Origin of the sequence: Simiaoa sp. (assembly GCF_051972595.1) — a bacterium.
GTDB classification, from domain to species: domain Bacteria; phylum Bacillota; class Clostridia; order Lachnospirales; family Lachnospiraceae; genus Acetatifactor; species Acetatifactor hominis.
In genome coordinates this window covers 1-43,976 of the sequence record NZ_JBOKRY010000025.1, presented here as the reverse complement: position 1 = coordinate 43,976, position 43,976 = coordinate 1, and the positions used below count along the sequence as shown (strand labels likewise).

The 43,976-nt window shown below is 48.5% G+C and carries 30 protein-coding genes and 1 pseudogene; 8 read left to right on the top strand and 23 right to left on the bottom strand.

Features of this window, described 5'->3' with window-relative positions:
* The first annotated feature begins 87 nt into the window (after positions 1 to 87).
* The 3 genes from ACTRDR_RS09910 (at position 88) to ACTRDR_RS09900 (ending at position 3,930) form a co-directional block, all read left to right on the top strand.
* Positions 88 to 669, top strand: a complete 582-nt coding sequence (locus ACTRDR_RS09910) for a tyrosine-type recombinase/integrase (RefSeq protein ID WP_440527266.1) — start codon at positions 88 to 90, stop codon at positions 667 to 669.
* A 253-nt stretch (positions 670 to 922) separates the two neighbouring features.
* Positions 923 to 1,843 (top strand): alpha/beta hydrolase fold domain-containing protein, encoded by a 921-nt coding sequence (locus ACTRDR_RS09905; RefSeq protein WP_176864851.1) that lies wholly within the window; start codon positions 923 to 925, stop codon positions 1,841 to 1,843.
* On the top strand, positions 1,840 to 3,930 hold the full coding sequence (locus ACTRDR_RS09900; RefSeq protein WP_176864848.1) for a methyl-accepting chemotaxis protein: 2,091 nt from the start codon (positions 1,840 to 1,842) through the stop codon (positions 3,928 to 3,930). The genes ACTRDR_RS09905 and ACTRDR_RS09900 overlap by 4 nt, the downstream gene beginning before the upstream one ends.
* A gap of 74 nt (positions 3,931 to 4,004) precedes the next feature.
* On the opposite strand, the gene ACTRDR_RS09895 is transcribed toward ACTRDR_RS09900, so the two are convergent.
* The 9 genes from ACTRDR_RS09895 to ACTRDR_RS09855 form a co-directional block, all read right to left on the bottom strand.
* Positions 4,005 to 4,892, bottom strand: a complete 888-nt coding sequence (locus ACTRDR_RS09895; RefSeq protein WP_176864846.1) for an AraC family ligand binding domain-containing protein — start codon at positions 4,890 to 4,892, stop codon at positions 4,005 to 4,007.
* 91 nt (positions 4,893 to 4,983) lie between these two features.
* Complete coding sequence (locus ACTRDR_RS09890) at positions 4,984 to 6,240, bottom strand: CapA family protein (protein ID WP_440527264.1); 1,257 nt, start codon at positions 6,238 to 6,240, stop codon at positions 4,984 to 4,986.
* A gap of 51 nt (positions 6,241 to 6,291) precedes the next feature.
* Complete coding sequence (locus ACTRDR_RS09885) at positions 6,292 to 7,818, bottom strand: LCP family protein (protein WP_440527263.1); 1,527 nt, start codon at positions 7,816 to 7,818, stop codon at positions 6,292 to 6,294.
* A 248-nt stretch (positions 7,819 to 8,066) separates the two neighbouring features.
* Complete coding sequence (locus tag ACTRDR_RS09880) at positions 8,067 to 8,666, bottom strand: AAA family ATPase (RefSeq protein WP_440527262.1); 600 nt, start codon at positions 8,664 to 8,666, stop codon at positions 8,067 to 8,069.
* 21 nt (positions 8,667 to 8,687) lie between these two features.
* The gene (locus ACTRDR_RS09875; protein ID WP_440527260.1) at positions 8,688 to 10,046 is read right to left on the bottom strand and encodes an SLC13 family permease; all 1,359 of its coding nucleotides are present in this window, start codon (positions 10,044 to 10,046) and stop codon (positions 8,688 to 8,690) included.
* A gap of 124 nt (positions 10,047 to 10,170) precedes the next feature.
* Entirely contained in the window at positions 10,171 to 12,984 is a 2,814-nt protein-coding gene (locus ACTRDR_RS09870) for a glycoside hydrolase family 3 C-terminal domain-containing protein (protein ID WP_440527258.1), read from the bottom strand.
* Between the two features lie 109 nt (positions 12,985 to 13,093).
* Positions 13,094 to 14,362, bottom strand: coding sequence for a sensor histidine kinase (locus ACTRDR_RS09865; RefSeq protein WP_440527257.1), 1,269 nt, complete (start codon positions 14,360 to 14,362; stop codon positions 13,094 to 13,096).
* Between the two features lie 42 nt (positions 14,363 to 14,404).
* A complete protein-coding gene (locus ACTRDR_RS09860; RefSeq protein ID WP_440527255.1) occupies positions 14,405 to 14,944 on the bottom strand; it encodes a prolyl-tRNA synthetase associated domain-containing protein in 540 nt (179 codons plus the stop codon).
* A 20-nt stretch (positions 14,945 to 14,964) separates the two neighbouring features.
* Entirely contained in the window at positions 14,965 to 15,591 is a 627-nt protein-coding gene (locus tag ACTRDR_RS09855) for a lactate utilization protein (RefSeq protein WP_022155029.1), read from the bottom strand.
* Positions 15,592 to 15,947: 356 nt separating this feature from the next.
* On the opposite strand from ACTRDR_RS09855, the gene ACTRDR_RS09850 reads away from it, so the two are divergent.
* Positions 15,948 to 18,575, top strand: a complete 2,628-nt coding sequence (locus tag ACTRDR_RS09850) for a cation-translocating P-type ATPase (protein WP_440527254.1) — start codon at positions 15,948 to 15,950, stop codon at positions 18,573 to 18,575.
* Between the two features lie 5 nt (positions 18,576 to 18,580).
* Here ACTRDR_RS09850 and ACTRDR_RS09845 read toward each other — a convergent pair whose 3' ends face one another.
* The 6 genes from ACTRDR_RS09845 to acgA all read right to left on the bottom strand — a co-directional run bounded on the left by ACTRDR_RS09845 (position 18,581) and on the right by acgA (position 23,797).
* A complete protein-coding gene (locus ACTRDR_RS09845; protein WP_440527253.1) occupies positions 18,581 to 20,131 on the bottom strand; it encodes a hypothetical protein in 1,551 nt (516 codons plus the stop codon).
* Between the two features lie 139 nt (positions 20,132 to 20,270).
* The gene (locus ACTRDR_RS09840; RefSeq protein WP_440527252.1) at positions 20,271 to 21,173 is read right to left on the bottom strand and encodes an SIR2 family NAD-dependent protein deacylase; all 903 of its coding nucleotides are present in this window, start codon (positions 21,171 to 21,173) and stop codon (positions 20,271 to 20,273) included.
* Positions 21,142 to 21,915, bottom strand: coding sequence for a protein-ADP-ribose hydrolase (locus ACTRDR_RS09835; RefSeq protein WP_440527250.1), 774 nt, complete (start codon positions 21,913 to 21,915; stop codon positions 21,142 to 21,144). The genes ACTRDR_RS09840 and ACTRDR_RS09835 overlap by 32 nt, the downstream gene beginning before the upstream one ends.
* Positions 21,912 to 22,523 carry a 4Fe-4S binding protein gene (locus ACTRDR_RS09830; protein ID WP_440527249.1) on the bottom strand — a complete coding sequence of 204 codons (612 nt, stop codon included), beginning with the start codon at positions 22,521 to 22,523 and terminating at the stop codon, positions 21,912 to 21,914. Before ACTRDR_RS09830 ends, ACTRDR_RS09835 begins: the two co-directional genes overlap by 4 nt.
* A gap of 1 nt (position 22,524) precedes the next feature.
* Entirely contained in the window at positions 22,525 to 23,580 is a 1,056-nt protein-coding gene (gene acgM / locus ACTRDR_RS09825; RefSeq protein ID WP_440527248.1) for a radical SAM/SPASM domain protein, ACGX system, read from the bottom strand.
* 34 nt (positions 23,581 to 23,614) lie between these two features.
* On the bottom strand, positions 23,615 to 23,797 hold the full coding sequence (acgA, locus tag ACTRDR_RS09820; RefSeq protein WP_440527247.1) for an ACGX-repeat peptide: 183 nt from the start codon (positions 23,795 to 23,797) through the stop codon (positions 23,615 to 23,617).
* 123 nt (positions 23,798 to 23,920) lie between these two features.
* Between acgA and ACTRDR_RS09815 the strand changes: the two are divergent.
* Both ACTRDR_RS09815 and ACTRDR_RS09810 read left to right on the top strand, forming a co-directional pair.
* Positions 23,921 to 24,152: pseudogene (locus ACTRDR_RS09815) on the top strand (hypothetical protein).
* Positions 24,153 to 24,202: 50 nt separating this feature from the next.
* On the top strand, positions 24,203 to 24,529 hold the full coding sequence (locus ACTRDR_RS09810; RefSeq protein WP_440527245.1) for a winged helix-turn-helix transcriptional regulator: 327 nt from the start codon (positions 24,203 to 24,205) through the stop codon (positions 24,527 to 24,529).
* Here ACTRDR_RS09810 and ACTRDR_RS09805 read toward each other — a convergent pair.
* Positions 24,508 to 25,836, bottom strand: coding sequence for an ATP-binding protein (locus ACTRDR_RS09805; protein ID WP_440527244.1), 1,329 nt, complete (start codon positions 25,834 to 25,836; stop codon positions 24,508 to 24,510). The two genes, ACTRDR_RS09810 and ACTRDR_RS09805, sit on opposite strands and share 22 nt — an antisense overlap.
* 205 nt (positions 25,837 to 26,041) lie before the next feature.
* On the opposite strand from ACTRDR_RS09805, the gene ACTRDR_RS09800 reads away from it, so the two are divergent.
* Positions 26,042 to 26,809 carry an HAD hydrolase family protein gene (locus tag ACTRDR_RS09800; protein ID WP_440527243.1) on the top strand — a complete coding sequence of 256 codons (768 nt, stop codon included), beginning with the start codon at positions 26,042 to 26,044 and terminating at the stop codon, positions 26,807 to 26,809.
* Here ACTRDR_RS09800 and ACTRDR_RS09795 read toward each other — a convergent pair.
* The 3 genes from ACTRDR_RS09795 to ACTRDR_RS09785 all read right to left on the bottom strand — a co-directional run bounded on the left by ACTRDR_RS09795 (position 26,806) and on the right by ACTRDR_RS09785 (position 30,769).
* A complete protein-coding gene (locus ACTRDR_RS09795) occupies positions 26,806 to 27,951 on the bottom strand; it encodes a glycoside hydrolase family 3 protein (protein ID WP_440527241.1) in 1,146 nt (381 codons plus the stop codon). The two genes, ACTRDR_RS09800 and ACTRDR_RS09795, sit on opposite strands and share 4 nt — an antisense overlap.
* Positions 27,952 to 28,124: 173 nt before the next feature.
* Complete coding sequence (locus ACTRDR_RS09790; protein WP_440527240.1) at positions 28,125 to 28,988, bottom strand: YitT family protein; 864 nt, start codon at positions 28,986 to 28,988, stop codon at positions 28,125 to 28,127.
* A gap of 62 nt (positions 28,989 to 29,050) precedes the next feature.
* The gene (locus ACTRDR_RS09785) at positions 29,051 to 30,769 is read right to left on the bottom strand and encodes a glycoside hydrolase family 13 protein (protein WP_440527238.1); all 1,719 of its coding nucleotides are present in this window, start codon (positions 30,767 to 30,769) and stop codon (positions 29,051 to 29,053) included.
* A 296-nt stretch (positions 30,770 to 31,065) separates the two neighbouring features.
* Here ACTRDR_RS09785 and ACTRDR_RS09780 point away from each other — a divergent pair, with 296 nt between their 5' ends.
* Entirely contained in the window at positions 31,066 to 32,280 is a 1,215-nt protein-coding gene (locus tag ACTRDR_RS09780) for an ATP-binding protein (RefSeq protein ID WP_440527237.1), read from the top strand.
* A 288-nt stretch (positions 32,281 to 32,568) separates the two neighbouring features.
* Here the strand turns inward: ACTRDR_RS09780 and ACTRDR_RS09775 are convergent, their stop codons facing one another.
* The 4 genes from ACTRDR_RS09775 to ACTRDR_RS09760 all read right to left on the bottom strand — a co-directional run bounded on the left by ACTRDR_RS09775 (position 32,569) and on the right by ACTRDR_RS09760 (position 43,807).
* Positions 32,569 to 33,039, bottom strand: coding sequence for a hypothetical protein (locus ACTRDR_RS09775; protein ID WP_440527268.1), 471 nt, complete (start codon positions 33,037 to 33,039; stop codon positions 32,569 to 32,571).
* A gap of 763 nt (positions 33,040 to 33,802) precedes the next feature.
* Positions 33,803 to 34,627: a class B sortase gene (locus ACTRDR_RS09770; protein WP_279203211.1), complete on the bottom strand. Its 825-nt coding sequence runs from the start codon at positions 34,625 to 34,627 to the stop codon at positions 33,803 to 33,805.
* Between the two features lie 49 nt (positions 34,628 to 34,676).
* Positions 34,677 to 43,598, bottom strand: a complete 8,922-nt coding sequence (locus ACTRDR_RS09765; RefSeq protein WP_440527235.1) for a cell wall anchor protein — start codon at positions 43,596 to 43,598, stop codon at positions 34,677 to 34,679.
* On the bottom strand, positions 43,595 to 43,807 hold the full coding sequence (locus ACTRDR_RS09760; protein WP_440527233.1) for a hypothetical protein: 213 nt from the start codon (positions 43,805 to 43,807) through the stop codon (positions 43,595 to 43,597). The genes ACTRDR_RS09765 and ACTRDR_RS09760 overlap by 4 nt, the downstream gene beginning before the upstream one ends.
* Between the last annotated feature and the right edge of the window lie 169 nt (positions 43,808 to 43,976).

Here is a 43,976-nt window from a genome sequence, read left to right as displayed (position 1 = left end):
TCCTTGCCTGCTGGTTTGCACTGATGCAACATTTTATTATGGAATGTTGCATTTTCCTTATTCATTAATACTTTCAAGGAGGCTATTATGAGCACGACACAACCTATCCGCAGCAAACAACTTTTACATGATTTCAAAGATTACTATCTTACCCAACAGCCCAACTTCCGGAATTACACTATCATCCTGATCGGTCTGAACACTGCTCTCCGTATCAACGACATTCTTCATCTCACCTGGGGAAATGTCTATTGCACAGAACACAGCCGCTTTTACACCCATCTTCTGATCACAGAAAAGAAAACAGGAAAAGAGACCCGAATCCTGATCAACAGAGAACTTCAGAAAACATTACAGTCCTACCGGAATACATTGTCTTCCGTAACCGACACAGACTACCTTTTTCCCAGTCCCAGAAAAACAGCTTCCACTCTCTCCAGGTATCAGGCCTACCGCATTGTCCGTAAGGCTGCTGAAGCTGTAGGGATCGAAGACGTGATCCGGTGCCATTCCCTGCGGAAGACCTTCGGCTACCATGCATGGAAAATGGGAACTCCGCCCGCATTGCTGATGGAGATTTACAATCATTCTTCTTTTCAGATCACAAAACATTATCTGGGAATTGAACAGGATGACAAAGATGCCATATTTCGTGATATACAGCTATGATATGCGGCCTATATGATCACTATAGTGATACAAAAGTAACGTGGTAACGATTTTTATAAAAAGGACTAAAGTTTTCCCATGGTCAGCCGAAATATGTAGTGCAAGACAAAATGCAACATTCCATAATAGAATGTTGCATTTTCTATTTTAATCTATTCATTTCTGTGGTATTCTTTTAAAGACTGCATATCGCTTTTTTTCGACAAATATTTTTCTTTTATTAAAACATATACAGTCAGAATCAGGAGTACACATGAAAAGCTTTATATGTCAAATGTTCTATAAGCAGCGGGCGGCATTCGAGCAAAGCTGCGCTTCCAGGGGTAAAGAATATCCTCTTCCGGAAGACGTTTTCCTACAATCGGATATTTTCTATGATGAGAAGCATGTTCCGGCACATCGTCTGGATGTCTACCGTCCCAGGGGACGGGACGGAGAGATTCTTCCGGTCATCGTCAACGTACATGGCGGAGGCCTCCTCATAGGGAACAAGGAATTCAACCGTCCCTTTTGTGCCTCCCTTTGTGAGGCGGGGTATCTGGTATTCAGCATTGAGTACCGGCTGATACCGGACTGTCTCTTCTATGACCAGCTGGCTGACCTGCATCTGGCACTGGATTTTATCCGGGATCATCTGACGGAATACGGCGGTGACATTTCCCACATATATGCCTGCGGCGACAGCGGCGGTGCCTGTCTGTTGACTTATGGAATCGCCATGCAGCGAAGCACTGCACTGGCACAGGCTGCCGGAGTAACCCCTTCTGACCTGCCAGTCCGGGCACTTGGTCTGGTCAGCGGTATGTTCTATACGAACCGCCTGGATCAGATCGGACTTTTCCTCCCCAGATATCTCTACGGCCGGCATTATAAAAAAAGTGCTTTTGCCCCCTATGTATCTCCGGAGCACCCGGACATCGTGACCAGCCTGCCACCCAGTCTCCTGATCACCAGTGACAACGATAATCTTCAGAGTTATACTCTGAATTTTGAAAAGGCTCTGCGCAGACATCAGATGCCCCATAAACTGATCAACTACCCGAAGGATCCCCGCCTGACCCATGCGTTCAGCGCTTTTTACCCGGAGCTTCCGGAAAGCAGGGAAGTGATCCACCATTTGATTCATTTTTTTGAACATACCGGAGAGGACTGTAAAGGAGGATATGTATCATGACATACGACGAAAATGTTTTCAAAGAAAAAGCTAATCGGAAAGCCCGTAAGATCTGGATCGTTTTTGCTGTTTTACTGAGTGCCAACTATGGCTCCGATGCGTCCGGAGGATTATATCCCACCACTTCTTACCTTATTTTTCTGGCATTGTGCTGGCTGCCTCTGATCTTTGGCGAAGTGCTGTTACGCGTAAAAGGCTGGGCAACGGAGCTCTACCGCTACGATCTGGTCATCGGTTACGGCATCTTCTACACTTTTGTCATCTGTACTACAGCTTCCCCGATCGCTTTCACCTATATCCTGCCGGTGACGAGCCTGCTGGTACTATATAAGAACCGGAAATTCATGATCAACTGCGGTATCGCCAATGCTCTGATCATCGTCGGTGCAGCCGTCTATCGCTATATGCTGGGCTTCAACAGTGCTTCCGATATGAAGAATTATCAGTTACAGCTGTCCTGTATCGTCCTGTGCTACATCTGTTATGTCATGTCCATCCGTCATCTGAACGAATCCGACGGTGCCATGACCGACAGCATCAAGGCTGACCTGCACAGAGTCGTAACCACTGTAGAGCAGGTTAAGTCTTCGAGTAATATCATTCTCGATGGCATCACAGTCGTAAGAGAGCTGGCTTCCGAGAATAAGCACGGCTCCGATATCGTCATGCTGGGTATGAACGAGCTGACTGACAACAACAATATGCTGCAGGATCGTACCACATCATCCACACAGATGACCTCCGATATCCGTGCCCAGGTAGAAAATGTGGTAGCTTTGATCGGAGAAATGATCACGCTCGTCGAAAAAACGCAATCCCATTCCGGCGTCAGCGCGGAAGACCTGAAGAGTCTGGTGAATACAGCTGCTACCATGTCACAGCTGTCCACCGAGCTGGAAAATGTTCTGGAGAATTTCCGTCAGGAATTCGAAATGGTAAAACAGGAGACCGGCACCATAGAGAAGATCACAAACCAGACGAATCTGCTGGCATTAAATGCTTCCATCGAAGCTGCCAGAGCCGGAGAAGCCGGCAAGGGCTTCGCTGTCGTAGCGGATCAGATCCGTACCTTAAGCACCGAGACCCACGCTTCCTCTGATCAGATCAGGGATGCTCTCTCCCGGCTGGATGCTACCTCCGCGAAGATGACCTCTTCCATTGAAGAGACATTAAAGCTGATCCAGATCACTCTGGAAAAAGTAACGCAGACCGGAGATAACGTAAACCAGATCGCTTCTGATTCCGTGCAGCTGGGCAATCACATTCAGGTTGTAGATAATGCCATTAAAGAAGTAGAGAGCTCTAACACTCAGCTGGTATCCAACATGGAGCAGGTATCTAACATCGTGGATACTATCACAACCTGTATCACGCACTCCAGCCGGACCAGTGAACGGATGCTCAGTAAGTATCAGGAAACAGCAGATAATATCAATACCATCGAAGATGTCATGGAGAACATGATGTGTGATCTGGGTATCGGTGGATTCATGGGTATTGAAGACGTCAAGCCCGGCATGAAGATCGACTTACAGCTAGTCGGTCAGGAGGATGACAACTATCTTGGGGAGCTGATCGAGCAGATCCCGGAGGGACTGTTAGTATCCTGTCAGAAGAAGCTGACGATTAACGGGTCTGCTTCCTGTATGCTGCAGGTCACCGCAGGTAATATCCTGTACTGTTGGGACAAAGCCGCCATTTCTCCTGCTCCCGAAAGTGGTGAACATGCTTTCAAGGTTACCATTACTACCAGACCCAGGATCAACAATAGACGCAAATACCCTCGTATGGATCTGAATAATACCTGTACTATTAAGTTCAAAAATTCCGATACAGAATATGCGGCTACCATGGAAAATATCAGTGCCAACGGATTCGCCTTCCTGGCCACAGACAAGATATTCACCCAAAGCAAAAATGCAGAAGTCATTATCACGATTCATGATTTTGCTCTGCCAAATCATAATGTGCTGGAAGGTCGCATCATCCGCTGTTCCGACGATAACGGACTGTATATCGTCGGATGCCAGATGCCGGAAGATAATTTCTATATCCTGGAATATGTAGAGAATAACTTAAATAAATAGAATTCCTGTGTAAAACCAAGGCACTAAAAAAGCCCATTCATATTCAGATGAATGAGCTTTTTTAATGTTGTTCTTTACGGTTTCAATAGCCGGGCGATCAGACCCTCGACCTCCTGGAGCTGTTCTTTTGTGCTCTCTCTGTGACTTTCCTTGCGGTATTTTGACGGAGACATGCCCTTCATGGCATGGAACGCCTTGGTAAATACCAGCGCATCACTATACCCACAGGACAGGGCAATGCTCTCGATAGGATAATTCGTAGATTCCAGCAACTCTCTCGCCTTGGTGATACGGAAGGTGGTGAGGAACTGCTGAGGCGACATTCCCAGATAATTCTGGAACAATGTATATAAATAACTGCGGTTGATACACACATAATCCGCCACATCCGTTACCTTGATCGGGTTACAGTAGTTACTCTGGATAAAAGATACCGCTTTTTTCACATACTGGTTCCCCTTATCCTCTTCCTCTCTGGCTACCACACCGGCGCTGTCCGCGATCACAGACAGGAATACTCCCAGCAGTCCGTTCCGGCGCAGATCATCCGCGATTCCAAAGGTATTGTGTTCCATCATATCGCGGACAATAGAATACAGCTCCTCTGATTTATCACAGGAAAAAATAGGATGCCTGTCTGACAGTCCCATGCTATGTAAATACTCTTCCGCGCGGCTCCCGGCGAAGCCCACCCACAGATAACTCCAGGGATCCTTTGCATCCGCCTGATAGAACGCCAGCTCGTTGGGCTGGATCAGAAATCCGTACCCGGCCTCCAGCCGGTATTCCTTGTCATGGAACCGGAAATGCCCCTTGCCGCTTAAGACATAGTGGATCAGGTAGTGCGGCTTGGATGCCGGTCCGAAGCTGTGCAGCGCTTCCGTCTGAGAGCAACCGCAGCAATTCACATACAGACTTCCTGTTTTGTCATTGATAAAGTCCAGCTTAAATGCTTTTTCCATGGCAATTCCTATCCTTTCCTCTATTCCTCATCCGCACATGTCACTATCCACACATCTGCCTCATCATCCGAAAGTTATCAACATCTCCCGGTCAATTCACTATAATCCCGCCGTCCTCATCAAACGCCACACCAAAAGCACTGCTGTATTCGTTCATACGCTGCAGGATCCTCTGCTTATCCTCCCCCGTTGCCGGCGTCGGTCGGAAATTATTCCTTGTTTTGACAGAGCTTACCATGCAGGGAATGATCCGGGCGTTCTGATCCTCCACCTTTTCCCCGTTCTCAAAAGTAAAGGTCTGCTGGAAGATCATGGTGTCCTTGTCCTCCGGATTCCGGTTGGCTCCGAAGCAGAAATTTGCCAGGCTGTAAATGATATATCTGCCCTTGTATTCCTCGATTCCTTGTAACACATGGGGATGATGACCGATGACCAGATCCACTCCCCAGTCGATGCATTTCCTGCCAAGCTGCTGCTGATAATTCTCCGGATAGGTGTCTTTCTCAATGCCCCAGTGACAGCAGGCGAGGATCAGATCCACGTTCTGCTCCCGCAAGACTTCGATATTATTCTGAATCAGTTTCTCCGCCTGTGCGCCCCATTCCACTTCATTGACGGAGATAATGCCGATCTTCAGATTCCGCTCTCCGCCGTGGGCTGCCGCACTGTCCGGGATTTCATAGATGCCTACATTTTTATCATAGGCATAGACAATTCCCTCCTGCTCCAATGCCGCCACCGTATCCCGGCTGCCCTGCTCTCCGTAGTCCAGTCGATGATTATTGGCAAAGCTGACGGCTTCGATATCCCCCAATGTCAACAGATGGGCATACGCCGGATCTCCCTTGATGCAGTAGGTCTGCCCCTCACGCATATGTTCCGATGTGGTCAACGGTCCTTCGAGATTCACGATGGTCATATCATCCGCCTTGAAAATATCTCTCACATTCTCGAAAAAATATCCCTCATCCTCCGCCTGATCGTACACCTGACGGAATGAATAGCTGTAATCCTGTTCCTGATGATTGCCCAAAGTTACATCCCCTGCCGCGGAGATTGTGATCGTGCAGCGTTCACCCGTCAAAGTATCCGAATTCCCGGGCTGTCCCGCTTCCTGCAATGCAGTATTGTCACCGTCCATACTGTCGGTCTTTGATGCCTCCCCGAAATTCTCAACGGTATGACCGTTCTGTGCCCCGGCATTGTAATTGTAACCTCCGATGGGCTGCGCCAGTTCTTCCCGCCCCGGAATACAGACCTGCTGTGTCAGATCATCCCCACAGCCGCTAAGCGCTATTACACTGACCGCACAAGCCAGTGCCACGAATCGCTTTTTTCTCTGCCCCATAAATGTTCTCCCCCTCGATTTACCATATATGACGACAGTGTCATCGTCACATCAGTCTGCAGTCTCTGTTGTCGCAGTGCTGTCTCCCGTTCCATACAGATTCTCCTGCAGGAATTTCTTATTTGCCTCGAAATCCACCTCCAGCACGGACATTTTACGATGGGTCGCATCCTTATACGTGCCTTCAATGGGAATACTGTTCTGTATAATATCGTATGTCAGGATCTTCGGTGCCATAAGACTTAACCGGTAACACTCCGCCTGGGTCAGGTTCGTGGTCAGATTCGGCATCAGACCGTCGATCAGTCCCTTCGGATTCGTGAGTACACCCTTAGGCAGCTTATGAATGACCTCTGTCAGCACCTTTCTCTGTCGCTCGGTTCTACCGAAATCCGTACCGATATAACGATTTCTGCAATAAGCCAGCGCCTGGGGGCCGTTCAGATGCACCATACCTCCGGACAAGTCATCGAAATAGTCCGTTCCCTCCGGTCTGCCCAGCAGGATATTATATTCTACCAGATAGCCGTTCACGTATTCCACTTCCTTGCCGGTCAGCCCCAGATCCACGCCGCCCACGGCATCTACCAGATTCGCAAATGCCTCAAAATTCACCAGCACATAGCGGCTGATATGAATGTCAAAATTCTGCTCGATAGTCTGCATCAGCAGCTCCGCACCGCCATAGGAGTATGCCGCATTCAGACGATTGTCCTTATGCCCCGGTATCTCTACATACATGTCACGGAGCAGAGATGTCATATATATCTTTTTCGTCTTGTTGCTGATAGACAGCAGGATCATGGCATCGGATCTGCCATCCTCCCCGTTCTCACGGGAGTCGTTACCGATCAGGAGAATATTTGTAACTCCTTCTTCCTTCATGGGAGAGCTTGCCACAGATTCGATCTCTTCATAATTCATCTCAGCATAGACCTTACCCACCAGGACATACAGCCCTGCTGCCAGAAATACAAGGATCAGCGCCACTGCGATCAGGAAGCGCTTGAAGCTGGATTTTTTCTTTTTTCTGCCGCTCCCGGCTTCCTTTTTGTTTCCTTTTCTGCTCTTCTTATCTGTTTTCGTGTCTGTCTCCTCACGCTTCCCTGATTTTTTTCCGGAGCGTTTTTTGTCTCTGGGATCTTCGTAATCCTCGTATTCGTCCGCATAGTCCTCCCGTCTGCTACGCCGGGTTCTATCGGATGCCGCCTGTCTGCGACGATCTGCATTACTGTTACTGCGACCACCACCATTACGATTCTCTGAAGTCTTACGCGTCGTCTCTCTGCGGGCTGCCTGTCTCTTACGATACGCAGGATCATCCCAGTCCTCGGTGTAATCATCCTCTCTTGTTCGTCTTCCGGATCCGATCACGTCCAGTTCCTCCTCATCCTCGTCATCCTCATTCATGTCAAACATCTGCGGAGCCGGACGCTCTGCTGTCTGCCTTCCGGTCCCGGACTTCCCACTGCCGGAGCCGGATGTCTGCATTTCCTGCAGTTCCTGCTGTAAAAAGGCTTCCAGACCTTTTTGTATATCTTCCATCTCCTGAATGGAGTCTCGCTCTCTGTCACTCATGTTGTACCTCATTTCCACATACCGGCACCGGTACGTTCCTTAAGTCTCTTTCCTATTCGTCTCCTAGGATACCACACTCCTTTGTATTTGTCGCGGCAGAAATCCTTAATATTTGCTTAAATGTTGTCCGGCATTTTTTAAGACACACTTTCTATGGCAATAAAAAGAAACTGTCTACGGCAGCCACAAGATTTTCTCTTGCATGCTTTCCGCAGACAGTCTCTGCATTTTTGTTATCTTATATCATTCTATTTATGAGCGATTCTCGCATCTATGTAGTTCTTCAGAGATTCCACGGTCTCCTCCACACCCAGTCTGCTGCTGTTGATGGACAGATCGTAGTTCCGGGAGTCGCCCCATTTTACCTTACAATGGCTGTTGTGGTAAGATTTTCTGCGACGGTCCTTCTCGATCATACGCTCCTCCGCATGTCTCGCATCCAGCTCATAGATCTGCATAACACGCTCGATCTTGGCTTCTTTGTCTCCTAATACGAAGATGGAGATCAGATTCGGATTGTCCTTCAACACGATCTCAGAACAGCGTCCTACGATCACAAAGGATTCTCCTGCCTCTGCTTTTTTCTTGATATAGTCGAACTGCATTCTCGCCACATTATCTGCCGGAGAGCTGTTCATTCCCATCACGCTTCTGTACAGGAATTTGTTACGTCTCTTTTCATCGAACTCTGCCAGCTCCTTGCTGCTCACATTCATGCTTGCAGCCACCTCATCTAACAGGTTATGATCGTACATTGGCAGCTTGTAATATTCTGCCAGCTTCTGTGCGATCTCATGTCCGCCGCTGCCGTACTCACGACTGACGGAGATAATCAGTTGTTCACTCATGGGTCTGCCCTCCTTATAGTCTTACAGATATCTCGCATAGATCATTACCATGGAGATTACTATTACTATTATAGTCGCAGGAGCCATAACTTTGCAATATTTTCCCCACTTGATCATATGACCGGCTTTCGCTGCGGTAGCGATACCCACGACATTCGCAGATGCACCGATGGGAGTCGCACTTCCGCCGATATCGGTTCCCATTGCTAACGCCCATGCCAGGATAGACAGATTTACACCCTGGGTCGCGGACAGACTGCTGATGATAGGGATCATCGTCGCCGCAAAAGGAATATTATCCACGAACGCACTGGCAATTGCGGAGATCCACAAAATAATCGCGATCATCAGCATCAGATTACCGTTACTGATGTCACCAATGAAGTTCGCCATGACTTTCAGGATACCGGTCTGCTCCAGCCCGCCTACCACCATGAACAATCCGATGAAGAACAGCAGTGTCTTATAGTCGATCTGTTTGATCAGCTTCAGCGCATCTCTGCCTGCGGCGATCAGCGTCACGATAGAGATAAATACACCGATGCAGGATACAGTCAGACCGGTCTGTGCATGGGTTACCAGCAATGCTACTGCACACAGGAAAATAACGGTGCTGATAATAAAGCCCTTTTTATCGGTGATCGCCTCAGAAGGATCCGGATAAGTCTGATTGCTGCCGGCTGCTGCCGCTTCGCTGGCACGCAGCTCCTTGTGGAATACCAGGTAGAAATACAATACAACTACGACCAGGGAAATACCTGCGATCAGACCGGTATTGGTCAAAAAATCCGTGAAGGAATATCCCAGGGAAGTACCGATGATGATGTTGGGGGGATCTCCACACATGGTAGCAGATCCGCCCAGGTTCGCGCAAAATACCTCTGCCAGGATCATAGGCACCGGATTGAATTTCAACAGCTGTGACAGTTCAATTGTTACTGCTGCCAGGAACAGAATTACGGTGATACTGTCAATGAACATTGCCAGAATACCGGATAATACCATAAAGGTCACGAACAGCGGCACTACTTTATATTTAACCATCTTGGCAAGGCGCATGCAGAGCCAGCGGAAAAATCCGACTCTCGCCATTCCCTCTACCATGATCATCATTCCCGCTACGAATACGATAGTCTCCCAGTTAATGCCACTGGAAGTCTCCGCGGACTGTCCCGCCGTATACCAGAAATGACTTGTAAAAAAGCTTCCTAAATTCAGGGTCTCCCACACTGCACCCATACTGTGCATTCCCAGTCCGAATACCAGCACCAGCGTCAGCACACCGCAGCCCAGGGTAATAACGTGTCTCTCCCATACTTCCAGAACGATCAGTATAAACATCGCTACAAATATTACTACTGCAAGTATCTGTGCTATCACTTTTCCTGCCTCCTCGTTAGTTTTTCTAATAAACGTACAAGAGTAGATTGTATCTGAAAAAGCAGGGGAAGTCAATCATTCTTTGGGGCTCTGCACATAAATATTCCGTTAAAGTTTTTTATGTTTATTCATTCCGGATGCTTTCGATATCGTTCTTACCCACATAGCGTAAGAACATCCGGTGCATATCGATACCACTCTCTCCGAAATATAATTTCATGTATTTCTCGCCGTCCTGACGAATGGGCAGTGTTACAACACGTTCCATGGTCTGACCTTCCGTGCCGTTAAGGGTCACGGTCTGTTGTAACGTATTGTTCAGGAACACGGAGATCGGCAGCTGCGCCAGTTCTCCTAACGTAGAGCTCATCCGAAATACCAGCTCATATCTTCCGATCTTAGGGAAACGCAACTGGTATACCGCACTTGTGCCCTTCTTCGTGGACAGTTTTTCCAACGGAAGTTCTATCTCTTCGCCGGTCTTCGGCTCCGGCATTTCCAGACATGCCAGCACCTGTCCGCTGTCTCCTGCACCCTCGGTACTTATCGGATTGTGAAGCTCCGTGCATTCCTCTTCCTCTCTGTTCAGAAGCCGTTCCATAGCAACGGAACGTAACAGGAAACCACAGATATTTGCCGCATTCCGCGTAAGCTGTGCTCTGGTGAGTCTGCCGTCTGCCAAGCCTTCCGCGGTATTGTCCCCCGCGGAGTTGGATGCCGCATCCGCTACGACCATATAAATATCGTTCTGTGCCCGCACCATGGGAATCGTCTGTCTGCCGGAGCCGGGCTCCCCTTCCTCATTGATCTTCGCCCACCAGTCAGTCATCACAATACCCTGATATCCCCATTCCTTACGGAGAATGGTCGTCAGGAGATCATAGTTGCCAGCTGTCCACAGTCCGTTTACCGGTCCGTAAGTAGACATGATACTGTAAGCGCCACCCTGTTTCACCGCGATCTCAAAGCCCCTCAGATAGATCTCTCTCAGTGCTCTCTCGGATACGATGCTGTTGGCATCATGCCGCTTGAATTCCTGATTGTTACATGCAAAATGCTTGATAGTGCCGGTGACACCGTATTTTCCCATGCCGGTCAGCTGTGCTGCTGCCATGATACCGGTGAGATACGGGTCTTCCGAAAAATACTCAAAGTTACGACCGTTCAATGGATTCCTGTGGATATTGATGCCGGGTCCTAAGAGGGTGTCAATCTTGTTCTTCCGAAGCTCCATGCCCTCCATTTCATACAGCTCCTCCACCAGTTCCGGATCAAAGGTGCAGGCAAGCAATGTGCCGTTAGGCAGGGCATATGCCATGGTGCCGCAGTCCATACGGATACCGGAGGGTCCGTCCGAACAGCAGGCTATGGGAATCCCAAATCTCTTCAGACCTTCTGTCACTCCACCGAAGGCTGCTGCCGTGCCCGGAGTCACTTTCGGGGAACACATGCCCTCTCCGCGGGTCATACAGATCAGATCTTCGTCCGACAGCTGTGTCAGAAACTGTTCTAACGTAATTTTTCCATCCTGCACATCCGACAGCTTCCAGCCCTGGTCCCCCTCATATTTACTCTGTGTCGGTCTCTCTGTCCGAATGCGCTCCGCCAGGTCTATCGTTCGTAAAGGTACATCTTCCCAGTTTACAATGGCATGATCCTTTTCCTCGAAAAAGAAAGGTTTCAGACGCTTAAACTCCTGTACGGGTGCCATTGCTTCCGTCATCGTCCGCACTACCTGAAGCTCTGTCAGGGTCGCCCTGCCGGCCTCTGCTGCGCTTCGCACATCGGTTCCGGCATAGAAGATATAGTCTCCCTCTTCCAGTACATAGCAGGATTTATGTCCGGTGACACCACTGTCATCATAGGATGCATACTCCGTCAGCTCTGTTTTCAGCAGCAGTTCTTCTGTCTCACCCGGCTTCAGTTCTTCGGTCTTCGCAAATGCAGCCAGCTGGCGCAGAGGCTTTCCTAATCTCCCCTGAGGTGCTTCCAGATACAGCTGCACAGTCTCCCTGCCGGATACTCCCCCGACATTGGTTACTTTTGCAACTGCCGTGACTGCCATTCCCTGTACTGAGAATCCCAGGATCTCTGTCTGGAACTTCGTATAGGATAATCCAAATCCGAAAGGATACTTCACCTTATCTTTCGCAAATGTCTCAAAATAACGATATCCTACATAAATATCCTCCGTATAGAAATTCTCCACCGGATCTCCGAAATTTTCCGTGGAAGGATAATCTTCAATGTCTTCTGCAATCGTGTCGCTTAATTTACCACCGGGATTTACTTTGCCGGTCAGGATATCCACACAGGCTCTTCCGCCCTCCTGACCTCCCTGCCAGATATAAAGTACTGCCTGCGGCTGATACCGGTCTACCCACTTCATATCTATGATGTTACCGACATTCAGTACCACGATCGTATGCTCAAAAGCATGACATACATTATGAAGGAGCTCCTCCTCCAAAGCTGTCAGCAGATAACTTCCCTCCGCCGCACTGTTATCCTTATCTTCCCCGGCAGTACGCCCGATGACCACGATCGCTGCATCCGACTGTCCGGCTGCCTGCGCCGCCAGTTCTTCATCTACGGGCATCTCCTCCTGATTCCAGGGTTCCATGGCCCAGCCTTCTCCCACATCAAACGGATGCTCCTTCAGCCACTCACGATACTGCTGCTCAAGCGCTTCGTTTACCTGTATGGTCCCATCTTCTTTCAGGCTGTCGATGATATTCGTGACATAAGGAGCATTGACCATGCCGCCGGAGCCGGTGCCACTCTTGTAATGCTCGAACTGTGTTCTTCCGAATACAGACACTCTCTGTCCCCTGCGTAACGGTAAGGTATCCTCTTCATTCCGCAGCAGCACGCTTCCTTCTGCCGCCACGCGTCTTGCCAGCTCCGCATATTTCTGATAATCCAGTGTATATTTCATTTGTTCAATGACTCCTTCCTGCAGACAACCTGTTATTGTTGACATCATTATACCGAAAGAAAGAAGTTTTCTCAATAGAAAAAGACACTGGAGAACGTCTCCAGTGTACTCAGAAGATAAGCCGGACTACAAATTCCCCGTCTTCCATCCGGAACTGATACTGTCCGTGGAGTTTTTCCACATAATATACGATGCTCCGGACCCCCAGTCCATGTCCGGACCGCTCTGTGACCGGGATTCCATCGGTAAATACCGGCGGCGTCTGCACCGGATTTTTCACCATAAGCAGCAGATGCCCTGCCTTCTCCGACAGAGACAATCCAATCCTCCGCCTGCTCTCCGGCAGCTCCTGTACCGCATGCATGGCATTTTCCAGTACATTAGACAGGATCGCGCAGAACATCATTTCCGAACAGGGAAGCTTTTCTCCGATCGTGACCTGTGCCTCCCAGGGAATCTTCTGCTCCTCAAAACGGGTATTATAAGTAGATAATACCGAATTCACCATTTCGTTCCTGCAATATGCCTTGATGACGGTATCATCATAGGTCTGGCTGACCTCATTGAGATATTCCAGAGCCTTTTCGCAATCTCCCTGCTGGAGCAGTGTTCGCAGAACGGCCATGTGATGTCTGGTATCATGCCGCAGGATCGACATCTTTTTCTCGCTTTTCCTTGTATTGTCCATCTCCGCCTGAAAAGAATTCATCTGCATACGGATCAGCTCATTATACTGCTCTGCCTTGCTTTTCATTTCATATTCCCTGAAATATATCAACAAAAAGAACAGATACGACAGACAGATAGCAAATCCGAGGAACTCCGGTACCGCTCTGTTACCGGTATATAGCAGATTGGAAAACTTCGTCGTGGCATAGTCAAAAATATAATACACCAGAGGCAGACTTCCGATGATCAGCAGCTCCCGGTCCGTCTTCGCGAACAACATTGTCGTCGTCTGACACACATAATGGCACAGCACCCAGAATACTACCAGCGTCACCACGATACGGCAGGCATAATAGCACCACTCTTTTCCCGTTATCGACAGTGCGAACAGCCCTATCCAGTTACTGCACTGGCAGCACAGATACGCTGTGAATATGGAGCTTAAGGACGGCAATAGTCTGAATTTATAATAGAACACCAGCATCAGCAATAGCGGCACGTGAACGATCAGCGGGTATATCTGATCCACCATCTCCGGACCCAGCAGAGATACGCAGACCATATATAAGCCCCCGGAAATCACTGCCAATAGCAACAGCTTCCATACATTCTTTTTGTCCTTCTTCACACCCAGGAAAAAAGCCGACAGGAAGATGCCGAACAGCATAGTCGTAATATTATGTGTATATGTCAGAATTTCCAGTATCATAGGAGCTCCTCACTTTTATTTCGTAAGTTCATAGATGCTTTTTTACAGCTTTACTTTTACAAAATCATGTTCCATGGCGGGAAGCACTTTTTCGATCAGATCCGCCGTCCGCATACGAAGGCTGGAGGTATTGATGCAGGGATGGCACCCGAAATATTCACTATCCAGCACCTCCTCATCGATCAACAGCTTCACCTGATGTTCCTTATCGTTCATCAGACCGAGCACACTGACAGAGCCGGGGGTGATATCCAGGAATTTCTCCATGTATTCCGGCTTGGCAAAAGAAAGTCTTGCCGAGCCGATCTGCGCCGACAGATCCTTGGTGTGGAACACCTTGGTATCCGGGATCATCAGCAGATAGAATGCGGTCTCCTGACGGTTGCACAGAAACAGATTCTTACAGACCATGGATTCCAGGATCTCATCCACTTCCTTACAGTCCTCCATGGTCATCGCCGGAGCGTGATCCACGCGGTCATATTCCACGCCTAAGTCATCCAGCAGATCATAGGAGCGTATCTCTTTGTCCAGTCTGCCGGTAGTATCGGCAGGTCTTCCTTTTTGTAATACTAATGTCATTGTCTTTTCCCCTTTGTTGTCTAATAACCGATGGTGTCGTTTACAAGGATCACATGGATCCGGTCCGTATGTCTGGAATATCTCGTGATCAGGAACTGACAGCAGATGGTATCCGGAGACTTACAGTCGAAGCATTTCCCGGTTTCTTTGCAGGGAGTCTTGATGTCGAATCTCTGGGCATTGATAGGTGCAGCCACATTTCGCGCACGCTTCATAGCGCTGTCTAAGTCTGCGCAGACCTTGTTCATGCCGACGATGAAGATTACTTTCCTCGGTCCCTGGGCTATGCAGGAGACACGGTTGGAATTGCCGTCGATATTGACCATGACACCGTCGCTGGTGATGGCATTGGCACTGGAAAGGAAGATATCCGCATCGTAAGCTGCCATAAGTCCTGCTCTGGCATCCATCTTAGAACGGTCGATATAGTGGTAATTACCTGCTTCCAGAGCGGAGATCAGTCCGATCTCTCCGGCGCTCATGCATCCGCCCATAGCGATGGTGCTTCCCTCCGGGATCAGCTCCAGTGCCTGCTTCAGCGCAGCTTCTTTATCCTCTGCGTAATAACCTGACATGTTACGGGACTGTAATCCCTTGATCACTGTTTTGGCCAGCTGTTCATTTCTTTTTCTGATCATTTCATTCATCTCTTAACCTTCCTGCCTTTCCGTAATTTGCAAACCTTATTCCTGTGGACCGATTTCTTTTTGATCCTATTTTATCAAAAAAAAATTTCTATGTATAGCAACCAATAGAAATATTTGACAATACTTTTCGCATATGCTAGGATATTTCCAATATTAGGGAGTAGTTCACATCGGGTAACCGGTGTTGTGTTGGTCGTCATCACGTTAGTGAAGCCTCAGGCAGTCGCTAACCGGGCAGTACACTTCTACAGAAATGGAACGAGACTTTTATTGTATGTTTATCGTGCAGTAAAAGTCTTTTTTTGCGTGATAAACAAAGGATCCGGGTACATTATTTAAAGAAGGAGGATTTGTATATGACACAAAAAAACATCTGGAATATTTCTGTAAAAGAGCTCATGGAAAAATATCAGGTGACAGAACAAGGGCTTACCACTGCCCGCGCCAAGGAGCTTCGCCTGGAAAAGGGTGAAAATATCCTGCAGGAGAGCAGGCGCAAAAGTATTCCGGAAGTATTTATCAGTCAGTTTGCTGATCTGCTGGTAGTAATCTTGATCATTGCAGCAGCGATCTCCATGTTTTCCGGCAATGTGGAGAGTACCGTTGTAATCCTGCTGGTACTGGTGATCAATGCCATCCTGGGCACCCTGCAGCATGTAAAGGCTCAGCGTTCTCTGGACAGTCTCAGGCAGTTATCTTCACCCGGTGCAAAAGTCATTAGAGACGGTGTGAAACGGGAACTTCCATCTAAGGATATTGTGCCGGGAGACATTGTCTTATTGGAAGCGGGTGACATGATCGTGGCCGATGGCCGTATCCTGCACAGTTATTCGCTACAGGTCAATGAAAGCTCTCTGACAGGCGAGTCTGCCAATGTAGAGAAAACAGATGCCGTTATAGAGGGTGATGTGGCACTTGCTGACCGGGCAAATATGGTCTATTCCGGAAGTCTGGTCACCTACGGACGCGCCGAGATGCTGGTGACTGCTACCGGCATGGAGACGGAGCTGGGTAAGATCGCAGGACTGATGAATGCAGCCAAAGAGCGCAAGACACCGCTGCAGGAGAGCCTGGACAAGTTCAGCAGCAGACTTGCCATACTGATCATGATCATATGTACTGTCGTATTCTGCCTGTGTATCTATCGCCGGATGACGTTGTTGGACTCCATGATGTTTGCAGTGGCACTGGCTGTTGCTGCGATCCCTGAGGCACTGAGCTCCATTGTGACCATAGTACAAGCCTTTGGTACGCAGAAAATGGCAAAGGAAAATGCAATTATCAAGAATCTGAAAGCTGTGGAAAGTCTGGGCTGTGTCTCTGTCATCTGCTCTGATAAGACCGGAACACTGACTCAGAATAAAATGACGGTGCAGCAGATTTATATAGAAGACCGGTTATACGAGCCGGATCAGCTTGACCTTTTGAATCAGACACATCGCTATCTGCTCTACGACGCTGTCCTCAACAATGATTCCAGTATCGTCGATGACAAGGGCATCGGTGACCCTACAGAATATGCCCTTTTAGAGATGTTTCGAAGGATTGAAGCGGATACATTTTCTATTTTGAAAGAAGCAAATATGCATGAAGATATCCTCAGGCAGAACATGCAACGCCTTGAGGAAGTGCCTTTTGATTCCGACAGAAAGCTGATGAGTACGAAATATATGCTGCATGGTGTACCCACGATCCTTACCAAAGGTGCTGTGGATGTTCTCTTAGACCGCTGTGACTATGTGCGCTGCAACGATGGTATCCGTCCTATGACGGAAGCTGAAAAAGACAAGATCCGTATGCAGAATCAGCTTTTTTCAAAAAATGGCCTGCGTGTATTGTCTTTTGCTTACAAGGAATCTGATGAAAATCTCGACATCCATGCGGAGTATGGCTATACCTTCCTGGGACTGATCTCTATGGTAGATCCTCCCAGAGAGGAATCTGCGGCTGCCGTTGCAGCTTCCAAGAGAGCCGGCATCCGTCCGGTCATGATCACCGGTGATCATAAGGTAACAGCAGTGGCAATTGCCCGCCGGATCGGAATATTCGAAGAAGGAGACCTTGCACTGACAGGTGCGGAGCTGGATGCCATGAGCGACAGCGAACTGGATGAACAGATCGCAGAAATCTCCGTCTATGCCAGAGTATCTCCCGAGAACAAAATCCGGATTGTAGAGGCATGGCAGCGCAGAGGTAATATTGTCTCCATGACGGGAGACGGTGTGAATGATGCTCCTGCATTGAAAAAGGCGGACATCGGTGTCGCTATGGGAATTACCGGAACCGAGGTGTCTAAGGATGCCGCTGACATGATTCTGTCAGATGATAATTTTGCAACGATCATCAAGGCAGTGGCAAACGGGCGTAATGTATACAGAAATATCAAAAATGCCATTTTGTTTCTGCTGTCCGGTAATACCGCCGGTATCTTAGCAGTATTATACACATCCCTGATGGGACTTCCTGTGCCTCTTACACCGGTACATCTGCTGTTCATCAACCTGCTGACCGATTCTCTTCCGGCCCTGGCAATCGGCATGGAACCTGCAGATGATGACCTTCTGAAGGAAAAACCCAGGAATCCACGGGAAGGAATCCTCACCAGAGGTTTTATGATTACGATGATAACACAAGGTCTGCTGATCGCAGCAGCCTCCATGACAGCTTATCACATCGGACTGACAGTCAGTTCGGCTATGGCCTCCACTATGGCTTTTGCCACACTGACACTGGCCAGATTGTTCCATGGTTTTAACTGCCGTGGCAGCGAATCCATCTTCCGGCTGGGACTGACCTCAAACCGATACAGCCTCTATGCTTTCGCTGCGGGAGTCTCTTTACTGGCACTGGTAATCTTCATCCCGGGGCTGCACAGTGTATTCAGCGTAGCCGCTCTGCCTACGACAGCACTTGGTCAGATCGTGGGGCTCGCTCTCATGCCGACAGTGATTATACAGATAACGAAAATTATCAGGCATAGATAATTGGTTTAATCAATATCTTCCACAGACTGCAATCTTTCCTTTTTTACCTTCAGATATTCTTCCGCATAATGTGTCTCTTCGTTGGTTGTCAGAATTCCCTCCTGCCCCTGCGGCATATCAATATCCGTTGCCGCAAGCAGGAGGGAATCCTCCTTCAGCCAGCTTTCCAGCCCTGTGAAAAACTGCGGGTCGTAGTGATCTGCCCCGTTCAGCTCATTATGATATCTGTCAAAGGAATAGTCCACGGGAGACAATACATTATAGTCATAATAGCAGACACCCTGCCCTGTCCAGAAGCTTGTCACTACCAGATAATCGTAGCCGTCTTTTTGTGTAAGGAATATCTGTACGTTCCCGGCATGAGCAATGGCAAATTCCTGCGACCACAGCGGGATGATTCCATATTGTCCGTCTCCCAGATACTCGTAGACCTCTACCGTTCCCCAGTTTCCTGCTTTGTGCAGTGCTTCCGTAAAGTCTTCGTTTTCCTCCTCCAGATAGACCTTCGTTACGACCTTTTCCTTGTAGCCGTTATGGGTCAGATCATAATATCCGGTATAGACCTCTGTCATATCCGGTTCTTCTTTGTCGATATTCTCCTCTTCCAGATAACGAGAATATGTTTTTTGTACCGAAAAATCTCCCAGAGAAAAATTACCATCTTTTTGCATGGATACCGGTGCCGTTATATTAAAGCCGGTCTCATAAACCAGGTCCGCCATCTCGTTCATATTTATGCCAACCCCTACATTTGCAAAGGGCTGTCCTCCACGAAAATCATACCGGATCTGCGCCCCCACACCGATGCTTTTATAAGTGTATCCTTCCAGTTTCTGCAACAGACGGGTCTGATCCAGATCAATACTCTTCTGAGCATCTATCTTTCCGTTTTTATCCAGAAAATCCACATGAAGTGTATGGAACTGTTCATCCAGCGTATCCGCCGCAAGGATCCGTCTGTCAAAATCTTCAACCACATTTGTATATTCGGAGACCTTCGGGGTTCCTTTCTGTACATCTACATAATACAGTCCTTCCACATAAATACCGGTTCCTGTCCCCTGTATGGTAGAAATGTAGTACTCCTTGTCGCCATCCCCATCATAATCTGCGGCTTCTATCGCAGGTGGTGCCGAATACATGTTTCGCCAGGGGATCTCCACCCGATATTCCCGGTCTCCGTCGTGGATCACCAGACAGTCTTCTGCACCGTTGCCCCAGACACTGACTGTCTCATCATAGGAGTATGACAGCACACCATACTCTCCTTCCGGCAGCTCCCGGGCAGCATCCACCGAGACCTGATCCGCCAGGGTTTTCTCCTGATATAGTCCGGTCTGGTAGGTAAGTTTCTCCGGCTCAGGTTCCGTTGTCATCTCCGGGATTGTCTGTGAGGTGGCTGTAGCGGTTTCCTGACCGACTTCCTCTGCCTGAGCAGATTCGGTATCAGAGATTTCCAAAGCGTCCCTACTGCTGCCGCAGCCTGTCAGAGAAAATGCCACGATCAATACCAGTAATCCGCTGCTTATTTCTTTGTGAAGCTTTCTTTTGTACATACGCCCTCCCCATATAGCCAGTAAATACAGTTTCTATCTTTATAATATTCAGATATAGAAGAAACAAACTCCAACATTTTGTCACTCCATCTTGCTTATTATCTTACTCGTTTGGAATATCATTAGCAATCTTTTTATTTCAGGAATTGCATAAATAAAGCACTTCCGCAAGATCCGCATTGATTCCCACCGCCTTGTTTTCGATCTCCCTGGGGACATAGGCATCACCCTTGTTGATGCAGACGTAAAATGCATTCCGCCAGTTGTGCGCATACTGCCAGAAATTATATTTGATGATACCGGGTGTGTTGTAACCGACACCCAGCTCCAGAAATACGACGTTTTGTCCTCTATGATCTTCCATGAACTTCTCATACCGTTTCGCTGCTGCTTCCCATCCGGCATCCTGGACGAAGGTATTGTCCGCACGGAGGTTCATGCTCATGGGGCGGCCGCACTTCGGACATCGGGGCACCAGTTCGGTGGGCACAGTACGCCGGATCTGTGTGCCTTCCGGTACTGTCAGTTTTCCTGCTTCGATCCGATATCCCTGGCTTACTACCATCTTTTTCACGATCTCCTCGTTATCGTAGGTTCCATGATGGCAGGGCTTGCTGCACTGGAACAATCCATAATCTCCCTGGGTGTAAAACATTCTGTTTTTATCGAATCCCGCTTTTTGAAAACAATGATCTACATTTGTGGTCAGAACGAAATAGTCCTTGTTTTCTACCAGCTGAAAGAGTTGCTTATATAAATCTGTGGGCGGATCCATATAGCGGTTCACATAAATATACCGGCTCCAGTAAGCCCAGTATTCTTCCAACGTGTTATAATCGTAAAAGCCGCCGGAATACATATCGGAAAAACCGTATTTCTCTCCAAAATCAGCAAAGTACTTTTCAAAACGTTCGCCACTGTAAGTAAATCCCGCTGCTGTGGAAAGTCCTGCTCCCGCCCCGATCACAACGGCATCCGCCTGCTGTATTTTCTCTCTGATCAGAGCTGTTTTATCCGAGGAACCGCCTGTAAATTCGTTCATCTTCTTCTTTGAAAACATTAAATATCACCTTTATCTTTGACTTTGTTCTATCTTTATACTGTTTCACGGTCTGTATGGCCAGTTCCGCTGCCTTTTCATTGGGAAACATAAACACCCCAGTGGAAATACAGCAGAATGCGATGCTTTCCAAGTTATTTTCCTCTGCAATACGCAGGCAGGATTCATAACAGGACATCAGCAGGCTTTCATGCTCTACCGTAAGCTTTCCCCGTACAATAGGTCCCACGGTATGTATCACATAATCGCAGGGCAGGTTAAATGCCGGTGTGATCTTCGCCTGTCCCGTGGGCTCCGCATATCCCTGACGTTGCATAATATCATTGCAATAATTCCGCAGTTCGATCCCCGCATAAGTATGAATACAATTATCAATACAGTTATGGCAAGGCTGATAACATCCGGTCATACCGCTGTTGGCAGCATTTACGATGGCTCCCACCTGCAGTCTCGTGATATCCCCTTTCCAGAGATAAATCTCCGGGGACAGTTCCTCCATATCCGCCGGTGTTACCACGCCTTTGGCCGCATTTTCCTCTGCAAGATAGGTATCCTGGATCCGTAGAAATTCCTCCGAAAGTTCACCCGGCATCCGGACATTCATAAGTGCCCGCAGAAGCGTCTTCTGCTCCTCACTTTTTTTCGGAATCTGCATTTTGGCATACTGTGGCTGCTCTTTCAACAGCATTTGGATTAAATAGTTTCTTCTTTCACTCTGGTTCATTCTCTTACGATCGCTTTCACCGGACAGTTTTCATAACAGTTGCCGCAATGCAGGCAATGGTTCTGCTGTATCCGGTACGGTTTTCCTTCCTCGATACACCGTTGGGGACATTTTGTGCGACATTTTCCACAGCCAATGCATTTTTCGGTAATGTTATAACCCTTTTTTGTTATTGTACCACCACCCAGTGTATAAGTGTCCCGGAAAATAGGGTTCACACCGAGATTAAAATATTCCACCTCCGCCCGGTCGATGCAGAAGATGATGCCGATACTTCTTGTATCACCGGGATAGACATTGGCCAGATACGGCTGTTCCTCGAAAATAATATCCCGCCATTTCGCCTGTTCCTCCTCCGGTACAGCATACGCCTTGGCAGACATACGGATCATCTCTTTATATTTTGTATAGCAGAGGATCTGCACTCTGCCATCTTCTAACAATTCCTTACAAAAGTTCTTGCCCCTTGCCGTGAAAAAATAAATGGCATCCGGCTCATAATGGATGGCGCTGATATTACGGATCTGCGGTGCACCGTCACTGTCCACTGTGGCAAACGCCAACACTCCCACCAGTTCCATTTTTTTCATACATGTTGCTAAGTCCATCTTACAGCTCCTCTCCCGTGATCTCGTTTCTCGTCTTCCAGCACTGGGGATCCATACCGTAGAAGTCTCCGGTAGTGCCGTTTGCCACGGCGGGGCATCCCCTGCACCATGCTTTCAATTCACATTTGCTGCATTTCTTGAATTTATCGTAATCTCTGTATTTTTCCATCTGGCAGACCCAGACGTCCGCCAGCCGGTCTTCCCAGATATTTGCCACTCTGCTGTCGGTGACTCTGCGGCACGCCATGATATCCCCGTTGGAGGAAATGGTAATATGGCAGTTGCCGCAGTTACAGCCTCCGTAGATCATGCCGTCGCATGCGTTCTCTGGCAGTTTAAACTGGCCTGTCTCGTATTCGTACAACGTCCACAGGTGGTCTTTTCTATTAAAATAGGTCTCACATCCCGCTGCTTCGTATGCCTTAAATTTTGCGTCGCAAACCTCCAGAAGTTTGCGATATTCCTGCGGCGTCATGCCGGTATCCACCTCACCACCGGTGGGCACATACCGCGAAAATGCAAACACCTTAACTTTCGCTTTCACTACTTCATCAATAATATCCGGTATCTCATTCATATTTGTCTTCGACACCGTACTCATAATAATGCTTTTGATTCCTGCCCGGTTGAGACAACCGACCTTTTCCAGTGTCAGGTCGAAGCTGCCGGGCTTGCGGAACCAGTCATGGGTTTCACGCATACCGTCCAGAGACATCTGGTATTTCTCACAGCCGCACGCTTTCAACATCCGGCAGATCTGATCATCCAGATGGAACGGATTGCCCATCAGGGTAAACGGAATGTCCTTGCTTTTCAGCAGAACCATGAGTTTCCAGAAATCCGGATGAAGGATAGGATCGCCGCCGGTAATATAGAAATACGGAACTCTGTTGTATACCTTGCAGAAGTCCTCGCAGTTCGCCACGACCTCCTGCATCTGCTTCCAGGTCATGCTCTTCAACTCCTTGCAGCCTTCTCCGGAAAAAATATAGCAGTGCTTGCAGCGCTGGTCACATTCATCTGTGATATGCCATTGAAAAGAAAAATAACTTCTCATCCTATCCCTCTCCTTCTTTCTCTTTTGGATTTACTTACTTATCGGAAGCGCCACATGCTGTGCCACAGGCTGCGGGTTTCTCCGCGGGCTTATCAGCTGCTCCGCAAGCTGTGCCACAAGCTGCGGGCTTTTCTGCCGCTCCACACGCTGTTCCGCAGGCTGCACTTGTCTGTGCCTTGTCCTGTCTGTTCCATCCAAAAATGTTTGCTAATGCCATTTTACTTACCTCCTGTAATCTGTGTATTTTCAGGCTCTCGCCTGTTGCATCTACAGAATAACAAGACCAAAACGGCAAAAAAAGTACGCACTTTTTTATTACATAGGCACTTTTTTGTAACCTATGGACGGATGCGGCCTATCATGTTACATTGTAATTGATGCCTACGGATTGTTCCGTGCTACGCACTCCCACGTCTCCGCTCCGCTTCGGTCCGTGCTAAACATGTGCCACTGGCACATAGCACCCTACCCAATATTCGCATATCGTGGGATTATCATCCCACTTTTATGCTCATATCGGGGCGGGTCAAAAGGTCTTTCACCCACTTATGAGCAAGCTCATGTGGGCTTAGACCTTTTGACCCTGGCATCATTATATTTTATACTTTTGCGAGGTGATCTTATGTTGACGAAAGACGAATTGCCGGAATGCCCTGTAGCCACCACAGTACAGTTGTTCGGAAGTAAATGGAAATTATTGATATTGAGAAATTTAATGATGCGCCCCTGGAGATTCAATGAATTGAAGAAAAGTCTGGAGGGCATCAGCCAGAAAGTTCTGACCGACTCCCTCCGCTCCATGGAAGAGGACGGGCTGATCACCCGGACCGTCTACCCTGAAGTGCCGCCCCGCGTGGAATACGCGCTGAGCGACCTCGGGGAAACCATGCGTCCGATCCTGGATGCCATGCAGGAATGGGGAACGAATTATAAAAACGGAACCATATAAACAGGTACGCAGAAAATATCCTGCTCCTTGCTAATATCCTTTGTATAAACCAAATATCTGCACAAAATTCTGTCGGAAAATTTTTCCGTAAATATATCAAGTGATTTGTGAGTCTTATAACCGGAAGATTTTACTTCTATGGGAATGATCTTATTCTTTTTTGCTAACAAAAAATCAATTTCATAATTATGCTTTGATGTTTCATTCATTATAGTATGATAAAAAAGTTCATTCCCATTTACGGCAAGGCAACAAGCTACCGCATTTTCATATAAATATCCCAGGTTGACACTAAGCTTATCACTAAGCAGTTTTTCATATATTTCATTTTCTGTAAAATCTCTGTCTTTAAACATTAATGTTACAAATAATCCGGTATCACACAAAAACAGTTTAAATCTGGATAAGTCCTTAGTATTCGACATTCCGGCATTTGGATCATTAACATTGTACGACACCAATACTGTCTTAGAATCTTTTAATTCAGCAATCAACTCAAGTACTTTCTCAATCTTCTCTCCTCTCAGGACAGAATTAACCTGATACCTTGCTGCATTTTTATTTAGTTCTGCCGGAATTGCATCAAAAAGCATTGCCAGTCTTCCGGTTGCATCAATTTTGGCAAAATCGGACTCATACAAATTTAGTATATCTCTTTTTATTTCATCCACTTTTCTAAAATTATTAGTTTCTATATAAGTCTGAACTGCCTGCGGCATTCCTCCTACGAGCATATACAACCGAAACTGTCTTAATTGCTTACGATTTCCATTATCACCCAATCCAGTCTTTGCTTCATAACATTTTGCCAAGAGCGAAAAAGTAGTCTGATCCCCCACTGCCCAAAGAAATTCCTCATAATCCATAGGATACATATTAAGTCTTCTTTCCTCGCTGGGTATCAAAATATCTTTGACATTTTTCTTGATAGATATCAAAGAGCCTGTCTCAATATAATCATATCTATGATCTTCTACTAATGCTTTTATTGCCTGCCGTGCTTTAGGACATAATTGCACTTCATCAAATATAATAACGGATTTTCTTTCATGGAGATCCACTCTATACTGTAATTGAAGCTGCAAAAATAAATAATTCAAATCAGATATATCATCAAAAAGAGCTTTGACATCCGATGATGCTTTTGCGAAATCAATTAGAATATAAGATTCATATTCTTTTTTTGCAAACTCTTCTACAACCGTTGATTTTCCTATACGACGAGCACCTTCTATTAGCAATGCTGTTTTTCCATCCGACTCTTGTTTCCAGTTTAACATTTTACTATATATTTTTCGCTTAAACATTTTCTTTCTCCTTTCCGCATTTTTCTATTTTAATATTTTCCTTGTTTCCGCATTTTTTATACATAAATATTAGCATGTTTCCGCATTTTTTTCAATATATCTTGTAATAATCAGGAAAAGTAGCTATTAAATAAAAATAAGTATTCATGTATAATTTATGATATACTATTTAAAATTATCATTCTGAGAGAAAGGAATTCCGGCTATGGGAATCAGATTAATCTGCAGCGACCTCGATGGTACACTTTTACAATATGGAAAAAAAGAATTGGAAGGCGAGATCTTTGACCAGATCCGGGCACTTCATGACCGGGGGATTCTGTTCTGTCCGGCGTCTGGAAGACAGTATACCAGCCTGCGGAAGCTGTTTGCTCCGGTGGCGGATTGCTGTATTTTCTTATGTGAAAACGGTGGCGTGATCTATAAGGACGAGCAGTGTATTGCGAAAAATCCTATGCCCCGTGCCCTGGCGGAAGAGATTGCGAAGGATCTGTGGAACCGGAGTGACGGTCAGGGCGAAATCATGCTCTCCGGACAGAATACGGCTTATCTGATGGAACGTGGGCTGGGAATGCTGGACAGAATCAAATTTATCGGCAACAACTATCAGGTCATTCAGGATCCTTCCGAAATTCCGGAAGACATCGTAAAGGTCTCCGTATATCTCCATGAAGGCGTAGCGGCCTACGCTGACCGTTTTGTCCCCCGCTGGGAGCAGGCGAACTGTGCAGTGGCCGGACCTTACTGGATCGATACTACCCTTGCCAACAAAGGCATCGGTGTGCAATCCATTTGTAAAATTCTTGGCTTTGACCTCGCGGATGTCATGGCCTTCGGTGACAATTATAACGATGTATCCATGCTGGATATCGTGGGACATCCTTATATTATGGACGGAGCTGCCGGTCTGTTGAGAGAAAAATATCCGCAGCACACTCCCCGGCCCGAGGATGTACTGCGGAGCCTTCTCTAGTCCTGAGCATCCGCAGTATCCGCAATGATGCCCAGCTTTATTTTCATTTTCAAAATACGCAGAACCGATTCGTTGAGACGTTCCTCGGTAATCTCACCGGTTTCGACCGCCTTGATGACTGCGGGTACCTGTACTTCAAAATCGGTGCAGCACAGCATATCGTTTCCCGCCTGTACCGCCCTTACGGCAATCTCCGCATCCCCGGCGAACTGCCGTACTCCTTCCATGACCAGATCATCGGTAATGATCACGCCGTCAAACCCTAATTCATTACGCAAAATATTATGTACCGGTAGAGAAATAGATGCCGGTACCTGATCATCCATGCAGGAGACAACATTGTGGGCTACCAGCACCATATCCGCCCCTGCATCGATGCCTGCCTGAAACGGCAGAAAATCAGAATTTACAAACCTCTCTATGGGACGTTCATCATAAGCGATCCCTGTGTGCGTGTCCGAGTTATTGCCATATCCCGGGAAATGCTTTAATACACTTCCCATCTGTTCCTGCGACATGGTCTGCACAACGGTCCTCACATACTCCGTCGTCTGTTCCGCATCCTGCCCGAAACTGCGGGCATAAATAAAATCCTGCGGATCCTGTGATACATCGCATACCGGAGCAAAATTCAGATTAATTCCCAGGCTCTGCAGTAATTGACATTTTTCCTGCGTATCACTTCGGATCATATCCCATCCGCCTGCGGTATACAATTCCTGCGGTGATGCGAAGGGGGTCTTCCGCAGATTCGTATTTTTGCTGACACGGTTTACCGTGCCGCCTTCCTCATCCACACCGATCAGCAGAGGTATTTCCGCAGCATTCTGATAGCTTTGAATGGCTGCTGTTACTTCCTCTTTTGTTTTCCCGGTAAAATCCCGGGCAAATAAGATATATCCGCCGAGATGATACTGTGTCACCTTGGATGCTGCATCCGTCTCCGGACAACGGGCGATGAACATCTGTCCGCCTTTTTCCTCTAAGGTCATTCTTGCCAGGAGTTCTTCTGCCTTCTGCTCTACAAGATCCACCGGTTCCACTGGTTCACTTTCTTCCGTCTCCGGCAATTCCGTAGGATCTCCACTGTTCTCTGCGCTGTTGCCGCTCACATCAGAATCCGATACACTCTGTTCCGACATAGATTCCGGCTGAACTTCCGGTATTATTTCCTGTGCAGACTCCTCTGTACTTCCTAAATTCCACAATAAAAAAACCAGAATTCCAACACATATGACAGATAACACAATCACTGCGATATTCTGCACCCTTTTCATTTCCATTTCTCCGTAACCATATTATTAAGATGCCAGGGTCAAAAGGCCCCAGTCTTCGGCTGATACTTCATACTCGACACATTATATACGGTAATAAACGCCTTGGGGTCCAGTTCATTGATGAATTTCATTAATTTCTGGTACTCACTTTTGTCCACAATGGTGATGATCTCGTTGTGTTTTTCAAAATGATAGGCACCGGTGGCTTCATAGATCGTGGCACCGCTGTGCAGATCTCTTGTAATAAACTGGCGCAGTTCTTCCTCTTTCTTCGTAATAATGCAGACACGTCGCTTGATATTATTGTCAAAAATAAAATGATCCAGAATGATTCCGTTGAAATAGGTACCCAGAATACTCAGAACCACAGTCTTCTTATCATATACCAGTGCTGCGGACAGTGCCACGCACATACCGGACAGAGACATTGCCCTGCCCAGCTCCATGTGGAGATATTTGTTCATGATCTTTGCTACAATATCCAGTCCTCCGGAAGATGCATTCCGGTTGAACAGAATGCTGAGTCCCACGCTGACCACCAGAATATAGCACAGTACATCCAGTTCCTGACTGTCCGTCATGGAACCGAAATTTGGAAACAGCATCTCGAAAAGCCCTAAAAATACCGGCAACATCACACTGGTGTACACCGTCTTTACCCCGAACTCTTTCCCGCAGGTGGCAAAGCCGATGAGCAGAAGCACCACATTCAGGATCATCGTAATGACCGACAGTGGAAGTGGTATAAAGTTAGACAGCACAATGCCGAGACCGGAAATACTGCTGACCGACGCATGACTCGGCACCAGGAAAAAGTAGACTGCTGCCGCGATGATGGCTACCGCCACAGTCAGGATTCCTGTCTCCTTCATAATTTCTGCATAATTTATTTTTTTCTTCATAATAACATTTTCTCCAGCGATATATTTTAATTTGTTTCTATACTTTTCTCATCTTATTATTCTTAGAGTACTATTACAGCAGCATCAAGTCCCTCTATTTTTCCATCAAAGGGATTCTCTCTAAGTAAATCATATTTTTGCGCATACTCATTAAACATTCTTGCGCTGCTGCTGCAGTTGAAGATCAAAGCGAGTGTCTCTTCGCCATTTTTTCTGGTCAGGACGATCGTCTCTTCCTCGTCCCTTGCAGTTATTTCCATCGGTTCACCTTCTACGATACATGCATGGTTTTTTCGCACCTTTAACAGCTGCTTATACCATTCAAACATCTCTTTATCCTGGTATTCTTTATCCCAGTACATGCCACGTCTGCAATCCGGATCATTTGCTCCGGGCATCGCAAATTCATCTCCGTAATAAATCATAGGCATTCCCGGTAATAACAATTGAAAAGCTGCTGCCAAATGCTGCTTTTTCTTATTATCATTACATAGATGTAGAAATCTTGCTGTATCATGACTGTCGATCAGATTCCACATTAGAGGATAGCATTGTTTGTTTAAGCGCCCCTTTAAATATCCAAGATTCTGTATAAACTGGCTGACATTGATTTTTTCATCTGCAAGCAGATCTATGAGATTCAGGTAAAATGGATAATTCATGACCGTATCCCATTCATCTCCCTCAAGAAAATCTCCTGCATAATGCCAGATTTCCCCAATGATCAGCAGATCTTTTTTTACTGCCTTAACAGCCTTTCTAAATCGCTTCCAGAAGAAATGACTGATTTCGTCACCTACATCCATTCTCCATCCATCGATATCGCATTCCTTAATCCAATAACATGCAACATCTGTAACGAATTTTTCAACCTCCGGATTTTTCAGATTTAACTTAGGCATTCCACCATAATAACCAAAACATTTGAAGTTAGGAGCTTCTCCCTTTTGACCCTTCAGTGGAAATCTCTCGATAAAATACCAGTCCAGATATCTGGATTTTTCTTCTTTTTCCATGATATCCTTAAATGCAAAAAAATCTCTTCCTGTATGGTTGAATACCGCATCCATCACTACTTTCATTCCACACTCATGCGCTTTTTGCACCAATTCCTTAAGATCCTCTGTTGTTCCGAAGGAAGGATCGATCTGATAATAATCAGTGGTATCATATTTATGGCAGGAATCCGATTTAAAAATAGGTGTTAAATACACAACATCTATTCCCAGCTTCTGAATATAATCCAAATGATCAATAATTCCTCTGAGATCGCCATGCAGATTATCTTTAGACGTGATGGGTGCTTTATACCACAGCTCCTTGTCTATTGGCTGTGACGCTGCAAAGCGAGATGGAAAAATCTGGTACACAACCTTGTTTGCTGCCCACTCCGGCACCTCAAACATTTCTTCCTCACGAAGGTTTTGCGGACAATCGAACATTCTGTCCCTGTTTGTAATGCATTCCCGGCTAAACTCATAGTTGCCATAATATACCTTTTCTCCCTGCATATCCGTAAATTCAAAATAATAGCGGAGGCATATCAAATGCATCTGAAGCTGTGCCTCATAATAGTCATGAAACTGTGATGTGGCAACCTTCTTCATCGGAATCGTCTTTCGCGTATCCTTCCATTCCAATGGTATGTACTTATCCTCATAATGGAGAATGATCTCTTTTATATCATCTTTTTTAACCTGCACACGTATCACGAATAAATCCTTATCGATTGCATAGCAGAATCTTTTATCCATATCATGAAGAATTGCCGAATATTCCATAATTTTTTCCTTCCTATAGCTCGAAAAAAGCGTTTTTTCCTTCTTGATTATAATTCCTTTTTATTATGCTTCACAAGTCCCAAAACGATAAAAAAGTCGCCATTTCTGCCTGTTCCATTTGGGCAACGGAGGATTTCATTGCGCAATCTCCTTCTGAAATTTATGTCCATAACTGTCGAAATTCATAAAAATATAGATTTTGTCAGTTATATCTTATGATTTCAGGAATATGTCATTGAGTTTCACCTATAAATATGTTACACTGTGTTCAGCCACAGGCAAGGAGGCTTATGATCATGATTAAACGTGAAATGTATATGAAGCGCATCCGACCGTTTATCGGAACGGAGCTGATAAAGGTCATGACCGGTATTCGCCGGTGCGGTAAATCGGTCATGCTGGAGCTTATAAAAGAGGAACTTGTGAAGTCAGGTATCAGCTCTTCTCAGTTCATCTCTATCAACTTTGAGGATTTGAACTTCTCTCATTTGCAGACCGCAAAGTCACTGCATGATGAGATTACTAAGAGAGCCGCAGAGATCAACGGCAAGGTCTATCTTTTTTTTGATGAGATTCAGGAGGTAAAAGACTGGGAGAAGTGTATCAATTCCCTCCGTGTATCCCTTGACTGCGACATCTATATCACCGGTTCAAACGCAAAACTTCTGTCCGGTGAGCTTTCCACCTATCTCGGTGGACGCTTTGTGGAGTTCGTTATTTATCCATTCTCCTTCGCAGAATTTCTGGAACTGTACCGTCCCATCGCACCGGATGAGCCGATGCAGAAATGCTTTCAGAAGTATCTATTATCCGGCGGTATGCCGTACCTTGCCAACATCCGCTACGAGGATGCTCCTTCCAGACTCTACCTTCATGACCTGTTCAACTCTGTCCAGCTCAAGGACATTGTGAAGCGGAACAAGATCCGTGATGTGGACTTGCTGGAACGCATCATCGCTTATGTGATTGCAAATGTGGGCACGACCTTCTCCGCAACTTCTCTGGCGAAGTTCCTCAAAAACGAGAAGCGAACCGTTGCACCGGAGACCATCCTGAACTACATCAAATACTGCTGCGACGCATATTTATTCTATCAGGTCAAGCGTGAGGACTTGCAGGGAAAGCAGATTCTTGCCTCCAATGAGAAGTATTACATTGCCGACCACGGCATCCGGGAGGCTGTTTTCGGCGGCAATATGCGTGACATCAACCTCATTTTGGAGAACATCGTGTATCTGGAACTACTGCGCCGGAACTACAAAGTGACAGTCGGTAGAACCGGAGACAAGGAGATCGACTTTGTATGTGATAAGGGTGGAGAAAAACTGTATGTTCAGGTTGCCTATCTGCTGGCATCCGATGAGACCGTTGCCCGTGAGTTCGGTGCATATGACAATATCCGCGATAACTACCCGAAATATGTTGTCTCTCTGGATGAGTTCGACATGAGCAGAAACGGGATCAAGCACCGCAATATCTGCGATTTCCTGTTGGCAGAGGAATGGAATTAAAATGAAATCAGCTTTTCTGTCAATAACATTTCCTCCTTTTCCCTGAACGAAAAAAATCGCCCAGATTAAATTTTTTAATCTAATCTGAGCGATACTTCGTCAGTCCTGTTTGATCCATCTTGATTACAAATCTTCTTATACTCACTGACGCTTATTCCCATCCAGATACTAAATGCTCTCAGGAATCCTCTTCCGTCAGTTTCTGTTAATTCCACAAACAGGAAGTTGCCGTAGCTATTGGTATAACTAATCATGCCACAACTTTAAATTTTTTCTTAATTTGTGGCGTTATGATAAATTAATATCCTTCTTACCCAAAAGAAAATCAACAATATTGATATGTGCAATTCCATCTCTTGAATAATCAAATCGATCTAATGAAAACACATATTTCGGTGATGCATCACTAATTGGCTTAAAAGCACCAAACTCTCTTTCAATCGTTTCCTTGCCAGCCAAATAATATGCCACCTGAATAAAACATTTCTTTCTTCCATTTATTGCAACAAAATCAATTTCACCCTTATATGTTTTTCCAGTAAAGACTTCATAATCTCTTGCTTTTAGCTCGTTATAAATTATATTTTCAAGAAAAAAGGTATCCTCAAAATTTACTAAGTTTGTATTTATCATGCGAAAACCAGTATCTACCGCATATTGCTTCTCTATATACGACATTGCCTGTTTTCCTACAATATTAAATCTTTTTACACGATCAATTAGACAAGCCTTTTCCATTTTATCAAGATATCTGTATATCGTCTTTTTATCTCCAAATCAAAATATATATTTATTATGCCACAAATCAAGATTTTTTCAAGATTTGTGGCACATATTTAGAAAATTTCCATTTCAATTTCTACCACTTTTTCATCCGTAACTCGTTCGTCTGTTTTTTCTGCCATAGGCATTCTCTCCTTTTCCCTGAACTCACTCGCGTTGCACGCTCGTTGTCGCGGCATTCGGTGCTCGTAAGCACCTATAAATAAAAAAAAGCAACAATGAATTGTGGTCATCATTGTTGCAAAATTTAACTGTTCCCAGGGGGAATCGAACCCTCAACTAGTGCTTAGGAGCTCGAGTCCACACTGGGAACAGCGATTATTTTAAGTAAATATGAGTCAAGGAAAGCCTTGATTTTCCTGACTATTTTGTAAATCTCTGTCAAAATAAGAAAACGGAAAATCACCTGAGAAAAATGGTTTTCGCTGTCAAATCGCTGACATTGTCACCCTGAGGGTTCCGCCATTCCGTTTCAATGATTTTTTCATAAATATGGCTACCATTCTATCTGTAGCAGTAATGATAACACTGTTTTCTTATTAGATTATCTATATTATAGCGTGTATGAGCAAGGGATGTCGATGGTTTTTGACCAAATTATTTTGGCAACCTATTAAATGTTGGGACAGCAAAAACCACGGCTGCTCTGTACAGAGCAGCCGCCGTTTTCCCTATATCATACACTGCTTTTCAGCACCGCAAGGATGGGTGTCCTGTTATCGTCGTATTCTGATTTCTTTTAGGGCATTTCAGGACTATCCACAAGGGATACGCTGAACTCCTGTGCGGTTGCGCCCTCCGGCAGCAGCTTTGCCATGACCACCAGCCGCTGATTGCCGCTGTTAGCCTTGTCATACTTCCGGCAGCAGGTGGAGAGGGTCAGAACAGTATCTTCCTCGGAGAAGGTCACGCCATCAAAGTCAAGCCAGTTTTTCCGCGCAATCGTCTCAAAGAAACTGGTCAGATCATCTCCCGTGGGATCAGGCGCAATATAGTCAAAACCAATATCCGTAACGAACAGTGCGGTGATCTGAAAGATCATGTCCTCACCATCCACAGAGAGATAGATATACGGATGCTCCTTTACAAAGTCTGCGTCCATATAACGGTAGAGCTTGGTGAACCGCACACCGTCCGGGTCGCAGTTGCTGGCGGAGTGACCGAAAATGGTGGTGTTTTTGTCCAGCTTATCCCTGCCGCCGATTTTGTTTTCACAGTGGGCATAATAACAGCCCCATATGGCGTACTCACCGTTTTCATCCAGCTTTAGGTAATAGCCGTTGTCCTCCGCCTGCATCACAGGGTCGTCCACCTCCGCACCGGGGATATACAGCCACGCCACGGTGTCGGGATTCTTCGCTCTGGCTTCCGCCAACTCTGTCTGCCTGTCCACCGAGGGGATAACTTCGCCCGCGAGAGGCGCTGATGGCTGAGGCGCAGATGTGCCGGGAATGTCGATAGGCTCTGTCTCTCTCTGATAGCAGCCCCTGACTGCCGTGGTCATAGCAACGAGAAGGACAACTATGCAGATGATCGGACGAATGATTCTTGTGATTCTTTTCATAATGCTGTCTCCTTGCCGCGCTTGGATAGCGGCGCAGCTCAAAATGTCATTAATTTGTTTCTTGTAGTGAAAAGAGAACAGCGCAATCCACAGCATCCTCATAATAGCTGCCGGTGGCTACATCCACAAACACGCCGGTCCGGGGGTTGCCGTTGGCTTTCATAAAGATGACCTCGATGGTATGGGTTCTGCTGACATTCTCAAAGGTGTAGGACTTCGCCGCGCCAATGCTCTTGCCGTCAATCTTGACGTTGGCGACAGCATAGCCCTTATCCGGAGTGATGGTGAAAGTCTGATCTCTGCCCTCACGGACGCTAGCATTGCCGGAGGGAGAAATGGAGCCGCCAGCCCCGGCAGTTGCCTTGATGGTGTAGTAGCTGTAGCCGCTTCCGCCGTTGCCGCCGCTTCCGCCACCGCCTTCATTACCGCTTCCGCCGCTTCCGCCACCGCCTTCATTGCCGCCTGTGCCGCTATTGCGCAGAATCGTCAGCGTGTAGGTTTTAGCACCGATTCTCACGACAATGTCGGTTGTGCCGCTGTTGGGGATGGCAACGGTTGCGCTGCCGCCGGTGGACAGAGCCTGCCCGTTGATGCTCACGGGCTCGCCGTTTCCAGACACCGCTGTGACTAGCGTAGATGTTGCTCCGCTATCATTTTGCAGCGTATAGGTATAGTTCGTTCCGTTGGCGGTAAAATCGCCGAGCCCCACTGCCAGACCTTCAAAGGTCAGAAGGTCTTTACCGGGCACTGCGGCTCGCACCACTACGCGGGTGCCAAGCCGGGAGAAGGTGACGGTTTCCGTCTGGAAGGTTTCCCCGGAGATGGCACCGCCAATACTGGTCTTTTTCGTTTCCAGAACGGTCCCGGCAGCATCCAGCAGCGTGGCCACCAGCTCTGCGCCAGTCTGAGACTGCAGGCAGTTGTTGCGCAGAGTAATGGCGGCGGTGCTGTGATCGTTGCCGTCGTTCCCCTGTGTCACATCCATCGTCAGCTGCTCTCCGGTGCGGGCCAGTGCGCCGGTCATATGGACGCTGGCCTCGCTGTCACTGCCGTTATACTCCGGCAGTCGCTGATTGCTTCCCGTTCCACCGACCTTGCCTTCCGCCCACGCCTCGGCGTACAGATAGGTACCCACATTGGGGATCTCGGTTTTGCCAATGGATGTCATATACTCGCCCAGATCATAGGTCAGGTCCAGTGTAAAGGTTCCCTGATCAATGCGGGCGAGGGCGCTGTCTTCGGAAATGGTGATTTCATTACCGCTAACCGATACGCCGTTTGTGGTGCAGGCTACCTCTGCAGGTTCGGTATGCAGATCATCCGCATAGAACGCAAGCTTCACCTCGCGGCTCTTTCCGCCGGCCAGCGTGGCGGCAGCGGAATTATAGAGGGTCATGCGCACCGTGCGCTTGCCGGCGCTCTCCGCAATCACTTCCATTTGTGAGATGCCAATGTCGGGATAATCCAGATACACTGTGCCGTTTTCGTGGATGCCGCCGGCGGCGGTGATGGTATAGCCCGGGTCGGTCACGCGGTCCTTCACATGGTGCCAGACGGTAAGGGTGGTGCTTTCATTGGGCAGCAGTTTTTCCGTAAGGGTAGCGGTTTCCCCGCTGCCAAGGCTGACCGTTAGGTTTGTCACATCGTTCAGCCCGGTGTTGCGGATGGTAAAGTGAATGGGTGTCAGGCTGTTCAACGCCAGCGTTGCATAATCCACACCGATCTGTTCCACTGCCACCGCATCGGTGACAAAATCAGAGGTAGCGGTATAGAGGATCGTTTCCTCACCCGGAACGGTCACGCCGCCGATTACCTGCGGGTTTTCATCGTCATACCGGGTGGCCTGAATGGCGGCCTGCACCTGATTGGTGCCGCTGACATAGACATCAAAGTGGTCAGCCAGCGTGCGATCCGGCAGCTCTGCCAGTTCCAATGGTGCGGACAGAGTGTAGGTATTTGTGGCATAGCGCAGCTTGGCCGCCTTCAAAATGCCGTGATCTACCGCGCCGTTGGCGTTATTGACAGTCTCATTCCAGACGATGGTAAGATCATTGCAGCTGCGATGATCCCCGCTGAGGGAAGCGAAGCGGAAGTCTCCGCCCACGACGGCGTTGCCGCTGCTGGTCAGGGTCGACAGAGAGCCGGGGAAACTGTTGGACATGGTGCCGCTGCCGTCCACAGCCAACAGCTGAATATCGCTGCTGCCGTCTCGGACACTGTGCCAACCGATGACAAATCGGTCATCCCCGCTGCCGAAGTTGGCTGCAACGACCTGGGGGTTTTCGTCAAGATTGCTGTCACAGGTCGCCAGCATGGCTGTACCGGGAGTTCCGTCAGCAGCCACGGTACAATAGGTGATCTCGTAGGCGGAGGTATCTCCGGTTCCGCTGCGGTCCAGCGAGTAAACCGCCATAGCGGTTCCGTCGGGCAGCATGGCCGCCTGCAACGCCTTCACGCTGCCAGTAGCACCGTTATAAAGCATTTTTGCCTTGCTCCAGGTGCCGTTAGTGCTGTCATAGCAGCTGTACATGATACAATCTCTGGTCGTAAAATTCAGCAGGTTGTTGCTGCCCTGCGTACCGGGATCGGGGGTGTAGACGTTGCGCCAGAACACGATGGCTTTGCCGTCGCCGCCCACTGCCGTGGCTGGGGCCAGATCCGGCGTGCCGTCGTTGGTTAGGCGGGTGGAAGTCCAGGTTGTGCCGTTATAGACGGACACTACGATCTCCGTGCTGTTCATCAGCAGGTTTTGCTCTTCCAATGTCACGGGATCACCGGCATTTTTACCCGGCAGGTCGGTGCCCATGCGAACCCAAGCCGCCGCCGCAAAGCTGCCAGTGCCGGACAAAGAAACGCTCGTGTCGCCGTAGCCGGGGAACCCTGTGGGAGCGTCAATTTCAATGGAGGGAGTATAGACGCCGCCATTGAGAGTGGAGAAATGCGCCCGGCTGTCGTAAATACTACTGCTGTTGCCGTCATTGATGTAGGTCAATACCTTCCCGTCATCGCTGAGCTGTGGATAGGATGTGGGGTTGGCATTGGTCTGGATGTTTTCCAGCCCACTGGTGGAGTTCAGAGAGAACAGCATCATCCGCTGCTGGGGCTGGCCCCAGGTACGGGCATATTGCTCCAGATAGTCTCGGCTTTGGAGCGTTGCACTGCCAGAAGCCACCTGCATTCCGCTCTGGGCCGCCGCCATCCGCAGCGAGGCAAGGCTCAGCCCACTGGTGGCGCTATTCCAGTAGTCGTCGATTGTTTTCCAGTCATTAAAAGTCCTGGTGGCTCCAAGGGTTCCGGAGGCGATCACCGCCTCGTAGGAGATAAACAGGAAGGTTGCCACAAATTTGATTCCCACTTCGCTTTGGATTCCCAGGGCCTGACCGTTGATCTGGCGCTTTGTCTCGTCGGCAAGATAGGTGCGGGAAAGGAACTTATTCTGACTGTCCACATCCAAATTGCCGAATAGACCGATCTTCAGCGCCACGACCGAATAGTCAAAGCCAATACCGCCAAACGCGTGGACATAGGCGTTGATACGCAGCGTGGTCAAAAAGTCATTCACTGCCGTGGCCGTGGGATCGCTCCAGGCAAGCTCTGTACCCTCGCCCTGCCGGCCGTAGCGCACTGCGGTACGGAAATCCAGCTGAATGGCACCACCCAGCTCAAAGGTTGCTGTCAACGGCACGGGGCCAGCCATGGCGTTCACGCTGAAGGAGAAGCCCACACCAACGCCGGCGGTAAATCCGCCGCCTACGGTGAAAACCTCCCACTCCTTTTTTTCGGTGTTATAACGGATTTCCGCTTCGTAAAAGCCCTCCAACTGCAAGTTGAGATCCGTGCTGGTGACATTGTCGGCTATGGAGTTGGTTTTGTAGTCCCCCTTGGGATCATAGGTGCCCTGGGCCATCTGGCTCAGGTCCCCGGTCCCGGGCACACCCACTTCCAGATTCTGCGTCAGCACATTCGCACCCAACGCCACGCCGTCCTCGGAATAGTCCATGTCCTCCATCTCCAGCGTATTGTACCCGGCCCAAATCATGGCACGGAACACTGAGGGATCTTCGCTGGGGGTGATAATCATTTTGAACACGGAAGTGTCCACCGGACCGCTCAGATCATCCAGCCGTCCGGTCAGCACCTTGAGAATGTTACTATCGCCCACTCCGCCAAAGTCGACTTGATTCACTCCACTGGAGGATCCCATCGTCGCCAGAATACCGGTGACGCGGTCATCCTCTGTCACCTTGGGCACTCGGGTCAGATCAACGACCCGGAAGGGCATTATTTTCTCCTGTAGCAGGCTGCCGTTCAGGCTCAGCTGCGTTTTCATACCCACATCCTTGCCGTCAGCGATCCATCCAGAGGTGGTCATGGTGGCCTCGGTGAGGGTCAGATCGTTTTCCGCTACGGGGATGGATGAGAAGGGATACTGCTTGGTACTGCTGCTCTGGGCGGCAGGAAGAATGCCGTATTCGTCCGCCAGCTTGAGACTGTAATTCCGCGCGTTGGCAATATCCTCGCCCCAGAGGAACATGGTGGTGTGCAGGCTTGCTGTTTTAAAGCTGCTGTTAGGGCCAATCTTCCCAGTCGAGCTGCGGACATCCACCTTCTGACCGTTGGCAAGACCGTAATCAACGCTTTGCGCCACAATGAAGGGTTTGTTTTCCTCCCCCGCCGGCACGCGCTCCAGAGAGACAACGCCCTCTGCGGTGCGCATTACATCGTCTACGCCCAGCTTGCCGTTGACGGTCAGCAGCAGCGGATAGTACTTGTCGCCGTCAATTGCGCTGATCTCCAGAATGTACTCCAGCTGATCCAGAGCAGAAAGCGCCGTGGTGTTGCTCTCGCCCTTTTCGGCCGACCAGAACTGGGTGGAATCCAGATAGACGGTTATATTTCCCGCCGCATCCGTGGTATAGGTGTCGCCGGTGATGCCGCTGACAAGTGCTCCTGCCCTGGAGCCCAGCAGAGCTGTCTGGCAGTAGCCTCCGTTTTTATAAACGCCGCCGCGAACGGTCACCGTCTTGTTCGCCAGCGGATCGCCGCCCGGCGTGATGAGCGTCACAGATGCCCGGGCAACTTGCCGAAGGCTGAAGGTATTCAAGGGATAAAGCTGCAGTTTTGTGGCATCCCGCTCGCCGGAACGCAGATTTTCTTTATAGATGGTGCCCAGATAAATATCCGCGCCGGAGCCGGACCGCAGAGACACCTCACTGGCGATTCCGTTGGGTTCGTAAAGCGCCAGCACGCCTTCACTGTTGGTCGTGACCGTTTTGGGCACACCTTTGCCGTCGGTGTATTGCAGCGTAGTTTCCGCTGCAGGCGTCAGCTGGAAGAGATAGAACTTATTTTGCAGTGTTTTCGCTGTCACCTGTATGGCGGCATTCATGCCCGTGGCGGCATGGGTAGCCGTGACGGTTGCGGTGCCGTTGGCCAAGCCGGACAGCGCCATTTTGGTTTCGGGAAGGTAGGAATCAAAGGAGAAGTTTCTGATGTCCTCATACAGTCCGCCCTGCTTGTAGTTGACGGAAATGGCATTGTTGTTGCTGGAGAGCCACCGGATGCCGTCTTTAAAGGAGTTCCATCCGTACTCGTCATAGTTGATGCCTATGTACTCGATCAGCCCCAACTCCTGGCGCAGCTGCATAATTTCATCTGTAACGGTGGGCAGGCTGCCGCTGACCTTGGAGGTATTGTCCATGGTCAGCTTAGAAATCGTGTCTCCTTTTTCGTTCTGCACCTTCAGTGCGTCGGCATCGTAGACATACAGGGGGAAGGAGTCGGTGCTGGGAGATTCCTCACCAGGATTCTCCACGCTCAAAACCACTTGATAGGTGTCCTTCAGATTGCCGGCTTTCACACTCTGTAATGACAGGGAGACGCTCCCGGAGGTGCCGGATAGGCGCTCACTGTCCACCACTTTGGTGGTGTTGTCCTCTGTGACCCGGGTGATGGTCAGCGTGGGCTGCAAAGGGGCGCCCTCAGTGGTGTTTTCCACCGACCAGTCGATATTGACAGCACCATCGGTATCCTTGAGGTAAATGCTCTGGGGCGGTGTCAGCTTGGCTGTGGCAGGTGGTGCCTGCACGATGATCCAGGCAAGTGCCGACAGGCGGACGTCCTCACCGCCGGCGTTGGGGTGCGGCATGGAAACCAATACCGTGTAGGCAGGGGTATTGCCGTTGGAGAGCTTGGAGAGCACATTCTCCCCGATCCGCACGCTGTTTTTATCCTTGCCGGCGGTATAAGTCGCAACGGGCTTGCGGCCGCTCAGCGCCGCCTCATTCGCGTAGTTTCCCTCATACAGGTCAATCCTGTAATGGAACTCTTTGTTCGGCGCCATCAGCGTGGCGTTGGAGCTCCACAGCACGGTGGCGGGCTGATTTACCCGCGTCACGATGGACGCGCCGCCGGGAATCACCAGTGCCAGGGAATCGCCTGCCGTCACGGTATAGGGCTTTGACTCGCCCGTCACATCATCGGCAGTGTCCTCAGTCCCGTTGTCCGCCGTAAAGGTAAAGGTGACGGTTCCCACCTTGGTTCCTGTGGTGGCAACAACGCCGGTATCCTCGTTGATGGTGGCAATGAGCGTATCACTGCTGCTCCATTTGCCGGTGATGTAGCTGGCCGTCTCACCGCCTGCCCCCAAAACCTCTGCCTTAAGCGTGGGGCGGGTGGTTTTGCCGAGGGAAATCGTATAGTCGGCGTCATCCGCTTCCGGGACGACCTTCACCGTGTGCGCGGAAACTTTCTTTGCCACCGTGAACTGCCGGGTCATGGGAAGAACATTCACCCAGTCAGGATCGGCTTTCGTGCCCTCGTTGGCCTGCAGCGTCACCGTGTAGGTGCGGTCGTAAGCAGAGGGTGCGATTGCGTAGTCGCTAATGGTGAAGGCTTCCTTCTCTGTGTCCAGATAGACCTGCAGATAGCTTGGTGCCTCCGCGGAGCCGTACTTCAGTTCGAGTTGGAACGGGGCTTCCCTCGGCTCTGTGCCTGCCGGGGTGTGATAATTGCTGTATACGGTCTTGTAGACCTGCTCCATGTTGGCGTTCATCGTGAACGATGCCTTGCCGTTGTCGTAGTCGGCGGTGAGTGCGGTGGGAGCGTTACGCATCAAAACGCTCTTCAGCGTTACACTGGCAATCGCGTTGCTTTGATAAGATGTGGTATCCAGCGTATGACCGAAAACATCTTCCACACCGGTCATACCATTGACGATGACCGTGGTGTCATCCGCATCCTGCACCGGATACCAGAGCATTGCCGTGACGCCGTAGTCGTTCATGGAAAGCTCAGCGGCAGTATACTCTTCGCCATTGATAGTCACGGTGGCGTTGCTAAGATTCACGAACTCGCTAAAGGTAACTGTGATGGGCACGTGCTGTCCGCTGGCATAGATTCCCGCCGGGGCCGTGACGCTTTGAATGGTGGGATTGTCCGTGTCCACCAGCTTGGCGGAGACGTTGCTGGTCTTAGCGGTGGCGTAGGAATGTTGGATATCGCCATTTACATTCTTCAGATACAGTTCGAAGGGCAGATAGTACTGCTGCTTCTCTCTGTTTTGCGTGGTAGACTGCAGGGAGATGCTGACCGTACTGCCCTTGTTAATCGTACAGTCCTCCGTTCTCTTTTTGTCGCCGCTGAGCGTCAGAGCTGTTCCATCGAGCTTGTACTCCGTCAGATAGAACGGGGCATAGGGTTGCGGGGTTATAGAATTATAATTGCCATACGGCGCAGGGCCAGTATAGGCAGCTGCGCTGGTACTCCAGTCAAACTCGATGCTGGCGTCGATTTGGTATGGCTGATAAAATGGGGAGGAGCCGCTGGGAAGCACCGAGTTACGGGCACCCTCCAAAATTCCGATGGTATTGCTTAGCGCAACGAAGTCCGGATTTTCGACACCGTTGGCGACAGTGTATTTATCTGCCAGCAAAGGAATCAACATATCCTGATATATTACGTCTGTATTTTCGTATCTTTTCTCATAGGGCGGCGCGGTCATTGATGTTTTTATTGTGAGGGCATTAACCGTCTTTTTTAGCTTGAGCTGACAGTGGTCGGCATAAGCGGCACCGTCATAGAACACCAAATTTTCCGCATCGTAAAATTCAATCATCCCCAGCAGGTCGCCATAGGAATAAGAATTATCGTGCCAGGCTTGGGTACTTCCTTTGGTTGTAACTTTGACAGTGATTTCCTGACCACCTAAACTGTAGCCGTCTACCTCATAGGTCAGCTTGTAGGACCCGTCGCTTTGCTCGACGACCTTACTCGTCTCGCCTATCGAGACCTCCACACCGGTGATATACTCGCTGAGCTGGCCTTTTTGAATGCGGTAGGAAAAGCCGACCGGTTTTCCGCCGTATACAGTAAAAGTCCCGGAGCTCCAGCTGTTGGTTGCGAGATCCCCCAGCGTTTGGCTCATCATGCTGCTCATATCCACCGTCTCAACGCCCACAGGCGCTGTGGCAGAGGCGGAATACTGCAAACTGATGCCCTGCACCTCCAGCTGCTCCATCAGGCTATTGAGATTCTCCAGTGCTTCCCCGGTAAACTCCCTGCCGGAGAAATAGGTGTCCTTGATCCGCTGCAGCTCCTGTTCGATTTGGATCATGGTCTTCAAATCGCCCAGCGCCACCGGAGTCCCATCCACGTCGGCTATACGGGTGAGATCCGTGGCGGGATTTTCCAGCAGTTCCATGACAGCCGCCAGTGTCAACACCTGACCGTCCAGCGTGATGGTTTGATCCACCTTGAAATTGCCGTCTTCATCCAGCAGCCCCAAAGCGTTCAGCATGGAAAGCACCTGGTCGCTGCTATCGCCGGTCGAGGCGGAGAGCTGCTCCAAAATCGCCTGATTTTCCTCGGGTGTGTTGCCCAGCGAATCGCTCACCGCTGCAAACGCCGTAGTTGGCAGCATCGTGAGCGTCATGCACAGGCTCAGCAACGCCGCTAAAAATCTTTTCTTCATGTTTCCTCATCCTCCTTGGTTTGTTCCTGCTGTTTATTGTTTTTTCTCAATCGTGTGCAAAACACGGTAACGACCACCGCCTGCGTCAGCGCCGCGCACAGCAGCATACACGCTGCGGAGAGGCTTATTGCCTCGCGCCGCTGCCTCCGGCATGTGTTTTTCCGCACCCGCTGCTTGACGAGTGCGACTCGTTTTGCGGTATTGTACATTTCGTTTGAACCTTCTCTCTGGATTTTTTGAAATGCGGCTTAAAAACCCCTTTACTTATATAGGTACAAAAAATCGAAAAAACTCTCACCCAAAACGCAAAATTTTTTCAAAAAAGTTGATTGCATTAGTAACTTCTACTGCCACGCTTCAGAAAAAGAATTGCACAAC

What these genes read in the sequence shown, in the direction of transcription:
- ACTRDR_RS09830 (WP_440527249.1), bottom strand. Translation starts at nt 22,523, where the DNA reads ATGGACTTAGCAACATGTATGAAAAAAATGGAACTGGTGGGAGTGTTG.
- ACTRDR_RS09785 (WP_440527238.1), bottom strand. Translation starts at nt 30,769, where the DNA reads ATGGAATATTCGGCAATTCTTCATGATATGGATAAAAGATTCTGCTAT.
- ACTRDR_RS09845 (WP_440527253.1), bottom strand. Translation starts at nt 20,131, where the DNA reads ATGTACAAAAGAAAGCTTCACAAAGAAATAAGCAGCGGATTACTGGTA.
- ACTRDR_RS09890 (WP_440527264.1), bottom strand. Translation starts at nt 6,240, where the DNA reads ATGGGGCAGAGAAAAAAGCGATTCGTGGCACTGGCTTGTGCGGTCAGT.
- ACTRDR_RS09855 (WP_022155029.1), bottom strand. Translation starts at nt 15,591, where the DNA reads ATGAATGAAATGATCAGAAAAAGAAATGAACAGCTGGCCAAAACAGTG.
- ACTRDR_RS09795 (WP_440527241.1), bottom strand. Translation starts at nt 27,951, where the DNA reads ATGTCGGAACAGAGTGTATCGGATTCTGATGTGAGCGGCAACAGCGCA.
- ACTRDR_RS09905 (WP_176864851.1), top strand. Translation starts at nt 923, where the DNA reads ATGAAAAGCTTTATATGTCAAATGTTCTATAAGCAGCGGGCGGCATTC.
- ACTRDR_RS09760 (WP_440527233.1), bottom strand. Translation starts at nt 43,807, where the DNA reads ATGTACAATACCGCAAAACGAGTCGCACTCGTCAAGCAGCGGGTGCGG.
- ACTRDR_RS09900 (WP_176864848.1), top strand. Translation starts at nt 1,840, where the DNA reads ATGACATACGACGAAAATGTTTTCAAAGAAAAAGCTAATCGGAAAGCC.
- ACTRDR_RS09810 (WP_440527245.1), top strand. Translation starts at nt 24,203, where the DNA reads ATGTTGACGAAAGACGAATTGCCGGAATGCCCTGTAGCCACCACAGTA.
- ACTRDR_RS09800 (WP_440527243.1), top strand. Translation starts at nt 26,042, where the DNA reads ATGGGAATCAGATTAATCTGCAGCGACCTCGATGGTACACTTTTACAA.
- ACTRDR_RS09850 (WP_440527254.1), top strand. Translation starts at nt 15,948, where the DNA reads ATGACACAAAAAAACATCTGGAATATTTCTGTAAAAGAGCTCATGGAA.
- ACTRDR_RS09790 (WP_440527240.1), bottom strand. Translation starts at nt 28,988, where the DNA reads ATGAAGAAAAAAATAAATTATGCAGAAATTATGAAGGAGACAGGAATC.
- acgA (WP_440527247.1), bottom strand. Translation starts at nt 23,797, where the DNA reads ATGGCATTAGCAAACATTTTTGGATGGAACAGACAGGACAAGGCACAG.
- ACTRDR_RS09860 (WP_440527255.1), bottom strand. Translation starts at nt 14,944, where the DNA reads ATGACATTAGTATTACAAAAAGGAAGACCTGCCGATACTACCGGCAGA.
- ACTRDR_RS09880 (WP_440527262.1), bottom strand. Translation starts at nt 8,666, where the DNA reads ATGAGTGAACAACTGATTATCTCCGTCAGTCGTGAGTACGGCAGCGGC.
- acgM (WP_440527248.1), bottom strand. Translation starts at nt 23,580, where the DNA reads ATGAGAAGTTATTTTTCTTTTCAATGGCATATCACAGATGAATGTGAC.
- ACTRDR_RS09895 (WP_176864846.1), bottom strand. Translation starts at nt 4,892, where the DNA reads ATGGAAAAAGCATTTAAGCTGGACTTTATCAATGACAAAACAGGAAGT.
- ACTRDR_RS09885 (WP_440527263.1), bottom strand. Translation starts at nt 7,818, where the DNA reads ATGAGTGACAGAGAGCGAGACTCCATTCAGGAGATGGAAGATATACAA.
- ACTRDR_RS09910 (WP_440527266.1), top strand. Translation starts at nt 88, where the DNA reads ATGAGCACGACACAACCTATCCGCAGCAAACAACTTTTACATGATTTC.
- ACTRDR_RS09840 (WP_440527252.1), bottom strand. Translation starts at nt 21,173, where the DNA reads ATGAACGAATTTACAGGCGGTTCCTCGGATAAAACAGCTCTGATCAGA.
- ACTRDR_RS09805 (WP_440527244.1), bottom strand. Translation starts at nt 25,836, where the DNA reads ATGTTTAAGCGAAAAATATATAGTAAAATGTTAAACTGGAAACAAGAG.
- ACTRDR_RS09870 (WP_440527258.1), bottom strand. Translation starts at nt 12,984, where the DNA reads ATGAAATATACACTGGATTATCAGAAATATGCGGAGCTGGCAAGACGC.
- ACTRDR_RS09865 (WP_440527257.1), bottom strand. Translation starts at nt 14,362, where the DNA reads ATGATACTGGAAATTCTGACATATACACATAATATTACGACTATGCTG.
- ACTRDR_RS09765 (WP_440527235.1), bottom strand. Translation starts at nt 43,598, where the DNA reads ATGAAGAAAAGATTTTTAGCGGCGTTGCTGAGCCTGTGCATGACGCTC.
- ACTRDR_RS09780 (WP_440527237.1), top strand. Translation starts at nt 31,066, where the DNA reads ATGATTAAACGTGAAATGTATATGAAGCGCATCCGACCGTTTATCGGA.
- ACTRDR_RS09770 (WP_279203211.1), bottom strand. Translation starts at nt 34,627, where the DNA reads ATGAAAAGAATCACAAGAATCATTCGTCCGATCATCTGCATAGTTGTC.
- ACTRDR_RS09835 (WP_440527250.1), bottom strand. Translation starts at nt 21,915, where the DNA reads ATGAACCAGAGTGAAAGAAGAAACTATTTAATCCAAATGCTGTTGAAA.